This is a genomic window from Ruegeria sp. CDSB013 (genome assembly GCF_059611165.1).
In genome coordinates, this window is sequence record NZ_JBXWPA010000009.1 from 113180 (window position 1) to 170541 (window position 57362).

The window sequence follows — 57362 nt, forward strand, 5'->3', positions numbered from 1 at the left end:
GGTTAACGCGTCTCACCCGCAATGCCTGCAGTTGCCCGTCGAACGGTCAGGTGCAGCAGGATCGAAAAAACCCCCAGAGTCAGCATAGCAGCAAACATAAGGTCGGTCTTTGCCCGGCCATTGGCCAGCAGCATCAGGTAACCCAGACCCTGCGACGACCCGACCCATTCGCCGATCACTGCCCCGATCGGGGCATAGACCGCCGCCAGTCGCATGCCCGACGCCAGCGAAGGCAAGGCTGCCGGAATGCGAATGTGCCACAACACCGCCCGCGAACTGGCCTGCATGGTGCGTGCCAGATCAAGATATCCCGGTGGGGTCCGCATCAACCCGTCGAAGAAGGATGAGGTGATCGGGAAATAGATGATCAACACCGCCATCGCGACTTTAGACCACAGCCCATAACCCAACCAAAGGGTTAGCAAAGGAGCCAAAGCAAAGACCGGCAGCGCCTGCGTAAACACCAGCATCGGCTGCACCAGCACCCGCGCGGCGCGGGAATTGGCCAATTGCAATGCTGTCAAAACGCCAAGAATCGTTCCACAAGCCAAGCCGATAACGACCTCGACCGCGGTAACCCAAGTGTGTTCCGCTATAACCCCGCGGTTCTGCCACCAGGTCTCGGCCACCAAAGCCGGGCCGGGAAGAATGAATTTCGGCAGGTCAGTCAGGGAAACGATCCCCTGCCAGATCACCAGCGCAAATAGCGTCGCAGCAAGAGCTGATAACAATTTCATGCCGCGTCCTCACGAAGCGTACGCAGTAAGGTGCCCTGCGTCTCGAGCGTTTCCAGATCATCGACGCTGCGCGGAGCTGGTGCATGCGGGGGTTGGCAGGGCGTTATGCCATTCTGCCTCATGACCACAATGGATTGACCTAACCGGGCAGCCTCGCCCGGATCATGGGTGACCAGCAGAACGGTTCGGTCCTGTAACGCTTCGGCCGCAAGGTCCTGCATATCCGCGCGGGTGCGGGCGTCCAGCGCCGAGAACGGCTCATCCAAAAGAACGATGGGCCGATCTTCCATCAACGTGCGGGCCAGAGCCACGCGTTGACGTTGGCCACCAGAGAGTTCGCCGGGCTTCTTGGTCATATGATCCTGCAGGTGCATCCGTTCGATCAGCTGATCACGGCGGCGCAAATCTGGCTTTTCTCCGCGCAACCGCGCACCCAACAGGACGTTCTGCGCCACAGTCGCCCAAGGCAGCAACAAATCGTCTTGCGCCATATATGCAACCCGTTCAGGCACAGATTGCCCGTCACTTGCAGTAATCTGACCGGTGAACTCTGCGCCGGTGTCCAAGCTAGCAATCAGGCGCAGAATGGTGGTTTTGCCAACCCCCGATCCACCCAGTAAACACGTCCACCGCCCGGCCTCTAGCGTCAGGGTCAACGGCGCGAACAATAACGCGTCGCCAATTGCGGCCGAACCACGGATGGTTAGATCGGGGGCTAGGGTCATGGGGTCAGGCTCATTTGCCAGAAATTGACCTCCAACTCGGTCGCGGTACCGAAGGTGTGGCACAGCCGGGTCCAACGCGGGGATGCTTCGAAATCCTCGCCAATACGCCTCGTTAGAGCCATGTCCAACAATTCACCAACCGCCACGCAGGCATCTTGGTAGTCATCGCTGGCATAGGTGGCGATCCAATCGCGATAGGTGTCAGACGTCGCCTCAGCCGCTAGTCTTGTGCCAATCTCACCATAGCCCATCACACAAGGTACCAAAGCCGCCAGCAGGTCCAGCAGATCGCCGCTATACCCAGCCTCAAGCACGAAACGCGTATATGCCAGGTTCTCGGCACGTTCCGGAGTAGCAAAGAGTTGGTCCTGCGGGATGCTTTCGGCCTCGCAGATCCCGATATGCAGCTTCATCTCTTCGCTGATCAACCCGTTCACGGTGCGCGAGGCTGCCAGCATTTCCTCATGCGTTTCCGACTTCACAACCGCCAGCGCCCATGCACGAGAGAAATGAATCAGGAACACATAGTCTTGCCGCAGATAGTGCAGAAACGCCGCGCGCGGCAGCGAGCCGTCCTTCATCCCTTCGACAAAAGCGTGGCAGGTGTAATCCCGCCATGGCCCCTGCGCGGCATCGCGCATAAGCGCAAATGCTTTGCCATAGTCGCTCATTGCACGGTCACATCCACTGAAATGTCGCTGACCGGATTGATGCTGTCGATCATGCCGCTGTCTTTCAGAAACGCTTCGAAACGGGCATAGCGACCCGCATCAAAACCCGCCGGGCGCAGCGCGAAACGGGGCAGTGTATCCACCCATGCGCGCGCGTTCAGTTCATCCTGCAGTTCGGGTGAGGTGGCGGCGAAGATTTCCCAGCTTTTTTCCGGGTTGTTGACGATGAACTGGGTCGCCTTTTCGGTTGCAGCCAGGAAGCGGGCGACCTTATCCGCATTCATCGTGTCGGGATTGGCGACATAGATCAGCTCGTCATAAGACGGTACGCCTTCTTCCTCGATGTAGAAACAGCGGCCCGCGACGCCTTCGATATCCATCTGGTTCAACTCAAAGTTCCGGAAGGCCCCGATCACCGCATCCACCTGACCGGTCATCAGCGATGGCGACAGCGAAAAATTGACGTTGACCATCTCAATATCATCCAGCGCGACATCATGGGCGTTCAGCATGGCGCCCAGCACCGCCTCTTCCACGCCCGCGACCGAGAAGCCGATTTTTTTGCCCTTGAGGTCGGCGAGCGTTTTGATCGGACCGTCCTGTAGCACCAGCAGGCAGTTCAACGGCGTCGCGACCAAGGTGCCGACGCGCTTCAGCGGCAGGCCCTCATGGATTTGCAGGTGAAGTTGCGGCTGGTAGGACACCGCCAGATCAGCTTGCCCGGCGGCAACCAGACGCGGAGGGGCCGATGGATCCGCGGGTGGCACAATCTCAATCTCCAGCCCCTCATCGGCAAAGTATCCGTTCTCTTGCGCCACGATGATGGGCCCGTGGTCGGGGTTAACGAACCAGTCCAGCAGAACGGTCATCTTGTCTTCGGCCCAGGCCGGCGCGGCGGCCAGCAGGGCAATTGCTGTCATCAGCTTTTTCATATCTCGCGTATCCTTTTCGTTCACGAGGTTGAGGCCGCAACGAGAACGATCTCGCCCGGCCAATCCGGTTGCAATTTTTCGGCAGTACGCCACGCACGCAGACCAGTGGCGCAGCACAGTGCCAGCCTTTCTCCATTGTTAGGCTCTAATTCTATCAATTCAGGAGAACCGCGGAGCGCGTTGGGATGAATGGGTTCAGGGGCCTCATCCGGGCTGCGCAACTCGATGATCAAATCATCCGTGGTCAGTTGGCCGGCCGACACAAACGGGAAGTGATGGCTGGGCTCAGGCGCATCGTCAACGCGGAACGTTGTGCTGCGCATCGTGCGAGCATTGAACTGAACCATCTGCCCAAGTGGCGAAGGGTCCAGCCCGAGAATGACACTCAACGCCATTTGCGCTTGCATCGCGCCAATCATTCCGACGACCGGACCCAACACACCAGCGGTGGCACAGCTTGCACCGCTGCCCGGCGCGTCGGGAAAAACCGCCCGCAAAGATGGGGCACCACCGCAGAAACCGCCGACATAGCCGGACAACCCCAGGACCGAGGCGCTTATCAACGGCTTGCCCAGCGAGTGACACGTATCCGACAGCGTATAGCTTGCCGCATAACTGTCTGCGCAATCGAGGATGACATCGACTTGTGAGGCAAGTCGTTGCGAATTTAAGCTAGTTAGAGCCTGATTTTTCGTGGAAATCGTAATTTCAGAGTTTAAGGCCTGACACCGCTCAGCTGCGACTTCGGTTTTGGGGCGGCCACAGTCCCCCTCGCCGAACAAGATCTGGCGAGGGAGGTTCGACAGGGCGACTTCATCGGGGTCTACGATGGTCAAATATCCAACCCCAGCACCAGCCAGCAAAGGCAAAACCGGTGCAGCCAGGCCCCCGGCCCCCACCACAAGAACCCGCGCGTCGGACAGGCGGGCCTGTCCACGGGCGCCGACCTCCGGCAGGATCATCTGACGGGCGTAGCGGCTCATCTGGTGACCTCAATCCACGCACGTACGCGGGCTTCTGGGTCTGCATTCAACGTGATGTCTGTCACGACTGAGACAATGTCCGCCCCGGCATGCAACACCCCCGGCGCGCGCTCGACACTCATCCCGCCAATACCGACCAAAGGGACTTCCCCCACGCGCGCTTTCCATTCAGTGACACGCGGCAGGCCCTGTTGTTTCCATTTCATCTTTTTCAGGATCGTTGGGTAGACCGGCCCAAGCGCAACATAGTCGGGGCTCATGGCCAAAACACGCTCAAGCTCGTCATCGTCATGGGTCGAGACACCCAGTTTAAGTCCTGCGCGTTGGATCGCCTTCAGATCCGCATCATCCAGATCTTCTTGCCCCAGATGTATCCAGTCGCAGCCAGCGTCGATGGCCGCTTGCCAATAGTCATTCACCACCAGAACAGCGCCATGCGTACAGCACAGATCCCGCGAAACCGCTATCTGTTCACGCACGACCGCATCCGGTTGGTCCTTGATCCGCAACTGCACCAGTTTCACGCCCAGAGGCAGCGTCCGGCGCAGCCAGTCCGAATGGTCGAAGATTGGATAAAACCGGTCGAGGGTCATGACAAAAACGCCTTTCCAATAACGGGGGTCGAGGGTTCGGCCATATCGCGCGCTTCGATCGGGTCAGCCTTATAGGCCAATCGCCCGGCCTCGATGGCCAGCTTCATCGCCTTGGCCATTGCTGCGGGATCACCGGCCCGTGCCACCGCAGTGTTCAGCAGAACGGCATCATACCCAAGTTCCATCGCATGAGCGGCGTGGCTGGGCAGGCCGATACCTGCGTCAATCACCAGTGGTACTTCGGGAAACTCAGCCCGCATTGCGCGCAAGGCGTATTCGTTGTTCAAACCACGGCCCGAGCCTATCGGAGCGCCCCATGGCATCAGAACCTCACACCCTGCCGCCAACAGTCGCTCACCCACGATCAGGTCGTCCGTGGTATAGGGAAAAACCTCGAACCCGTCTTCGCTCAGGGTTCGCGCGGCCTCGACCAGTTGGAACACATCAGGCTGGAGGCTGTCGGTATGTCCGATCAGTTCCAGCTTGATCCATTTGGTGTCAAACACCTCACGCGCCATATGAGCGGTGGTCACAGCCTCTTTCACCGTATGGCAACCTGCTGTGTTGGGCAGGATAAGGACGCTCAGATCGCGGATCATCTGCCAAAAGGTTTGTCCTGCGCCTGCTTCGCGTCGCAAAGATACGGTGACCACCCCGGCCCCGCTGTCCCGAAATGCCTGTTCCAAGATTGCGGGGCTTGGATATTGCGCGGTGCCCAGCATCAGCGGGTTCGGCAGTGATGTGCCGTAGAAAGTCTTCATCGCTCAGCCCCCCTGCATCGGGGCGACGACTTCGATCCGATCGCCATCCTTGATTTTACGGGCCTTGCGCAGGCTCGAGGGCACAAAACCCTCGTTCACAGCCGTCGCCACCCGGCCCGAAAACCCACATTCCTGCAAAAGATCGGCAAGAGTTCCGGCGTGCACATCGCGCATCTCGCCGTTAAGTACGATCTTCATCAACCATCTCCGAATGTTTGGTGTCCAACGCCAGGTCAGCCACGCCCTTGGCCAGTGCAGGGGCCAGCAGGTAGCCGTGGCGGTAGAGGCCGTTGGCGTAGATTGTCGGTCCTAGCCGCCGAATACGCGGCAGGTTGTCGGGGAAAGCGGGGCGCAGATCGACGCCGGTTTCCAACACTTCAGCCTCACCAAAGGCGGGGTTCAGGGCGTAGGCTGCGCTCAGCAACTCAAGCATCGAGCGTGCGGTAATTCGGCTGCTATCCTCGGATTCGATCATTGTCGCGCCCAGCATGTAGACGCCGTCGCCGCGTGGAACGATATACAGCGGCACGCGTGGATGAAGCAGGCGTATAGGCCGGGTCAGTGTCACGTCTGGGCACCGTATCACCAGCATCTCACCCTTCACGCCGCGCAAGTCCTGCAGGTATTCGCGCGCGTGCAGACCTCTGCAATCAATGGCGTTGTCCAATCCCGTCGGAGCGCACGCATGATGGAATTCAACACCGTGATCCTGAAGCTGGTGCGACAGATCCAGCAAGGCCTGACGCGGATCCAAATGGGCTTCCGCAGCAAAGTAGAGACCTTTTTTGAAACCATACAGATCAGGCTCTAATAAGGTTATTTCTCTGTCATCAACTTCAGAAAACCCCTCCGTTCTGCGGGCGAAACGACGCAGATCCGGCAGGTCTCGTGGGTTAGCGACAACCAATGTGCCGCGCCTGTGGACCTGAGTGCGCTTGGCCCACCAGTCGATTGCCAATTGCCCCAGACGCAGGACAGGTTCTTCGGCGTTTTCATACTCGCACCAAGGTGCCAACATTCCGCCCGCCCACCAGGAACAGCCATGCGGCCCCGGTGCACCACCGGGATCAAACACCTGAACCTTGGCCCCGCGCGCGACAAGTTCGGAAGCAACGGCCAACCCGGCCACGCCTGCCCCTATGATCGACCAGACGGTCACGCGGACCAAACCTGATGGAAGTGATGAACAGGCCCGTGACCTTGCCCGATGTTCAAAGCATCGGCCTGAGCGATGGCGCCCTGCAGATAGTCATGTGCTTGCGCAACGGCCTGGGGCAGCGAAAGATCCTTGGCCAATCCGGCCGCTATGGATGAGGACAGCGTGCACCCCGTTCCGTGGGTGTTGCTTGTCTGTCGGCGCGGCGCTTGAAATTGGTCCATCACGCCAAAATCTGAGACCAGTAAGTCGTGGCAGATGTCGCCTTTCCCATGACCGCCCTTCATCAGGACCGCACTTGCACCCAATGCGCATAACTCGCGCCCTTGTGTGATCATCTGTTCGAGGCTGTCCGCTGGTTCAGCGCCCAGCAAACAGGCTGCTTCTGGCAGGTTTGGTGTCAACACGGTCGCGCGCGGCAGCAACACCTCGCGCAGGGTTTGCACGGCTTCTTCCGCCAGCAACGCATCGCCGGATTTGGCAATCATGACCGGATCCAGAACCACCGGCCCGTCAAAATCCGCGATACTGTCTTCGACACACTGGATGATCTGAGGGGTCGCCAGCATTCCAATCTTGATCGCGCCAACATCCAGGTCGGTCAGAACAGCCTCGATCTGGGCTGCAATGACGTCCAGAGGGATACCATGCACCGCCGTAACTGCGCGAGTATTCTGCGCCGTCACTGCGGTAATCACACTGGCACCGTAGACGCCAAGCGCCGACATGGCCTTGAGGTCAGCCTGAATTCCAGCCCCTCCGCCGCTGTCAGATCCTGCGATTGTTAAGGCAATGGGTGCCATGTCGTTGCTCCGGTTCAAAATGGGCAACGGGCATGGAAAACGTCTAAGCACTATAAGACCGTTCCCTACGCCGGTATTGCCCGGATCAGGTTCGATGGGTTAGCGCGTTCACGCCTCTCAGCCCCCAAGCAGGGCACCCCAACGGTTGGGGCGACACTCTCAGGGGATGGCGGGAGAATCAAGGGCCAATTTTGGGGCAGATCACGGTCAAACTGGACTTATCAAATGCAAAAGCCGGCCTCGATGGGCCGGCTTGCGACAGAAGTTTACGAAGTGCTGGTTCAGCCCTTCATGCCGTCCCAGAAAGATTTGACGGATGAGAAGAAGCTTTTTGATTCCGGGTGGTTGTCTTCGCCCAGATCGTCAAACTCGCGTAGCAGCTCTTTCTGGCGGCTGGTCAAATTGACCGGGGTTTCCACCGCCAGTTCAATGAACATATCGCCAATTCCACCGCCGCGAAGGGCGGGCATGCCCTTACCGCGCAATCGCATCTGACGGCCTGACTGGCTGCCCGCCGGGATTTGTACACGGCCACGGCCACCGTCGATTGTGGGTACTTCGATCGAACCACCCAGCGCGGCTTTCCCCATGCTGACCGGAACGCGGCAATACAGGTTTACGCTGTCGCGCTCGAACAGCTTGTGGTCCGAAACTTCGACAAAAATATACAGGTCGCCCGGAGGGCCACCGCGCATCCCGGCCTCACCTTCACCGGCAAGACGAATGCGGGTGCCGGTTTCGACACCGGCCGGAATGTTGACCGACAGAGCACGCTCTTTTTCAACGCGCCCGGCGCCTCCGCAGGATTTACAAGGATTCTTGATGATCTGACCCAGACCCGAACAGGTCGGGCAGGACCGTTCGACTGTGAAAAAACCCTGCTGCGCCCGAACTTTTCCCATACCGGAACAGGTCGGGCAGGTTGTGGGCTCCACCCCACCTTCCGCACCTGATCCGTCACAGGCAGAACAGGCCACGGCGGCAGGTACGCTAATCGTCTTTTGCAGCCCCGAGAACGCCTCTTCCAACGTCACCCTCAGGTTATAGCGCAGGTCCGAGCCGCGCGCGGCACGCCGGCCACCGCTAGTTGCACCGCGCTGACCGCCCATGAAGTCGCCGAACAGGTCATCAAACACATCCGAGAATGCGCTGGAGAAGTCGCCCTGCCCGCCAAATCCGCCGCCGGGTCGGCCACCGCCGCCCATGCCATTTTCGAAAGCAGCGTGGCCAAAGCGGTCGTAAGCCGCTTTTTTGTCGCCGTCGCGCAGGACGTCATAGGCCTCATTCGCCTCTTTGAACTGCGCTTCTGCGTCGGGATTGTCCTTATTGCGATCTGGATGCAGTTCTTTGGCCTTCTTGCGAAAGCCTTTCTTGATCTCATCCGCCGAAGCGCCCTTGGACACGCCGAGCACTTCGTAATAGTCGCGTTTGGACATCAGTATTTCCTTCTGCCTCAACGTAATCGGGCCGGCCCGGCAACCGGACCGGCCCGAATTGGCCCGGTTACCCGTTAGTTACGCTTGTCGTTGTCCAGATCTTCGAACTCGGCATCGACGATGTCGTCATCACCAGCCGGAGCTTCATCAGCTGCCGCAGGCTCATCCTCGGCTTCCTCGGACTGTGCCTTGTAGATGGCTTCGCCCAGCTTCATGGCCGCTTCGGTCACGTTCTGAATGCCGGACTTGATCTTTTCGGCGTTCTCAGTTTCCAGCTCGTCCTTCAGCGCGGCAATCGCCAGCTCGATGGCTTCGATGGTGGTCGGGTCAACCTTGTCGGCATGCTCTTCCATTGACTTTTCGGTCGAATGGATAAGGCTTTCCGCCTGGTTCTTGGCGTCGACCAGTTCGCGGCGTTCCTTGTCAGCTTCCGCGTTCTCTTCGGCGTCCTTGACCATCTTGTCGATATCCTCGTCGGACAGACCGCCCGATGCCTGGATGGTGATCTTCTGCTCTTTGCCGGTGCCTTTGTCTTTGGCCGAAACCGAGACAATGCCGTTGGCGTCGATGTCAAAAGTCACCTCGATCTGAGGCATGCCACGCGGTGCGGGCGGGATATCTTCAAGATTGAACTGACCCAGGATCTTGTTGTCCGCAGCCATTTCCCGCTCACCTTGGAAACAGCGGATGGTCACGGCGTTCTGGTTGTCCTCAGCAGTCGAGAAGACCTGAGACTTTTTCGTCGGGATCGTGGTGTTGCGGTCGATCAGACGGGTGAACACGCCACCCAGCGTCTCGATGCCCAAGCTCAGCGGGGTCACGTCCAGCAGAACCACATCTTTGACGTCGCCTTGCAGAACACCGGCCTGAATGGCGGCACCCATGGCAACAACTTCGTCCGGGTTCACACCTTTGTGTGGCTCTTTACCGAAGAATTTGGTGACCTCTTCGATCACCTTCGGCATGCGGGTCATACCACCGACCAGAACAACCTCGTCAATGTCGCCCGCCGACAAACCGGCGTCTTTCAATGCGGCCTGACAGGGTTTCATCGACTTCTTGATCAGGTCGCCAACCAGCGATTCCAGCTTGGCACGGGTCAGTTTCATGACCATGTGCAGCGGCTGACCATTAGCGCCCATCGAGATGAACGGCTGGTTAATTTCGGTCTGCGAGGTCGAGGACAGCTCGATCTTGGCTTTTTCAGCAGCTTCTTTCAGGCGCTGAAGGGCCATCTTGTCTTGCGACAGGTCGACACCGTGTTCCTTTTTGAACTCGTCCGCCAGGTAGTTGACGATGCGCATGTCAAAGTCTTCACCACCCAGGAAGGTGTCACCATTGGTCGATTTGACCTCGAACAGCCCGTCGTCGATTTCCAGAATGGTCACGTCGAACGTACCACCACCAAGGTCATAAACCGCGATGGTTTGGGTTTCTTCTTTGTCCAGGCCATAGGCCAGCGCGGCGGCTGTCGGTTCGTTGATGATCCGCAGCACTTCCAGACCGGCGATTTTGCCTGCGTCTTTGGTGGCCTGACGCTGTGCGTCATTGAAATACGCGGGAACGGTGATGACCGCCTGCGTGACTTCTTCACCCAGATAGCTCTCGGCAGTTTCCTTCATCTTGCCCAGAGTGAAGGCCGAAATCTGGCTTGGGGAGTATTTTTCACCGCGGGCTTCCACCCACGCGTCACCGTTGCCGCCATCCACGATGGCGTACGGCACCATTTTCTTGTCCTTCTGGACTTCTGCATCATCCACACGACGACCGATCAGACGCTTGACGCCAAAGATCGTGTTGTCGGGGTTGGTGACCGCCTGACGTTTTGCAGGCTGACCGACCAGACGCTCATCTTCGGTGAAGGCGACGATCGAGGGCGTGGTCCGCGCCCCTTCTGCGTTTTCGATGACCTTCGGCTGAGAGCCGTCCATGATGGCCACACACGAGTTGGTGGTCCCGAGGTCAATACCGATTACTTTTCCCATATGTTCAATCCCTTTCTCTTCAAGGCGATGTCTCGAGGTCCGGACCCGTTATGGCATCCGGCCCCGATCTGGTTTGCACGAACAGCACTACACCATCGCGCGTCCCGGCGTATATAAGGGCGAGATCAGAGGCCTGCAAGCGGTGTAAAAGGCAGGTTTTCGGGAATCTGCGGCCTTTTTGGCAAGGTTTTGGCAAGGATTGGGGAATCTTCAATGGCGCGGCTGCTTTTGCGCGGATTTGACATCAGAAAAACCTATCTGGACGTTGCGGCACAAACGCAACTGATTGAGGCGTTGCGCCCGATTCTGAAATCTGCGCCGCTGTTCCGGCCGGTTACGCCTTCGGGCAAGGAAATGTCGGTGCGTATGACCTCGGCCGGGGCGCTTGGCTGGGTCACTGACAAAGGGGGCTACCGATATCAGGCGCAGCACCCTAAAGGAACAGTGTGGCCCGACATTCCCGATACGATACTGAGCATATGGCGCAAGCTTGCCAGCACCCAACGCGATCCGGATTGCTGTCTGATCAACTATTACGGCGAAGGTGCGCGCATGGGGCTGCATCAAGACAAGGACGAGGCAGATTTTTCATGGCCGGTCCTGTCGATATCGCTGGGCGACGATGCCCTTTTTCGCATCGGAAACGAAACCCGCGGCGGCAAGACCGAGTCGATCTGGCTGAACTCCGGCGACGTCGTAGTCATGGGCGGCCCCGCCCGCCTGACCTATCACGGGGTAGACCGCATCCGTTTCGGTTCATCCAAGCTGTTGCCCAAAGGCGGACGGATTAACCTGACCTTACGGGTCGCAAACTAGCGGCGCGCGCCCCAACTGGCTGACACATGCTGACGGGTGAAAAAGATACCCAGCAACCCAATCATCAACAAGGCCAGTCCAACCCAAATCGCATATTCCCAACTGGTGTTTCGCGGAAAGTAATTGCGAAAGACAAAGCCGCGGCACTGGTCGATTATGTGAAACAACGGGTTCCAGGCAAAGAAGCTCAGCATGAAGCCACCCAGCGCGTTCCCTACAACCATTTTACCAGAAAAAATCATGTTCAGACGTCGATAGATTGTACTGAGAATTCCCGTGGTGGTGGGAAACCATGGCGAGATTGCCATAAACACGACGCCCACCGCGCATCCGGTAAACCAGGCCAATATCAACATATAGAACGCGCCACCCGGTTCTTGGATCTCCAATGGCTCAACTGCGACAGTGTAGATGAAAAGGATCACAAGGATCGAGACCAACTGCGTGTAAAGCGACCCAAATGCGGTTGCCAACAGCGCAACCATCATGTTCATCGGAGAGTGCAGCATCATCGGGTTGTTTCCTGTTGCCACGCCAGAGACGGACGAGACGGCTTTGATATGGGTCAGGAACAGAAAGACACCTGACAACAGAAATAGGATAATGTTACCCCTGATCTTGGCGACCCGCGTGCCCAGCATCGACATGATCAGGTAAAACACGGTCACAAGTGCGAGAATTTGCAAGATATTCACAATGATCGCGATCACAGCATTCGAGTGTTTGGACCGTATTCCATGCGCCACCGCATGGAAGATAAGCTCGGAAGTCGTGAAAGCGCCGCCCAGAAGCGTCTGATTCCGCTTAAAATAAAACACTCAGTGCACTCTTTCCCGCTGAATTACCTGCAAACTGCCACGAAATTCTTGCCGTTCCGTAACCGGCACAGCATAAGACCCACAAGGATTTCGATCAACAAACTACAGCAACGGAGCATTTTTGTGACCTATGACGCCCTTATTCCCGTAATCAGACGTCTGGCGCTGGAAGCCGGGGACAAAATCATGCAGATTTACGAGGCGGATGATTTCGACGTCAAAGTCAAATCCGACGCCAGCCCGGTGACCGAGGCTGATGAGGCAGCCGATGCCTTGATTTCGGCGGGCTTGCGCGCGGCATTCCCGGATATTCTGCTGGTGACCGAAGAACAGGCCGCATCACATTCCGAAAAAGGCGACACATTTCTGATCGTCGATCCGCTGGACGGCACCAAGGAATTCATCAACCGGCGCGGTGATTTCACGGTGAACATCGCACTGGTTGAAAACGGAGTGCCAACCCGCGGCGTTGTGTATGCACCGGCCAAGGGGCGCATGTTCTACACGCAAGCTGACGGTCAATCGGTTGAGGAAACCGGCGCGCTGAACAAGGCACAGGCCGGCGACGTGACCCCGATTTCGGTGTCTGAACCGGACAATTCGGCACTTATGATCGTCGCGTCAAAATCACACCGCGATCAGGCGACCGAAGATTACATCAACAAATATCAGGTCAAGGACAGCAAAAGCGCGGGCTCGTCCCTGAAATTCTGTCTGGTCGCAACAGGGGAAGCGGACCTCTATCCCCGCGTCGGGCGCACGATGGAGTGGGACACAGCCGCTGGTCACGCCGTTTTGGCGGGTGCGGGCGGCAAGGTTGTTCGTTTCGATGACCACTCGTCATTGACCTACGGCAAGGACGGCTATGCAAACCCGTTCTTTATCGCCTACGCTCCGGGCGTTGACCTGAAGGAGGCCTGATGTCTGTTCTGATTGCCATCCCCGCCCGCTATGCCTCGACCCGCTACCCCGGCAAGCCGCTGGTTCCGCTGACCGGGGCAAGCGGCAACGCGATAACCCTGATAGAACGATCCTGGCGCGCCGCCTGTTCCGTATCGGGCGTGGACAAGGTGGTTGTCGCCACCGATGACGACCGCATCCGCGACGTGGCCGAAGGGTTCGGGGCCGAGGTGGTGATGACATCCGAGACCTGCGGCAATGGCACCGAGCGATGCGCCGAGGCCCATACTGCTCTGGGCGCGGGCTATGAGATCGTGGTGAACTTGCAAGGGGATGCGCCACTGACACCACATTGGTTTGTAGAAGACCTGATCGCCGGTCTGCGCGCCGCGCCCTACGCCGGGGTCGCAACGCCGGTTCTGCGCTGTGACGGAGATGCTTTGAACAGCTTGCTGAACGATCGCAAAAACGGGCGGGTCGGCGGCACAACGGCTGTATTTGCGACCGATCACAGCGCAATGTACTTCTCGAAAGAGGTTGTGCCTTTTACCGCCGAAACTTTTGCCGGCACCGAACCGACACCGGTGTTCCACCATGTCGGCGTCTACGCCTATCGCCCTGATGCGCTGTCAGCCTATCCAACCTGGCCAGTGGGACCTTTGGAGCAATTGGAAGGGCTGGAACAGCTACGCTTTATGGAAAATGGCCGCAAGGTTCTGTGCGTTGAGGTTGAGGCCAAGGGCCGCCAATTCTGGGAATTGAATAACCCGCAAGATGTGCCGAAGCTCGAAGAGATGATGGCCGCTATGGGGTTGGATTGACCCATTTTCACCTGAACTCCTGTCAAGACGACGTCTAACCGGGCGTCACACCGCAATTTGGAACGAATATGAAGAACATTCTTGTCACTGGCGGTGCCGGGTTCATTGGATCTCATGCCTGTAAGGCGCTTTCTCAAGCTGGTTACACGCCTGTGACCTTCGACAATCTGGTCACTGGCTGGCAGGATGCGGTGAAGTTCGGTCCGTTCGAACAGGGCGATCTGTTGGATCGTGCCCGGCTGGATGAGGTCTTTGCCAAATACGAGCCCTTGGCCGTGATGCATTTTGCCGCCCTCAGCCAAGTGGGTGAGGCCATGTCCGAGCCTGGCAAATACTGGTCCAACAACGTGACCGGTTCGCTGAATTTGATCGAAGCCACGGTGGCCGCCGGATGTGAGAACTTTGTATTCTCCTCCACCTGCGCCACCTATGGCGAGCATGACAATGTGGTGCTGGACGAAGACACGCCGCAACTGCCGCTGAACGCATACGGCGCCTCAAAACGTGCCATCGAAGATATCCTGCGCGATTTCGAGACCGCGCACGGGCTGAACCACGTGATCTTCCGGTATTTCAACGTGGCCGGTGCCGACCCCGATGGCGAGGTGGGTGAGTTCCACCGCCCGGAAACCCACCTTGTGCCTCTGATGCTGGATGCCATCGACGGCAAGCGCGACGGATTGACGGTATTCGGGACGGACTACGACACACCAGACGGCACCTGCATCCGCGATTATGTACACGTTTGCGATCTGGTCGACGCCCATGTCTTGGGGCTGAACTGGCTGGAGCAAGACAAGGGCAGCCGCGTGTTCAACCTTGGCACCGGGTCGGGGTTTTCGGTGATGGATGTGATCAGCCATTCCAAGGCCGTCACCAACCGCGACGTGCCTTTCGCGATCGGACCGCGTCGAGCGGGCGATTGCACCAAGCTGGTATCCGGTTCTGTTCGTGCGGGTAACGAGCTTGGCTGGTCCCCGGAAAGATCAACGTTAGAGACAATGATTGCCGATGCATGGCGCTGGCATCAGAACGGCCATTACGAAAAATGAGCTTATTGTGACTGGTACAGGGGAAGATACGCTTCCGCCCATCTCATGGGTGCAAATGTACAAGTTGCGGCTAAAACGACAGCGGTTGTTGTGGCGGTCCTTTCGCAGCCGCCATCAATTGTCTTGCCTGAACGACCGCACGGCGAACATCAAAGCCGGTGGCATTCTGGCGTTCACCACACTGCGCAATGAAATCACCCGCCTGCCCTGGTTCCTGCGCCATTATCGTGCATTGGGGGTTGATCACTTTCTGATCGTCGACAATGACAGTGACGATGGCTCGGTGCCCTTTCTCAAGGAACAGCCGGACGTGTCACTGTGGCAGACCCGGGACAGCTATCGCATGTCGCGCTATGGGCTGGATTGGCTGACCTGGCTGCAAATGCGCTATGGGCACGACCACTGGACCCTGATGGTCGACGCGGATGAGTTGCTGATCTACCCCGATCATGGCACCCGGCCCCTACCCGACCTGACGAAATGGCTGGATGATCAGGGACGTGTGGCATTCGGCGCGCTGATGCTGGATCTTTATCCCAATGGCCCGCTGGGGGAACAAGGCTACGATCCTGAAACCGACCCGACCGACGTGGTGAGGTGGTTTGATGCCGCCCCCTACCGGGCACAAAGGCAAAGCCCGCTGGGCAACCTTTGGGTACAGGGCGGCGCGCGCGAGCGCATGTTTTTTGCCGACACCCCGCGCCGATCTCCGACGCTGAACAAAATCCCACTGGTCCGGTGGTCGCGGCGCTACGCCTATGTGAATTCGTGCCATTCCGCATTGCCACGCTACTTGAACGCCAGTTACGGAGGGCCCGGCGACACAGCGTCATCTGGTGTCTTGTTACACACAAAATTCCTGCCCGAAGTTGTGGAAAAATCAAAGATCGAGAAAGAGCGCCGGCAACACTTTCACGATCCTGAACAGTTTGCAGACTACTATGACGGCATCATGGAACACCCTGTCATGTGGACGCCTGATTCCAAGCGATACACTGGTTGGGAATCTTTGCAGCAGCTGGGCCTGATGGGAATAATTGACTGGTAAAGTCACAACTCGAACTAACGGTTTTTAAAGTCGTTGCTTCGAAAGATGGAAAAATGGCATAAAACGGCAATTGTCCGGTACCACTCTGGCTTGTACAGCCTCCGGGCACGCTCGCGTAAATAACAAAGGTTGGGCAGTCGCGTGGGCCTATTGGATTCATACCGAATGAGATTGCGGCGCAAGCGCCGTATCCTGCGCTGTCTTCGAAAGCGGCACGACCTTATTCCCGTTTCCGTAAATACAAATTCGATAAAACGGAAAGACGTCCTGCTGGTCAGCGTCATACGGAATGAGAAAATCCGCCTGCCATATTTTCTGGCCTACTACCGGCAGCTGGGCATAAACCATTTTCTGTTCGTTGATAACGCCAGCAATGACGGGTCACTTGAATATCTGGCGGGTCAATCCGACGTCTCGGTCTGGCGAGCCGATGCAAGCTATAAGCGTGCGTCGTTTGGGGTGGACTGGACAAACTACCTGCTGCGCAAATATGCACACCGCCACTGGGTTCTGACCGTCGATCCGGACGAATTCTTCATCTATCCATTCTGCGATACCCGGCCGATCCGTGCCCTGACCGACTGGCTGGACGGCTGCGCCGTGCGCAGCTTCAGTGCAATGCTGATCGACATGTATCCCGAAGGACCAGTCGAAGACGCCATCTATTCTGAGGGACAAAACCCGTTCGAAATCGCCAAATGGTTTGATGCAGGCAATTATACGATCACAAAGAACCCGACCTACGGGAATCTCTGGATTCAAGGCGGACCCCGCGCGCGTGTGTTCTTTAAGGACACGCCGAAAAAAGCGCCTGCGCTAAACAAGATACCATTGGTGAAATGGGACAAGCGCTATGTCTATGTCAGCTCGACCCATGCGCTGCTTCCACGCGGATTGAACCAGGTGTTTGATGAATGGGGTGGCGAAAAAACAAGCGGTGCGTTGTTGCACGCCAAACTTATCAGCACATTGGGCGAGAAGGCCCAGGAAGAGATGGAGCGCGGCCAGCATTACCGCAGCTCTGACGAATATCGCGCCTATGCCGAACATCTGGCAGACATGCCCGAGTTTTGGTGCGACAAATCCGAAGCCTACATCAACTGGCGACAGCTTGAGATTCTGGGCCTCATGTCGAAAGGAAACTGGGCATGAGCGATCTGGGCATCATTATGCTGGTTCACACCGCGCTGAACCGGGCCGGCCAAGTGGCTCGACACTGGACCTCTTCGGGGTGCCCGGTGGTGATCCATGTGGATCGCAAAGTGCCAAACAAGGTCTATGCGGAATTCGTTGCCGCCTGTGCGAATGACCCGCTGATCCGGTTTTCTGACCGTCATGTCTGCAACTGGGGTGGGTGGGGAATCGTTGCCGCCTCGCAATCTGCCGCCACGCTGATGCTTGAGACGTTTCCAGATGTCCGCCATGTTTTCCTGACTTCGGGCTCCTGCCTTCCGTTGCGGCCAGTGGATGAACTGGTCAACTACCTCGCGGACCGGCCACGCGTGGATTTCATCGAAAGCGCCACAACCTCTGATGTAAGCTGGACTATGGGGGGCTTGGATCAGGAACGCTTTACCCTGAGGTTTCCGTTCTCGTGGCGCAAGAACCGCAAACTGTTCGATGCCTATGTGAAACTGCAGCGCGCATTGCGCATTCGACGCTACATACCCGAAGGGTTGGTGCCGCATATGGGTAGTCAATGGTGGTGCCTGACCCGCCAAACCCTGTCAGCCATATTGCAAGATCCAAAACGCGAGACCTATGACCGGTATTTCCGGCGCGTCTGGATTCCCGACGAAAGTTACTTCCAGACGCTGGCGCGCCTGTATTCCACCCATATCGAAAGTCGGTCTCTGACCCTGTCCAAATTCGACTATCAGGGTCGTCCGCATATTTTCTATGACGATCACCTGCAGCTGCTGCGCAGATCCGACTGTTTTGTTGCCCGCAAAGCCTGGCCCAACGCGGATCGACTGTATCAGGCCTTTTTGACCGATCAGGCCGGCGCCATGAAACCCACAGAACCCAACCCAAGCAAAATTGACCGGGTGTTTTCCAAAGCGGTCGAACGGCGCACACGTGGGCGTGACGGGTTGTACATGCAAAGCCGGTTTCCACGGCACGGCAACGAAAACGGGCTGACGTCCTCTCCGTATTCGGTTTTTCAGGGCTTTTCCGAAGTGTTCGAAGATTTTGAACCCTGGTTGAGCAACATCACTGGCGCGCGTGTCCACGGGCATCTGTTTGACCCGAAGCGCGCTGAATTCGCCGGCGGAGAAACCATCGTCAACGGCGGCCTCAGCGATTGCGCAAAGCTGCGGGATTACAACCCAACGGCTTTCCTTTCGAACCTGATATGGAACACGCGTGGCGAAAAACAGTGTTTTCAGTTCGGCCCCGCTGACACGCAAGAGATCAACTGGCTCTTGGCTCGGGACAAGAATGCGCTGATTTCCGTCATAACCGGCGCCTGGGCAATCCCGCTGTTTAGGTCAAACCTGAACTTTGCCGATATCCGCGCCGAGGCCGCCCGGCTGCAGCAGATCGAAACCAAACAACTGGAAATCCTTTCTTCTGTCTGGACCAAGGCGCGGGTTCGCAGGTGGACGTTGGCAGAATTCGTTGAATCTCCGGTCGAGCCTTTACAGACCGCGGTCGAGGATACCGGAACCACCCAAACCAGCCACCTGACCGAAGCGCCAAAAATGGTGGATCTGTCCGGGTTTGGCCAGTTCCTGCAAAACCTGAAGAACCAGGGCATGCACCCTTATCTCATGGGCGATTTCCCACCGGACGACAGCTTTGCGGACCGGGTCCGGCCATATCGAAAACCCTATCTGGTGCAGTAAAGCTAAATGACGCCCCAATTTGACTATTTCATCATTCTTGCAGCCATGCGGACCGGGTCCAACCTGCTTGAGGCAAACCTGAACGCCATCGAAGGGGTCACCAGCTATGGCGAGGCGTTCAATCCCCATTTCATCGGGCGCCTGAAATCCGACACTCTGCTGGGCATCTCGGTGGAAGAGCGGGATCGTGACCCTTCCGCATTGCTTGAGGCGATCCGGCGGGCACCAGGGGAACTGAACGGGTTTCGCCTTTTTCAGGGACATGATTCTCGTGTGTTAGAGCCTGCTTTGGGCGATCCACGTTGCGCCAAGATCATTCTGACCCGAAACCCTCTGGACAGTTTCATCTCGTTGAAAATAGCGCGCGAAACCAAGCAGTGGCAGCTGAAAAACATCAAGCGTCGTCGCGAAGCACAGGTTGAGTTCGATGCCGAAGCGTTCATGAAATACCTGAACCGGCAGCATGAATACCACCTGATGCTGGCGCAGCGTTTGCAGCAAAGCGGCCAGACCCCATTTTACATTGCCTATGAAGACCTGAACCAAGTGCACCTGTTGAATGGTCTTGCCGCCTGGCTGGGTGTGTCCGGCAGGCTGTCGGCGATCGACGAAACACTCAAACCGCAAAACCCCGAGCCTGCGCTGGCAAAGGTGACGAACCCCGACGAAATGGAGCAGGCGTTGTCACAGATCGACAGCTTCAACCTGCACAGCACTCCGAATTTCGAACCACGCCGACGCCCCTTGGTGGCGAACTACGTTGCCGCACCAAAGACGCCACTGATGTACATGCCCATCCGCGGGGGAATGGAAAGCCCGGTAACAAGGTGGATGGCCGCACTGGACCAAGTTGATGTCGAACAATTGCTCACCAACCAGAACAGAAAACGGACGCGTCAGTGGTTTTTATCCAATCCCGGGCATCGAAAGTTCGCCGTGCTACAACACCCAATGGCCCGCGCGCATCGCGCTTTTTGCAGACATATCCTCAACACAGGTTCCGATGCGTATCCGAAAATCCGACACGTCCTGCGCAACCGGCTAAAGATTCCGATCCCCGGACAATTGCGCGATGGCAATTACCCAGTTGAGCAGCATTACGAGGCGTTTTCAGCGTTCCTGACATTCCTGCGTCAAAACCTTGCCCAACAGACCGCCATACGCGTGGATGCGGCATGGTGCAGTCAGTCGCAGGCCATTGAGGGGATGGCGTCCTTCGCATTGCCCGACCTGATCCTGAGGGAGGATGAGGTCACAACCGCCCTGCCCGATCTGGCGCGCCGGATGGGGCACAGCACACCGCCCCTACCCGAACTCAGCGAACCGGATACACCGTTTACCTTGGCCGAGATTTATGACGACAAACTGGAAACGCTGGCCGCCCAGGCGTACCAGCGTGACTATATGCAGTTCGGATTTGGGCCCTGGAAACCGATTAGGGACGCAGAGTAATCAGCGTGCCCCGGTTTACCATCGAATAGATCTCTTCGATCTCGTCATTCTTGACGGCGATGCAACCTGCGGTCCAATCCGACGTCTTTTTAGCGCGCTTACGCTCTTTGCGACGGTTCGGTTGTCCGTGGATAAAGATATCGCCGCCGGGATCAACACCCATGGCCTTCGCCTTCGCGACATCCTCAGAATTCGGGTACGAGATCCCCAGCGACAAATGATAGCGGCTATTTGGATTGTGCCGATCAATCAGATAGCTGCCTTCCGGCGTACGCCCATCACCGCGCTTGGCTTTGGTGCCGTTGGGCGCAAATCCAAGATCAACCTTGTATTCTTTCAGGATCTTATCATTGTGCAGAAGATATAGTTTCCGTGAGCCCTTGTTGATGACCAGAGAGGTCACTTCGGGTCCGTTGTAAGTTAGAATTCTGGGGTTGGCCGAGGCACAAGCTGAGAGGCTCAGCGTTGCCATTGCACCCAATCCAAATGCTCGACGATCCATGTTCACTGCCTGCTGCTTTTTTTTCTGTATTATGCCAGAAAATGTGAAAACTGAAATCACTTTTTGATGTTTTGCTGCTCTGTCAGGCGACGCTCGATGCTTTCAAGCCGCTCCAGCACTTCGTCACGATAGGCATCGGTTTTGACTTCGTCCTCGGCATGGTGCGCATCCTGCATCGAATTCACGATCAGACCGACCAGCAGGTTTACCACCGCAAAAGTGGTCACCATGATGAACGGCACAAAGAACAGCCAAGCGTAAGGATATATCTCCATCACCGGGCGCACGATCCCCATGGACCAGCTTTCCAGCGTCATGATCTGGAACAGCGTATAGGCCGAAAGACCCAGATCACCGAACCAGTCCGGGAAGGTCTGCGAGAACAGCTTGGTCGAAATCACCGCGCCGATGTAAAACAGGATCGCCATAAGAAGGAATACGCTGGCCATGCCCGGCAAGGCCGAAATGAACCCTTCGACCACGCGGCGCAGGCGCGGCGCCACCGAGATGACACGCAGAACCCGCAAAATCCGCAATGCACGTAGCACCGACAGACCGGACCCACCTGGCACAAGAGCAATGCCGACAATCACGAAATCAAAGACGTTCCAGCCGTTGGTGAAAAACCTGCGCCCGGTTGCCAGTAGCTTTATCGCAATTTCAACAACGAAAATGGTCAGGCAAAGGCTGTCCAGAGTCACGATCAACGGACCTGCAGTTTCCATCAGGGTGGGTGATGTCTCCATCCCCAGCAGCACCGCATTGAAGATGATGACACCGGTAATGAACTTCCCGAAAGCTGGTGCTTCGATAAGGGTCAGCAGGCGTTGGGTGATCCCCATTCGGGTGGTCTCCTGTAAATCTTAAGGGTTCAGGGTGAACCGTGCGGCAAGTTCGGTGTGTGACGACCATCGAAATTGGTCAACAACCTGTACCCATTCAAGGGTGTAGCCCGCATAAACAAGAATTTTCGCATCGCGGGCGAAGGTCACCGGGTTGCAGGACACATAAGCAATCACTGGGCGCAGGGCCCGCGCCAGTTCGGTCACTTGCGCCTCGGCTCCGGCGCGTGGCGGGTCGATCACCGCTGCATCGAAAGACTTTAGTTCATCCGGCATAAGCGGCCGCCGGAACAGGTCCCGTGCCTCGGTCGTGATCCGTTTGAGGCCCTGCGCCCTGCGCCACCCCTGATCCAGCGCTTGCGTCATCGCTGCTTCGCCCTCGACGGCGTGAACCTCGGCCCCCTCTGCCAGGGGCAAAGAGAATGTGCCGCTGCCAGCGAACAGATCCACAATGCGCTTGGATGCACCCACAGCTTCGGAAACGGCCTTTAATAGAGCCTGCTCTCCGTCTTTTGTCGCTTGTAGAAACGCGCCAGGCGGCGGAACAACATCTGCCTGACCAAAACGCTGGACGGGTGGCTGGCGCATGGCGATCACTTCACCGTCCCAGCTAAGCCGGGCAAGACCGTGTTTCTCGGTCGCTTGTGCCAAAGATAGCTCAAGCGGGCCGTCCAGCGGTTTGCCGCCTTTGACCGCCACATCAAGCCCGGATTCGGACAAGGTTAGCGTCACCGCCAACACGCCTTTACGGCTACCACCCAGAATCGCCAATGCTTCGGCAACCGGAATGGCCGCGATCAGGGCAGGGTCGAGCAAATGGCAATCCGGGATCTCGGTGATCGTGTCAGATGCACGGCCATGGAACCCGGCCAGAGTGCCCTTTTTAGTCCGTCGTACCGCGATCGTCGCGCGACGGCGGGACCGTTCTGTTGACGTATGGATCGGGCGCATCGACGCCTCCAACCCCTGCGCGGCCAGCGCGGTACGCACCACTTCGACCTTCCAATCCGCAACGAATCCAACTGCAGCGTGCTGCAACTGGCATCCACCACAGGATTTGTAGTGACGACACGGTGCCTTGACCCGCTGATCCGAGGGTGTCTCGACGCGAATATCTGTCAGAAACTGGCCCATCAGCGTGCCGCTGACGACCTCACCCGGCAAGGTACGCGGAGCGTAAACAGGGCCATCAGCGATGCCGTCGCCCTGATGGCCAAGGCGGGTAATGGTGTAGGTTTGCGTCATGAGGGCCTGATACCGGGGCTTGGCCCGCAACAAAACCCTTATTCCGCTGCCTCGGCCTGAATGAACCCACCGGATTGGCGATGCCAGAACCGGGCATATAGCCCGCCCTGGTCCAACATCGCGTCATGGGTGCCGGTTTCAACGACACGTCCCTGGTCCAGGACAATAATCCGGTCCATCTCGCTGAGCGTGGACAGACGGTGCGCAATAGCCAGAACCGTCTTGCCTTGCATAACCCGATGCAACGCCGTCTGGATCGAGGCCTCAACCTCAGAATCCAGCGCCGAAGTTGCCTCATCCAGCACCAATATAGGCGCATCCTTGAGGATGGCGCGCGCCAGAGCGATCCGCTGACGCTGACCACCGCTAAGCTTCACTCCGCGCTCGCCCAGATGTGCGTCATAGCCGGTGCGACCATGGGCATCCTGAAGGCTAAGGATGAATTCATGCGCTTCGGCCTTTTTGGCCGCCTCGATCATTTCCTCTTCCGAGGCGTCTGGGCGACCGTAAAGAATGTTCTCACGCGCCGACCGGTTGAACATCGCGGTTTCCTGCGTGACCATGCCGATCTGACGGCGCAAGCTATCCTGCGTCACTCCGGAAATATCCTGACCATCAATCAGGATCGCGCCCTTTTCACCGTCGTAAAGACGCAACAGCAACGAAACCAAGGTTGATTTCCCCGCCCCCGAAGCGCCGACTATGCCCAGTTTCTCGCCGGGGTGCACGGTCATGTTCAGGCCTGATACACCACCAACATCCCGACCGTAGGCAAAGCTGACATGGTCAAAGGTGATCTGGCCTTCGGGCACGGACAACTCCGCCGCGCCCGTTTGATCCTCAACCCGTTCACGCTTGGCCAGCGTATTCATGCCGTTCTCGATCTCGCCAACATTGGCGTAAAGACCCATGAGGGTGAAACTTACCCAGCCTGTCATTTGGGCAATTCGGATGGAAATGGCACCTGCGGCCACAATGTCACCGGCTGTCGCAGACCCCGCTTGCCACAGCCACAGCGTTGCACCTATCAGCAAAACCGGCAGAACCCCGGCCAACAGCATCAAGATAAAGCGGAAACTGGCCGACAGGCTTCCGAACGCCAACATCTTTTCTCGCAGATCAACCATGGAATTCCGCGCGGCCTGATCTTCGAAGTCAGAGTGGGCAAACAGTTTAACGGTTTTGATATTGGTGATCGTGTCGACGACTTGCCCGGACACCATCGCGCGAGCGCCTGCCCGCGCCGCTGAGCGTTTACGGATGCGCGGCAGATACCAACGGACAAGCAGGAAATACACAACCAGCCAAGCCGCAAATGGCAGCATAACCAGCGGATGAATAGACCCTAACAAAAGCAATGAGCCCGCCAGCGAGGCCAAGGCAAACACGATCGCACTGATCGTCTCGGACACGACCGACGCCATCGCGTTGGATGTTTGCATCTGCTTTTGCGCGATCCGCCCGGCAAAATCGTCGTCGAAATATGTGACCGACTGACCCAGCGTCCACCGGTTCAGCTTGGCCAGAACCAACGGCGTGATGTTGGGCATGACGATATAGTTGTTGGTCAACGACGAAAGCCCGAACAGGGCTGGCCGCAGCAGCATGAAAAATGCAACGACCCCAAGGATCATCCAGACGTTACTGGCGGTCAAAAAGTTCTCAGGCCCGCTTGTGGTTGCTGCGTCAATGACCAGACCCAGCATCCACGCCGTGCCCGCCTCCATCGCACCCGCGGTGGCCGAGAAAAACGCCGCGACGAATATCATTGGCCATGCACCCGACAGGCACCAGCGAATGAACGCCCCCAGCGTTTGCGGCGGGGGCGTTTCGATGTTCTTGAACGGGTTTATGAGGTCGGCAATCCTCATTCAGCGGCCTCCGGGTTCAGGAAGCCCCCAGATTGCCGTGCCCAGAACTTGGCGTAAAGCCCACCTTGCGCCAGCAGTTCTGAATGCCCGCCCTGTTCAACGATCCGACCACCATCCATGACCAGAATACGGTCCATCTGCGCGATGGTGCTCAGCCGGTGGGCAATGGCGATCACGGTTTTTCCTTGCATCATACCGTAGAGAGTTTCCTGAATTGATGCTTCGACCTCGGAATCTAGAGCGGATGTCGCCTCGTCCAACAGCAAAATTGGTGCGTCCTTCAGGATCACCCGCGCCAGCGTCACGCGCTGCCGCTGACCACCGGACAGCTTCACACCCCGCTCGCCCACATGCGCATCATACCCCGTGCGCCCTTCTGGGTCTTGCAAATCAAGGATGAACTCATGCGCCTCAGCCTGTTTGGCGGCGGCGATCATCTGTTCTTCGGTGGCATCGGGGCGACCATAGAGGATGTTGTCACGCACCGACCGATGCAACAGGGCGCTGTCCTGCTGAACCATACCGATATGGCTGCGCAAACTGTCCTGCGTGACCCTGGAAATGTCCTGATCGTCAATCAGGATCGCACCTTGCTCAACGTCGTAAAACCGCAAAAGCAGCTTAACTAGGGTCGATTTTCCCGCACCGGACCGCCCGATTAGACCGATCTTTTCGCCAGGATTGAGGGTCAGATTGATGTGATCCAGCCCGCCGGTCTTGCGACCGTAATGGTGCGACAGATCGCGAATTTCGATCTGGCCCTTGTTCAGCTGCAAGGACTTAGCGTCCGGCATATCCAGCAGGTCAACGGGCTGGGCAATTGTTTGCATGCCCTCTGCCACGACACCAAGCTGGCGGAAGAAGCTGGTCAACGCCCACATGATCCATCCAGTCATCGCGTTCAGTCGCAGGGTCAAGGCAGTCGCCGCCGCAACGACACCCACAGATGCGCTCCCTTGCATCCAAAGGGAAATGGCCCAACCAACCACGCCGACGATCAGCAAACCGTTCAGAGCGACCAGTACCGCATCCATTATGGTGAAAATCCGCATTTCGACCTGAAAGGTACGACGCGTTTCTTCAATGGCTTCGCGGGCATAGTCCAACTCTTGTTCGTTATGGGCGAACATCTTGACCGAATGGATGTTGGTATAGCTGTCCACCACCCGACCCGTCACAGCCGAGCGCGCATCGGACGCAGCCTGCGAAGCCGGACCGACCCTTTTCACCGTCCAGCGCACCAGAATGGCGTAAAGCGCAAACCAGATCAGCAGCGGCAACAGCAACCGTGGATCCGCCGCCATCAACAGGATCGCCGCGCCAATCAGATAGGCGATCGAAAATGAGATGGCGTCAAACACCTGAAACACGGCCTCGCCTGCGGCAGGTGGCGTCTGCATGATCCGATTGGCAATGCGTCCGGCAAAGTCATTTTCGAACCACCCCACCGATTGTCGCAGAACATGTTTGTGGGCACGCCAGCGGATCAGGGTGCCAAAGTTCGGCAGGATCGTGTTGTTTAACAACAGCACATCCACGACATGCAGCATCGGGCGCAGCAGCAGCACAAACGCCGCCACCAAGATAAATTCGGTGCCGTGGTTCTGCCAGACCTCGGCCGGAGGGCCCGACAGCAGGTCAACCACTCGGCCCATGTAGTAAATCAGGCCAACTTCAACCGCCGCAACAACGACGGAAATCAAACCAGCCCAGAAGAACACCCGCATGAACGGTTGCGAGTAGTCCAGCATGAACGGCCACAACCGCGTCGGCGGTGTGTCGGTTTCCTTATAGGCAACAAAAGGGTCAACGAGGTTTTCGAAATAGCGAAACATGGAGAGTGCTCCGATTGAGCAGAAAATTAGTCATGCGAAGAAAGATGGCGTCAGAACACCACCCTTACGGGTCAAAGTGTTCCAGCCTTAGCTGTCCCAGATCCCGTAATACATTCGCATCCCTCCATTCATGTGACAGGGGCAAGTAACCATAAACTTATTTGCTTGTCATCCCCTTTTGAGACTTCCTTTATTCGCCCAGCAGGTCTTCGCGGCCCAGCATGAAACCCGACGCAATCCACTGCGCCTCAAGCTCAGCCAGTTTCTTGCCCAGCGCGGGGCCGGTGAATTCAGGGATCAGATCTGTTGCCTTGATCGGAAAGATCGCAGCAGCACCTGCGTGAAGATCGCGTTTGATAGTGTCTGACCAGGGCTGCTCCAGAAAGGCACAGCGCAAAAGCGATTCATGCAGCCCGTCTGTTTCGCCGTACCGAAACCCCAATTCGGCAAAGCTGGCCGGGCTGGATGCTTCATCGCGCATTCGGGTCAGGCGCTGCAATTGTGCGCGACTCAGACGCAGCGATTTCGCGACCTCAGGTGGCGCAATGGCCGCCAGCCGCCGCACCGGTTCCGGATCGGCGCCGGCCTGCTGTTCCAACGCGATCAACGGTGCCAATGCACGATCATCTGCGCCCGGCAATAGCTGCACCATAACTCCGGCGCTGCGCATCGCGGCAACGGAGGGCGCGGGATCAGGTGCCCCCAACAGTTTCAATAGCTCGGCCCCGACGCGTTCGCGGGATAAACCCGCCAGACCGTCCAGGTTGGACGCAATGGCCGCCAGAGCGTCGGGATTAAACCCAGCCTCGGCATCCCCATACCAGGCGTGAAAGCGGAAATAGCGCAACGACCGCAGGTAATCCTCACGAATTCGGTTCGCAGCAGTGCCGATAAACCGGACGCGACGCGCCTGCAGATCAGGCAAGCCATTCAAAGGGTCCAGAACGATACCGTCAGGCCTCGCATAGATCGCATTCATCGTGAAATCGCGACGTGCGGCATCCTCTTCGACTTTGTCCGAAAAGGCGACGACAGCGCGACGGCCATCCGTTTCAACATCACGGCGAAAGGTGGTGATCTCATGCGGGATACCCTGACTAACCACGGTGATTGTGCCGTGATCAATCCCGGTGGGAATGGCCTTAAGCCCTGCTTTCTGCGCCAGCTCGACCACTTTTTCAGGCCGCGCGTCGGTGGCGATGTCGATATCCGATACCGGAGATCCCAATAGCGCGTTGCGCACGCATCCGCCGACAAACAGAGCCTGGAAACCGGCACCGGTCAGGGCGGAGCAGACCCGTTGCGTTGCAGGTTCGGACACCCAGTCTTCTGTGATGTGAGTCATTCGTTAATCCGTGCTGCCAATCCCCGCAAAATTCGGGCTGTTGCACCCCAGATGTAATAGGGGCCGAAAGGTACCGTGAAATAATACCGCCTTTGTCCGCGCCAGCGACGCGATTCAACGATATAATTCGCAGGGTTGAGCACATGTGCAAGCGGAACTGAAAACACCTCGGCCACTTCGCCCGGTTCCGGTACCGGTTGGAAGGGTTCCCGCAGGATCGCCACCACAGGTGTGACCGTGAAGGAGGTCACCGTTTCATGTGTCGGTAAGTGGCCAAGAATTTCCGGCATTTCCTGCGGCAGGCCGATTTCTTCGCGCGCCTCACGCAGTGCGGTGGCGGTTACGTCCGCATCGCCGCTATCCTGCTTGCCGCCTGGAAACGCTATCTGCCCCGGGTGATGCTTGAGCGCCGAGGATCGCTTGGTCAAAATCAAGCGCGGGGCGCCATCTGCGACTGAAATCGGAACCAAAACGCCCGCGGGGCGCAGTTTACGACCCTCAGGCAGGACAAAATCAGGGTTCAGGTCGAAATCGCTTGAACCTTCACCGGGGCGGCACAAGGCCGCCCGCAGCTGATTAGTTGGATCAGGCGTTGTCCGCATCAAAACCAACCGTGGAAGGATCAAGCACGTAATGCGCACCGCAGAACTGGCAATCGGCGGTCACGTCACCCTCGGGCGTGGTCATCTTCTCGATGTCCTTTGCCGAATAAATCGACAGGCTTTGTCGCACACGATTTTCGGAACATGTGCACCCGAATTGCACCGACTGTGCATCGTAGACCCGCGGCTGTTCCTCATGAAACAGACGGATCAACAAATCCGTGGGTGCAATTGACGGGCCGATCAGCTCCAGGTCATCAACCGTGTCCAACAACACGTTGACGCGACCCCAGTTTTCGCCTTCTTCACCATCGACAAGGTCATTTGCAGTCAGGATGTTCCCCTCGCCCTCACCGGAGGCCACAAAGGGCGAGGCTTTGGGCATGTGCTGCAGCATGACCCCACCTGCACGCCAATGTTCGCCAACGCCTGGCTCGATCGATTTGCCAAAGCTCAGCGAAAACCGCGTCGGTAACTGTTCCGACTGGGCGAAATATGCCTCGGCACAGGCGCTAAGCGATCCACCGTCCAGGGGTGTGATGCCTTGATAAGGTTGGGTTCCCTCACCCTGATCAATCATGATGGCAAAATACCCCTCGCCCACCTGATCGAACGGCGCACCATCGGTCAGGCGATCACGGTCAAAGCTGGCATAGGCGCGAATGCGGGCGGGTTCCCCCTCTTGCTGAGGCGCATAATAGTCGGTCGCAATCATGCGCACCGGACCTTTGGACTGAACCTGCAGCGACAGCTTCCAGCGAAGCGCAACAGTCTGGCCGATCAATGCGGTCAGCAGGGCCATCTCGGCCACCAGCGCCTCGACCTTTTCTGGATAGTCATGCTGGCTCAGGATGCCATCAAGCACACCATCCAGACGGGCCACACGGCCGCGGATATCCGATACATCGAGTTGAAAGGGCAGGACGGTATCGTCCCACGCGATTTTTGTTCCAAGAGACATGGGGTTTCCTTACACGCCACAGGTTGGCATACCGCCAGCACATAGGTCGAACTATTCGGGTTTTAAGGGGCCATACATGATCAGACGGTTTGGTGAAACCCCTCAAGCTGGGCGAACATATACACGCCGGGTGGGTGTTTATGCATTGCTGCCCCGAGGTCGAAGCCTTTTGCTGACCTGTCAGACAGAACCCGGGCCTGATCTTCAATTGCCCGGCGGCGGAATTGATCCGGGCGAATCACCCATCACAGCCCTGCACCGAGAAGTGTTCGAAGAAACCGGCTGGTTGATCGCGTCGCCCCGCCGCATCGGCGCTTTTCGTCGGTTCACTTATATGCCCGAATACGATTTGTGGGCCGAAAAGCTGTGCCATATCTATCGCGCGCGTCCCATCCAGCGCATGGGTCCACCGTCTGAGCCGTTCCATGAAGCCTTATGGATGGACACCGCCGATGCGGTCCAATTGCTGGGCAATGACGGAGATCGCCACTTTGCCGCGCTGCATGAAAAGCGGCTTTAGTGACCGTTGTATTCAAAGAAAACAGCCGAAACATCATCATCCATACCCCGGCCAGGTGCCATCGCCTGTGTCAGCCGCCAGAACATATCGTCAAGGAACTCCGTTCCGTTTCGATCGGGCCCGCAATCCAGCGCCATCTGTCGTAAGCCATCCTCGTCCAGCAGGCCACCGTCGGCGAGACTGCATTCTGTGAACCCATCGGAATAAAGCAGTAGCCGGTCGCCGGGTTGCATGTAGAATTCGGTCCGCTGAAAGGTGACGTCCGGCAGCAATCCGATAGGCAACCCGCCCTCGCCCAGAAATTCAGTTCTGCCGTCCTGACACAACAACAGCGGATGAGGGTGCCCGGCCTGCACCATTTTCACATGCCCGTTGCGCAGGTCTACGATGGCATAAACCATCGTGAAATACTCTTCGATTCCTGTATCCGCCATCAGCCGCGAGTTCAGGGTTTCGGCAACCTCTTCCGGCGGCAGCAGAGCATAAAACTTGTCGAAACGCCGCGCCATCGCCACGTTCTGATCAAAGTGGTTGCTGGACAGATAGCCCCCCAAACGCGCGGTCATCATCGCAGATGTGATGCCATGCCCGGACACATCGATACTGTAAAAACCAAGCCTGTTCACACCCGGAGAGAACATCCCCACCAGATCGCCGCCGATATGACCGCAAGGTTTCAGCAACATGCTGACTCGGGACTTACCGAAATCGCGCGTCAGTTCGGGTACCAGCGATTCCTGTATCTTGCGTGCCTGGATGAGGTCCTTGTCGATCGCGTCATGGGCGACGCGCAGCTCCTCAAGCGCGGATTCGATCATCTGGTTTTTTTTAGACAGCTCGCGCTGCATATCCAGAATACGCGCACCGGCTGATATACGCGCCCGCAGTTCATCCGCCTCAAGCGGTTTAATCAGAAAATCATCCGCACCGGCATCCAGACCGCGCGCCACTTCTTGCTTTTCGCTTTTGGAGGTCAGCAGGATGAAATAGCTGTATTGCCTGTTGTCCAAGGCGCGGAACGCCTTGCAGAAATCCAGCCCGCTCATCCCCGGCATCACCCAATCGCTGAGGACAAGATCCGGCGGGTCCGCTGCGCACATTTCAATCGCAACATCGCCGCTATCGGCCTCAAGCACGTCAAAGCCCCATTTTTTGAGCGAGGCGACCAGAATACGGCGCTGCAGGCGGCTGTCATCGACGACAAGCACCTTTTGGATCACACCAAAATCCAGATCTGACCCACTGTCTGCCTGACTGACCCTTGTCACCTTAACCCTCTGCCCAGCGGCGCTTATCAGAATAGGAAGACCCTATCGCGCCGCAGTTTAACAATGGGTGAAAGCCGAAGTTCATTCCGCTTAACCTGCTCTTTACCGGTTCTGCGGTACCAAATCCCCTGGCAGATAAAGCGAGGATGGCATGATCAACTGGTCCAGGGTCCGGCAACTAAGGGACGAGGTTGGCGCCAGCGAATTTGAAGAGGTAGTGAACATCTTTCTTGATGAGGTGAACGAAGCCCTAGCCCGGCTTCGGAACGACACCGCCCGCACAGAGTTTGAACAAAACCTGCATTTCGTAAAAGGCAGCGCACTGAGCCTTGGGTTCGAGGCTTTGGCCAAGCTGTGTCAGGATGGGGAACGACAATCGGCGCAAGGGAACAGCCAGGTGGTCGACTTTGCCAATATCCTCAGTGTATTCGAACGCTCTGCCAGTGAATTCAAGACTGGGCTGGGCGATCTTTAACGGCCAAGGCCATTTTCGGGACCTTCAGGCGCAAGATTTTCACGGCAAACCCGTCCAACGAAGGGGATTTCTTGAAGTTGAACTCCAATCCTCGTTCTTGAGTCAAAAACCCAACGCCCATCTTTTTCAGGATTCGCAGCGCGTCCTGTCGGCACAGCTCCACGCCGTCCTTCATACCGCAGTTCTCTGCATGCGTGTCCTAGTTGGCGCGAACCGTGGCGTTCATTCCTGCGCGCGACTGTTCATTTTCTGCCGGGTATTAATACTCTGATCAGTGTCGAACAAAGAAAGAAACCCAGCTGAAGGCTTTCAAACAATGCATGTCAGTTCCAATTAGGCTTTCTGCGACAGCCCTAAACTGGCAGCGATAGTTTTTGCCGCCGCCAGAAAACTGTACTCCTGCACAACGTAGTGCGCGAAGTCTGCACGCTTGCGGCGTTTCGCAGCCGATTCCGTTTTTGCCTGCGTGATTAAGTCCGCCAACGGCAAGCCATCATCAAACATATAAATGAATTCCTCGAACCCATCAGGCAGGCCTTTTATTCTATCTGAAATCAGCGGGACTGCGCAGGCAAGTACATCGAACACCCGGTTGGAAATCAGACCATTCTCACGCATGGGGGGGCGGTGATCGTTCAGAACGACGCCCGCCGATCGGTATAGTTGACCCAACTGGAGGTTCGGAACGCTTGCAGCACGAAGGCGATCCGCGTTTAATTTTCTATCCCACCTGTCACCATAAACGTCGACAGGCAATTCCTCGGCCAATGCTTTTTGAATGACCGGCCGAACTTCCCATCTTCGGTAATTGTTGCCCACAAACAGCGTAGGACCACCATAGTCACGCTCGCCCGGGTAGAAAATGCGATGATCCGTTGCCTGAAAAAGAACGGAATCCTGAGGGCGAGTTTTGATTCCCTCGAAAAAGAGACGCGATGCAAAGAAGTTGGCTGTATGATTGTCGGCCTCTTTTGAGACCTCGCCCCGAATCATCTCGCTGATTAACCAACTGGCAGAGCCCTGTTTTGCTTCATACGGATACTTCAACTTACCGCGAATCAAAACGGCCGCTTCGTCGGCGTCAGATTTTGATGACCACTCGTTGTGGTCATCTACCCGCGCAGGAAGACCAATGTCGGAAAATGCGTCAGCAAGGCTGTGTGCATATATTTTTTCCCCCCAACTGTGCTGCTTGCCTTCTTGATAGGGTGATTTTACAGCAATCAGGACTGGGTCAGTTCTGCGCGATGTTGAGGATCTTTTTTTTTTGCCGGGGCAGATTTGACGGCACGCATGAAAGAACGCTCAAGCTGTGTGAAACGATCATATTCGTCATTCGTCAGCGTCAAACCAATGCCTTCCAAAACCATTCTTGCGGTGCCAAAAATTCTTGCTTGATTGTATGAAATCTTGGGCGATCCATGCATCATGACCTGCCTGACACCGCGCGCGATCACCCACCCCAATGGAATGTCTTGTTCTGCCCGCCATTCGACATCAATTTGCTTTAGCCCGCTGGGGGTTCTGATGAAATTGAATGGTGTAGCGTCGACATAAGAACCGTCGATGGTCCAGTCTTCACTTGAGTTGCTGTCCGCTGCTTGCGTGCACTGGGCTTTCAGATGCTCTGCCCAAGGCACAAAACTCCGCCAAAGACGGACGGGACGTGGGGTTCGGTGCATCTGGCGGATAATCTGGCCACCCTCACTGACGCCTGAAACGTATGGCGCGGAAGAGGTGTCGTGACAAATGGTGTAGGGGCCGACGTCAATTCTCCTGTCCGGCTCTGAGATTGCTGTCGTTTTTTGAACGGATATCTGACCTCTGCGGGGCACAAATGCGGTCTCGCAGGTAAATGCCAGGTGCCGTTTTCCGATGTTATGCGTGAACGCAAGTTTCGTGGCGTGTTTGAATTTCCGAGAGCTTGCAACGATCAGAAACGAGTTGGCGAACTCACCAAGAAGCCCGGCCTTGTTCAGAGTAGAGATGGCAAGACCGTCTGTGAATGCTGGCTCCCACTTTCGGCTGTAGTCGCGTGAACGGGTGCCCAGAAGCAGATCAGAGGAATTGAAGCCAGGAGCAATAAGGCCGGCCTCGGTAAGCAAAGTCTCACAAACTTTGTAATCTGGAAAAGCGTATTGGAATTCTTGATGTTCAAAACCTTTGTCAGACAGTAGGTTCGCTATTTCCCGCTTACTGAATGTTTCAGCTGAGCCCCCATCATACAAATCGTGGATTCCGTAGTAAGGGCTTCCCACGTGATCTTCTGACGCCCCGTTCCAGTACTTCAAACCAAGCTTGTTCTCGATCGCGATGACCATTTTACCGCCGGGCTTTAGGTGCCGCTTGGCCACTTCCAAATAAGAACCGAACGGGTCATTCTGGTCACCAAACAACGGCGCATACTCCAGCACGCCAATAAAGAGGACCCAATCGAATTTTTTATCGGACTGAAACTTGGTGAAATTGTCGACATAAAACTCGGCGTTCGGCAGGTCTTCGCATCGTTTTGATGCGGTTCGTGCACGCGAGACCGTTCCTTCGACGGATGTTAGATCCACGCCCTGCTCTGCCAGATACCTGGAAATGGCACCACAACCGCAACCTAGTTCCAGTACCGACTGGTTTTTCTTGAAGTCCAAGCCTTTCAGAACAAAGTGGCGCTTGGCCGAGAAATGGTATTCGGAAGCCCAATCCGTGATCAATGCGTCGATCTCGGATGAATTTACGGATCGGTCCTTACAGCTTGATACACCATTAAAGAGTCTATCCTCCTTCGCGACACCATCCGAATAGAGGATGTCTGCGGAATCGTTGCGAACCCAAATGTTGTGTTCGGCATCTTGTACGTATGTCATTTTGATCAAGCTATCTGAGGGTGTTGGTGGCTGCACACTATCCGGCAACCGGAGTTGTCTCTAGAGGGAATTTGGACAGAAGCGTTCCCATTCTGTTGACCTGCACCCACGCTGCCAAGCGAACGACGACACCACAATCCGGCCCGTGATCCAGCCGCCGTGGCGTTTGCGCCCGTCAGATCACGAACTGCGCCAGCGTTTCGTCTTCGGTAATGTCGGTATAGGTAAAGCCCGCATCATCAAGATGCGCGAACAGGCGCACAAAATTCTCAGGCTTTCGCGTTTCGATCCCGATCAGGACAGATCCGAAATTGCGGGCCGATTTTTTCATGTACTCAAAGCGGGCAATATCGTCCTCAGGACCTAGAATGCCCAGAAATTCCTTCAACGCGCCTGGACGTTGTGGCAGGCGGAGGATGAAGTATTTTTTGACGCCCGAATACCTCTGCGCCCGTTCCTTAACCTCGGGCAAGCGTTCGAAATCGAAATTGCCGCCCGAGGTGACGCACACCACGGTCTTACCACGAATGAAACTTTGCACGTCACCGACGGCTTCGACCGCCAGAGCACCCGCAGGTTCCAGTACGATGCCCTCGACGTTCAGCATTTCGATCATGGTGGTACAGATGCGATCTTCGGACAGCACGAGAACGTCAGACAGGTGGCGGGATTTCAACAGCTCAAATGGCTTTTCCCCAATCCGACCCACCGCCGCGCCATCGACAAACGTGTCCACGTGATCAAGAGCCACCGGATGACCCGCCGCCAATGCAGCACGCAGACAGGCGCCACCCGCCGGCTCCACAAATAGACAATGGGTGCGATCCCCGAACCACGTGGCCACGCCAGACGACATGCCACCACCACCCACTGGCAAGATGACATGATCGGGAACCTGTCCAAGCTGTTCCTCAATCTCAACCGCTAAGGAAGCCTGCCCTTCGATCACATCTTCATCGTCGAACGGCGACAGGAAATATCCACCTTGCTGGGCACACCAGTCCTGCGCCGCAGACAGAGTATCGTCAAAATAGTCTCCGGTCAGGTGGATCTCGATATTGTCGCCGCCGAAAATCCGGGTCTTCTGGATTTTCTGCTGCGGCGTCGTCACCGGCATAAAGATCACCCCCTTCACACCCAGATGCTTGCACATATAGGCCACACCCTGCGCGTGATTGCCTGCGCTGGCGCAGACGAACAGGTCCTGCCCCTGCTGCTTGCGCATGGCATTGAATGCGCCACGGATCTTGTAGGACCGCACCGGGCTTAGGTCCTCGCGCTTAAGCCAGATGTCCGCGCCATAGCGGTCGGACAGATGGGCGTTCCGCTGCAACGGCGTTGCTGGAAACACAGAGCGCATCGCCTGTTCGGCAGCGCGGGCGCGGGTCACGAAATCACTCATGACCCGTTCAGTGGCCTATCCCGACCAAAAGGGCAAGGAATACATATGTGTACGGCTCACGAGAGCTGGCGTCTTTCGATAAAGACGCCGTAGATCGTGGTCAGGATGCTGACATTGATCAATGGGACAACCAGCATGCTGGCAAACAACACGATCAGGACGCCGACTACCGGAACAAAGAGCAACAGCGACGCCAGCAGTTGAAGCAACAACTGGAGGAGAATGGATAAAATGACCAGAAGCACAATTGCACCGTTGGCACCCGAAGTTGCCTGCCAAGCCTCAGAAAGTTTTAGTGGTTTTCCGATGGCTGCGCCGGGCAAAATAGGGGATGCCCGATAAAACCCGATGGTGAGAAAGATTACCAAAGCCACCCAGACCAAAATTCCCAACGCTGCTGAAGCTTGCGCCATCATACCCATGATCAGCACCGCCGGTATCATGATTACAAAAGCTATGAGGCAAAGCATGAGAAGACGCCCGAAATAGGCGAGAACTCGGTCGAACCGGAAAAGTGGAACCAACCCGGTCGGGTATTCTTCAAGCAGAACAAACCGGTGCCACGACACGACAATCCAGAGCATAACCCCAAAGATAACCACCACTAAACACAACAGAAACCCCGCGAAGGAAACCGCTGTTACGCCTTCAGGGAAGCCGTTCGTTTCACTGTCGAATTCTTCAAAAGGGATGCCGAACAGAAAAAACAATCCGATGACCAGAAGCCCACCGATGAGCGCAGGCACAACTGAAATCTGCAGCGCTTGTTTAAGGTTCCTTAGAACCATTTTCACCGAATGCACCAAAATCTCTAGTCCCAGCACGAAAACCGCCCTCTCAACCAATCCTTGTTCTCTATCCGACCGTTTCACCCCAATTCCGGGCCTGCGTCAATCCACACAGCTTGCCCCCGCGTCCAAAACCCGCTAGGGGCCAGTCGTTCTACGCATAAAGGGAAGTCAGATGTCCGCGCCCAAGAAAGTTGTTCTGGCCTATTCCGGTGGCCTTGATACCTCGATCATTCTGAAATGGCTGCAGACCGAGTATGGCTGTGAGGTTGTGACCTTCACCGCCGATCTGGGTCAAGGTGAGGAACTGGAACCCGCCCGCCAAAAGGCCGAGCTGCTGGGGATCAAACCCGAAAACATCTATATCGAAGACATTCGCGAAGAGTTTGTCCGCGACTTTGTCTTCCCGATGTTCCGCGCCAATGCGCAATACGAAGGCCTTTACCTGCTGGGCACCTCAATCGCGCGTCCGCTAATCTCGAAACGTCTGGTTGAGATTGCCGAGGCAACCGGTGCCGATGCCGTCGCCCACGGCGCGACAGGCAAGGGCAACGATCAGGTGCGCTTTGAACTGGCGGCCTATGCGCTGAACCCCGACATCAAGGTGATCGCGCCTTGGCGTGAGTGGGACCTGACCAGCCGGACCAAGCTGTTGGAATTCGCCGAAGCGAACCAGATCCCGATTGCCAAGGACAAACGTGGCGAGGCGCCCTTCTCGGTCGATGCCAACCTACTGCACACTTCGTCCGAGGGTAAGGTTCTGGAAGACCCCGCCGATATGGCGCCCGATTACGTCTATCAGCGCACCGTCCACCCCGAGGATGCGCCAAACGAGCCGGAATTCATCGAGATCGGCTTTGAAAAAGGCGACGCGGTCAGCATAAATGGCGAGGCGATGAGCCCCGCGACCATCCTGACCAAGCTGAACGAATACGGCGGCAAGCACGGTATTGGGCGTCTTGACCTGGTCGAAGGCCGGTTTGTGGGCATGAAGTCGCGTGGCATCTACGAAACGCCCGGCGGCACCGTCCTGCTGGAAGCACATCGTGGTATCGAATCCATCACCATGGACCGTGGCGCAATGCACCTGAAGGACCAGTTGATGCCGCAATATGCGGAGCTGATCTATAATGGCTTCTGGTACTCGCCTGAGCGTGAGATGTTGCAGGCTGCAATCGACAAGTCGCAGGAACACGTCACCGGCACCGTCCGCGTGAAACTTTACAAAGGTTTGGCCTCGACGGTTGGCCGCTGGTCGGATCATTCGCTCTATTCTGAAGAGCATGTAACCTTTGAAGACGATGCTGGCGCGTATGATCAGAAAGACGCGGCTGGCTTCATCCAGTTGAACGCGTTGCGTCTGAAACTGCTGGCCTCGCGCGAGAAGCGTCTGTCCAAGTAATTCTTGCCATCGCTGCAACGACGAACCCGGTGCCCGAAAGGATGCCGGGTTTTTCTTTGTCTTCGTTGGCCTGTTAGTTCCAGTAGCGTCACCCTTGCCTGCTTTGCCTGTTTGTCTTTACGCAAAGGTCAACGGGGAAAGGACATACCATGCTTCAGGACATCGCCGACGGGATCCAGAAAGGTCTGAACGGCAAGACATTTGACGGCTCTCTCAAGTTCGATTGCGGTGATGACGGGGTGATCGTGCTGATCGACAATCAAGCGACGACGCAAGATCAGGATGCAGACTGCACGATCCGAATTTCACAGGAAAACCTGACCAAGCTGCTGACCGGCAAGCTGAACCCAATGACCGGCGTGGCATTGGGCAAGCTCAAGATCTCGGGCAATATGGGTGTGGCGATGAAGCTGGGGCAACTGCTGGGGTAAGCGCCGATAAACTCGTCTCACCAGCGCGTGACAAACCATGTCAGCGGATTGCAACGGCAGAAAAGTCGGGGCAGCCTGATCTCAGAAGGAGATCTGCCATGACCCGGACCGCATACCTCTGTTTCGTTAAACCGTCGCTTCTGTTTGTTCTGATCACACTGGCCGCGATGCTGCGCGCCCTGCCCGCACCAGCTGCCGGCACCGAAACCCTGACCGTCGCCGGAGGGTGTTTCTGGTGCGTTGAATCCGATTTTGAATCGGTTCCCGGCGTGATTGGCGCCGTATCCGGCTTTACCGGCGGTAAGACAGCCAATCCGACTTATGACCAAGTGACGAAAGGTGGCACCGGACATTACGAGGCTGTTCAGATCACCTTCGACTCTTCGCGGGTTTCCCGTGAAACGCTGCTGAGCATGTTCTTCCGTTCCGTTGATCCAACCGATGCGGGTGGCCAATTCTGTGATCGCGGCAACAGCTATCGCACTGCTGTTTTTGTCTCTAACACAGGCGAAAAGGCGTTGGCGCAGAAAGCCAAAGCCAATGCGCAGCAGGCGCTGGGTCAAACCGTAGTTACCCCCATCTTGAACGCGGGCACCTTTTACCCGGCCGAAGCTTACCATCAGGATTACTATAAGGGCGACAAGCTGGTGCTCACCCGCTTTGGTCCGAAACGCCAGAAAAACGCATACAAAGCCTACCGCAAAGCCTGCGGTCGGGATGCGCGCGTCAAACAGCTCTGGGGTAGCAATGCACCTTTCGCCGGGTCCTAACCGAACCGGGCCTCCAGCACCTCTTTGAGGTCGGGAATAACATCCGCCGTGCCGTGCCGCGTGACCATCAGGGCCGCGGCACGATTTGCTTGTGCAATCGCCTGCGGCATCGGCAACCCGCGGTCCATTCCGGCCAGAACGTAACCGGTGAAGGTATCCCCCGCGCCGGTCGTGTCCACGGCTTTCACCTTGTGTGCCGAAATCTCAAGTGCCTCACCATCCTTGGGTAGGTAGCGCGCGCCTTTAGACCCCAACGTGACCAGTACATGCTTAACAGGCAATTCAGCGACGGATTGACCCGTACTTTCGCGCAGCTGTTCTGCTTCGACCTCATTCAGGATCAGGAAGTCCAGATAAGGCAGCACCGCCTGCACGGCATCAGCCTGAAACGGCGCGGCGGCATAGCAGACGGTCAGTCCAAGATCACGGCCCATGCGGGCGGCCTCGACCTGGGCGTTGGTCTCGTTCTGCATAACCAGCAGATCACCGGGAACAGCCTGCGATAAGGCCTGTCCCAGCTGATCCTGCTCGATGGCGTGGTTTGCGCCGGGATACAGAATGATCTGGTTCTCACCCTGCTTGTCCACCGCAATGATCGCGTGACCTGTAGGCACGTCGACCTCGGCAATGAACCGGGTGTCGACGCCATATTCGGTCATGCGATCCAGGGCCCAGCGCCCGTCCGGCCCAATGCCACCGATATGCGCCACACGCGATCCGGCACGCGCCGCTGCAACGGACATGTTGGCCCCTTTGCCACCCAGAAACCGCTCCAAGTTCGAAGCGGCCAGCGTTTCACCGGCAGTGGGAAGATGCGGCAGGGCATAGACCATGTCCGCATTGATCGAGCCTAGGTTCCAGATCGTCACGGTTTATCCAATATCGCAAGAGGCCAGAATGGCCATGTTCAGAATGTCATTTGCTGTCGAGCCAGTCGAACAGATCTGAATCGGCTTATCGACACCGGTCAGGATAGGGCCAATGACGTTCGCGCCACCCATCTCTTGCATCAGCTTGGTCGAGATCGAGGCCGAATGCCGTGCGGGTACAATCAGGATATTCGCCGGGCCCGTCAGACGCGAGAAGGGATAAGCCTCTTGCTGTTCCACGTTCAGCGCCACATCCACAGTCATCTCGCCATCATATTCGAAATCGACGCCGCGCTTATCCAGAATCTCAGGCGCTACGTGCATTTTCTCAGCCCGTTCAGATACCGGATAGCCGAAGGTGGAAAAGCTGACAAAGGCAACGCGTGGGTCCAGCCCCAAATGCCGCGCGACCGAGGCCGAGCGTTCGGCGATATTGGCCAGATCATGCTCATCCGGCCATTCATGGACCAGCGTGTCACCAATCAGAACGATCTTACCCTTGTGCAACAGCGCCGTTACACCAACGGCCCCATGTTCGGCATCAGCGTCAAACACATGATTGATGCGTTCCAGCACATGTGCCGATTTCCGCGTTGCGCCGGTGACCATGCCATCGGCGTGGCCATGCGCCAACATCAGGCAAGAGAACACATGGCGATCCCGCGCGGCCAGACGATGGATATCTTTGCGATCAAAACCACTGCGCTGCAGACGCTTGTAAAGGAAATCCTTATAGGCTTCGAGATGCGTGGTTGTGGAGGCGTTAATCACCTCCAACTCGCGCACCGCGTCCTCCAGACCGGCGGCTTCCAGCTTTTCCTTCACATCGTCAGGGCGACCAACAACAAGCGCCTTGCCAAAACCCGATCGCTGATACATCACCGCCGCGCGCAAGACGCGTGGATCGTCGCCTTCGGCAAAGATCATCCGGCTTTGCGCCTGACGTGCACGGGCGTTCAGGCCGCGCAGGATGCTGGCGGTCGGGTCCATGCGGGATTTCAGGCTCAGCTCATAGGCGTCCATGTCAATGATCGGGCGGCGGGCTGCTCCGGTGTCCATCCCCGCCCTGGCAACGGCAGGCGGAATACGGTGGATCAGGCGTGGGTCAAACGGCGTCGGGATAATGTAATCCCGGCCAAAGGTCAGAGATTTGCCATAGGCCATGGCAACCTCATCCGGCACATCCTCGCGCGCCAGATTGGCCAGCGCATGGGCACAGGCGATCTTCATCTCGTCATTGATAGCGCGGGCGTGAATGTCCAGCGCGCCGCGGAACAGGTAAGGGAAGCCCAGAACGTTGTTCACCTGGTTCGGATAATCGCTGCGCCCGGTGGCGACGATGGCATCAACACGAACCTCATGCGCCTCTTCTGGCGTAATCTCCGGGTCCGGGTTCGCCATGGCGAAAATCACCGGATTGTCTGCCATGCTGGCAACCATATCCTGGGTCACTGCCCCTTTGACCGACACACCAAGGAATACGTCCGCGCCCTTCATCGCCTCTTCCAATGTGCGCAACTCGGTGGTGATCGCGTGGGCCGATTTCCACTGGTTCATGCCTTCGGTTCGGCCTTGGTAGATCACGCCCTTGGTGTCGCAGACGATGCAGTTCTCGTGTTTTGCGCCCATCGACTTGAGCAGCTCGATACAGGCGATACCCGCCGCACCCGCGCCGTTCAGCACGATTTTCACGTCTTCGATCTTTTTGCCCGAGATACGCAGCGCATTCAGCAGACCCGCCGCACAGATCACCGCCGTGCCGTGTTGGTCGTCGTGGAAGACGGGGATGTCCATCTCTTCCTTCAGGCGCTGTTCGATGATGAAACACTCGGGCGCCTTGATGTCTTCCAGGTTGATACCGCCAAAGGTCGGTCCCATCAGACGCACAGCGCGGCAGAATTCGTCCGGGTCTTCGGTATCCAGTTCGATATCGATCGAGTTCACATCAGCGAACCGTTTGAACAGGACTGATTTCCCCTCCATCACCGGCTTCGAACCCAGCGCGCCAAGATTACCAAGGCCCAGAACGGCAGTACCGTTTGAGATCACCGCAACCAGATTGCCTTTGTTGGTGTAATCATAGGCGGTTTCCGGATTTTCCGCGATGGCTTCACATGGAACCGCCACACCAGGGCTGTAGGCCAGCGACAGATCGCGTTGCGTCGTCATGGGTACGGTGGCCTGAACCTCCCACTTGCCGGGTGTCGGGTCGAGGTGAAAGGCCAGCGCCTCTTCTTTGGTGATCTTCGCTTTGGGCATGTGATGGGTCGTTTCTTTACATCTGCGGGACTTTTGCCTCATAGCGCAGGCAGGCGCGCGCCTCAACGAGAATACTTTTCACCTTTCGCCGAGATGGGTGGATTTGTAAGGTCGCGACCGGAATACGCCAAAAGGGGTCAGCCTTGTCCACAGTCACGCCGATGATGGCGCAATATCTCGAAATCAAAGAGGCGCATGCCGATGCCTTGCTGTTTTACCGCATGGGCGACTTTTACGAGATGTTCTTTCAGGACGCCGTCAACGCCGCCGAAGCGCTGGACATCGCCTTAACCAAGCGCGGAAAGCATAACGACACCGACATTCCGATGTGCGGCGTGCCCGTCCATGCGGCCGAGGGGTATCTGCTGACGCTGATCCGGAAAGGGTTTCGCGTGGCTGTCTGCGAACAGATGGAAAGCCCGGCTGAAGCAAAGAAAAGAGGCTCTAAATCGGTCGTAAAGCGCGATGTTGTGCGCCTTGTTACGCCTGGCACGTTGACCGAAGATGCCCTGCTTGAGGCTCGCCGCCACAACTTCCTGGCCGCCTATGCCGAGGTTCGCGATGAGGCCGCGCTGGCTTGGGCCGATATCTCAACTGGGGCGTTTCACGTGATGCCTTTGACCTCAGTGCGCCTCAGTCCCGAACTGGCCCGGTTGGCACCATCCGAGTTGATCGTGGCCGATGGTGTGCAGGACAAACTGAACGAACCCGTTATGGATCTGGGTATCTCACTGACCCCAATCGGGCGGGCCAGCTTCGACAGCACTGCGGCGGAAAAGCGCATCTGCAGGCTGTTTCATGTGGGCGCACTGGACGCGTTTGGCAGTTTCGGCCGGGCTGAGATTTCGGCCATGGGTGCGTTGATCGACTATCTGGAAATCACGCAAAAAGGCAAACTGCCGCTTCTGCAAACCCCACTGAAAGAATCCGAGGACCGAGTCGTTCAGATCGACGCTGCCACACGGCGCAATCTGGAACTGACCCGATCCCTGTCCGGTGGCCGCGCTGGTTCGCTGCTGTCTGTGATGGATCGCACCGTCACACCGGGTGGTGCACGACTGTTGGACCAGCGGCTTTCCAGCCCATCCCGCAATCTGGACGTCATCCATGGGCGGCTGGATGCTGTAACTTTTGCGGCCGAAGACAGCTTGATCACATCAGACCTGCGTGAGGCTTTGCGCAAGACCCCGGATCTGGACCGGGCGCTGTCCCGACTGTCACTGGATCGGGGTGGCCCGCGGGATCTGACCGCCATTCGCAACGGCCTGACACAGGCCGCCGCAATCGCTGAACTCTGCGCGGGTCAAGACCTGCCGGTTCTTCTGGCCACTGCCCTTCAAAATCTGGTCGGATTTGACGACCTACTGAACCTGCTTGACGAAGCGCTTGTGGCCGAACCCCCATTGCTGGCCCGAGACGGCGGGTTCATCGCCCCGGGTTATGATGCCGAACTGGACGAAGCCCGCACCCTACGCGACGAAGGTCGTTCCGTCATTGCCGGGTTTCAGCAGAAATATGCGGAACACACCGGCATCACGTCACTGAAGATCAAGCATAACAATGTGCTGGGCTATTTCATCGAAACAACGGCTACCCATGCCGAGAAAATGCTGAATCCTCCATTTTCTGAGACCTATATCCACCGCCAAACAACCGCCAACCAAGTCCGGTTCACGACAGTGGAGCTGTCCGAGATCGAGACCCGCATTCTAAACGCCGGAAACTTGGCGCTTGAGATAGAAAAACGGCTCTATGCAAGGCTTTCTAGCGAAATTCTGGATAAGGCCGCACGGCTCAACCAAGCAGCGCGCGGTTTGGCTGAACTGGATCTGACCACTGCTCTGGCCGATCTGGCGCGTGGTGAAAACTGGTGTCGCCCGCAAGTTGATGCCTCACGCGCGTTCGATGTTCAGGGCGGAAGACACCCGGTGGTCGAACAGGCATTGCGCCAGCAAAACGGCGACGCCTTCATCGCCAATGACTGCGATCTCAGTGCTGATAAAGGCGCGGCGATCTGGCTGCTGACAGGTCCCAACATGGCCGGTAAATCGACCTTCCTACGCCAGAATGCCCTGATTGCCCTGCTTGCCCAGATGGGCAGTTACGTGCCTGCGGAACAGGCGCATGTCGGGCTAGTCAGCCAACTGTTCAGCCGCGTCGGAGCGTCGGATGATTTGGCCCGCGGACGCTCGACCTTTATGGTCGAAATGGTCGAAACCGCCGCCATCCTCAATCAGGCTGATGACCGCGCTCTCGTTATTCTTGATGAAATAGGTCGCGGCACGGCCACCTATGATGGCCTGTCCATCGCCTGGGCCACGCTGGAACATCTGCACGCCTCCAACAAATGCCGGGCCCTGTTCGCAACCCATTACCATGAACTCACCGCACTTGCCGGCAAACTGGAAGGCGTAGAAAACGCCACCGTTGCCGTCAAAGAATGGGGGGGCGAAGTGATCTTCCTGCACGAAGTTCACAAGGGCGCGGCCGACAGGTCCTATGGTGTTCAGGTCGCTCAATTAGCCGGGCTACCCACATCAGTGGTCGAACGGGCCCGTATAGTTCTGGATCAGTTGGAAAAAACCGAACGCGAAGGCGGCAAGCAAAAGACATTGATTGACGACCTGCCTTTGTTTTCCGCCGCACCACCTCCACCGCCTCCGGCACCCAAAGCGTCACCCATCACCGACATGCTTGACGACATCCTGCCGGACGAACTGACCCCGCGTGAAGCCCTAGACCTGCTCTACAAACTAAAAGAGGCGGCCAGAACCTGACCGCCTCGTTATTCGTATGAACTGAAATCGCTCAGCTTGCAGGGGTTGAAGACACCCCAACCTGCGCAGGGCGCAGCAAGCGGTCATGCAGCATGAAGCCTTCGGCTGAAACCTGAATGATGTCACCGGCGCGGGTGCCCGGCACCGGAGCCTCAAACATCGCTTCATGCACGTTGGGATCAAACCGGTCGCCAACTTCGGGCGTGATCACTTCGATCCCATGCTTCTGGAACACGTCTTTCAGCGCGCGCATGGTCAGTTCGACGCCTTCCAGAAGGGGTCCCGCCACTTCTTTCTGCTCATCGGTCGCGGCTTCAAGCGCACGTTTCATGTTGTCGTAAACCGGCAGCATGTCACGGGCCAGCTTCGATCCGCCATATTGTTCGGCATCGCGGCGCGCTCTGTCGCCACGCTTGCGCGCGTTTTCTGCATCCGCCAGCGCGCGCATGAACTTGTCCTTGAAATCGTCTCGCTCAGCACGCAGCGCATCAATTTCCAGCGCTTCTTCACTGATTTCGGCAAATTCCTCGGCCAGTTCTTCCGCCTCAGCGGTTGCGATATCGTCCAGAAATTCTTCGTTCTTGGGCTCTGCCATCTCTTACCCTCTAGCTCCGGTCGGAAATCAGTTTGCCGACCAGTTGCGCCGTATAGTCCACGATCGGTACAATCCGTCCATAGTTCAGACGAGTGGGTCCGATGACCCCAACCGCACCAATTATCTTTCGATCAGCGTTCATATATGGAGACACCACCAAAGAGGAACCCGAAAGTGAGAAAAGTTTGTTCTCAGAGCCGATAAAAATGCGCACACCCTCGCCTTCTTCGGTCAATTCGAGGAATTCAGCAATGTCTTGCTTTCGCTCCAGGTCGTCAAACAACGTTCGGATTCGGTCCAATTCCTCGGCTTCGCCTGGCTCCCCCAGCAGATTCGCCCGCCCGCGCACGATCAAACGGGCCGAGTCGGTCCCATCCCCATCCCAAGCGGCCATGCCGCTTTCGACCATCTCGCGCGCTAAAATATCAATTTCCTGCCTGCGCGCGGTAATCTGGGTCTGCATCTGACGCAGTACTTCGCTGAGCGTTCGTCCTTCGATCAGGGAATTCAGAAAGTTCGCCGCCTCTCGCATCGAACTGGGTGTCTGGCCCGGCGGAGGCGTAAATAGACGGTTTTCCACATGCCCATCCGCAAAGACCAGAACCACCAAAGCGCGGTCATGGGCCAGCGAGACGAACTCAATATGCTTGATCTCAGACTCTTGCTTTGGGGTCAGAACCAGCGATGCGCCATGTGTCACGTGTGACAAGGCCGAACCAACTCGGTCCAGCATCCCGCCCACATCACCCGCGTTAGAGCCTAATGTCTCATCCAACTTCTGCCGATCGTCTACACCAAGATCACCCACTTCCAGCAACCCATCGACAAACATCCGCAACCCCTGCTGCGTTGGAATCCGCCCCGCACTGACATGAGGGCTGTCGAGCAGACCCAGAAACTCCAGATCCTGCATGACGTTTCGCACGGTCGCCGCGCTGACCTTTTCCGACAACGTGCGCGTCAGCGTGCGACTTCCAACCGGTTCGCCACTGTCCAGATAGCTCTCGACGATCAACCGGAACACCTCGCGTGACCGGTCATTCATTTCGTCCAGAACTCTACTTGCTTTGCTCATCGGCAATCCTCTGCTGGATCGGCATTAAATCGCAGACATCTGAAAGGTCAATCGGGGTTGCATCCTAAGGCACGGGGACGTTATCCCCAACCCAGCAAACAAAGGATTTTCCATGCGACCCTCAGGACGTGATTTAAACGAAATGCGCGCCGTTTCAATCGAGACGGGCTTTACCAAACATGCCGAAGGTTCCTGCCTGATCAAAATGGGCGACACCCATGTTCTGTGCACCGCCACGATCGAGGATCGCGTGCCACCGTTCATCAAAGGCTCGGGCCTGGGTTGGGTCACTGCCGAATACGGCATGCTGCCCCGTGCAACCAACACCCGCATGCGGCGCGAGGCGGCCTCGGGCAAGCAAGGTGGTCGCACCGTGGAAATCCAGCGGCTGATCGGTCGCGCCCTGCGCGCCGGTGTGGATCGGGTTGCACTGGGCGAACGTCAGATCACGGTGGATTGCGATGTAATTCAGGCCGATGGCGGCACCCGTTGCGCCTCGATCACCGGTGGTTGGGTCGCGCTGCGTCTGGCGGTGAACAAACTGATGAAGGCTGGCGACGTGATTTCTGACCCGCTGGTCGATCCGGTAGCAGCGGTCTCTTGTGGCATCTATGCCGGTCAGCCGGTGCTGGATTTGGATTACCCCGAAGACAGCGAAGCTGGCGTCGACGGAAACTTTATCATGACCGGATCAGGCAAGCTGATCGAAGTGCAGATGAGCGCCGAAGGCTCAGTCTTTAGCCGCGCCCAGATGGATCAACTGATGGATCTGGCCGAAAAAGGCGTCGGTGAACTGGCCGCAGCGCAAAAGGCAGCCACCGCATGACCCGCAAGTTCGACGGCGACAGGCTGCTGGTGGCCACGCACAACAAAGGCAAGCTTGAGGAGATGACCCATCTGCTTGAGGCCTTCGGCGTGAAGGTTGTTGGCGCGGCAGAGATGAACCTGCCGGAACCGGAAGAGACCGAAGAAACGTTCGTCGGTAACGCCCGGATCAAGGCCCATGCGGCGGCACAAGCTACCGGCCTGCCTGCCCTGTCGGACGATTCCGGGATCACCATTGACGCGCTGGACGGCGCGCCCGGTGTCTACACCGCCGATTGGGCAGAAACCGGCAATGGCCGCGATTTCCTGATGGCGATGACCCGCGCACATGATGAACTTGAGGCCGCACAGGCGCCTCATCCACGCACAGCACAATTTCGCTGCACGCTGGTTCTGGCCTGGCCTGATGGTCACGACGAAGTGTTTGAGGGTGTCATGCCCGGTCAGCTTGTCTGGCCCATCCGTGGCGAAAACGGCTTCGGCTATGACCCGATGTTCCAACCGGACGGGCACGATGTGACCTGTGCAGAAATGGTTCCGGAGGAAAAACACAAAATCAGCCATCGCGGACGCGCCGTAAACGCCTTTGTTCAAGGCTGTTTCGGTGGATGACTGGCGGCATGGAGGCTTCGGCCTCTATGTGCACTGGCCTTTTTGTGAGGCTAAGTGCCCCTATTGCGATTTTAACAGCCATGTTTCGAGAAATATTGAACAAAAACAATGGCTTAGATCTTATTTAGCTGAACTGCACCGCTCGGCATCTGAAACCCCTGACCGGGTTTTGAACACAATCTTCTTTGGCGGCGGCACGCCGTCCCTTATGGCACCAGAAACGGTGGCGGCCATTATCGACGAGGCGCGCAAGCTTTGGCGCCCTGCAAATGACATGGAAGTCACGCTTGAGGCCAACCCCGGATCGGTCGAGGCAGGCCGGTTTGCCGCCTATCGCGATGCAGGCGTGAACCGAGTTTCCATGGGCGTTCAGGCCCTGAATGACGAAGACCTGCGTCGACTGGGCCGCATCCACACGGCCGCCGAAGCCCGCGCAGCATTTGATATCGCCCGCAACTGTTTCGACCGGGTCAGCTTTGACATGATTTATGCGCGTCAACATCAAACCCCGGATTCCTGGCAAGCGGAGCTGACTGAGGCACTGTCGATGGCTATCGACCACCTGTCGCTCTATCAACTGACGATCGAGGAAGGCACCGCCTTTGGGGACCGCTATGCAGTCGGCAAGCTGCGTGGACTGCCCGAGGACGACCACGCCGCCGATATGTATCTTGCCACGCAAGAGTTATGCGAAGCCCACGGGCTGCCCGCCTATGAGGTTTCCAACCATGCCCGTCCGGGGGCAGAATCCCGGCACAACTTGATCTATTGGCGTTACGGAGATTACGTCGGTGTCGGCCCCGGCGCGCACGGGCGTATTACGCTGGACGGCCAGAAGATAGCGACAGAGACCTATCTGTCACCCAACGCCTGGCTCAGTGCTGTTGAAAAAGGAAACGGCGAGAAAGAAAGATCATTGCTATCTACGCAAGATCAGGCAAGTGAATACCTTATGATGGGCATGAGAATTGCCGAAGGACTAGATGTTGAACGCTTCAATGCGCTTTCCGATCTCACACTGCCAGAAAACAAACTGAGAGACCTAGAAGAGCTGGGTATGATACACCGGTCAAACGGCCGATTGATCGCCACTAAAGATGGTCGCGCAGTCCTGAATGCGGTCATCCGAGAGTTATTGGGATAAACGATGCAGTACCTCTGGGCCGCAATGGGATTGATCTGCGTCGGGCTTGCTGTTGTCGGCATTGTATTGCCCCTACTTCCAACAGTCCCGTTTCTGTTGCTGGCCGCGTTCTTTTTTGCCCGATCTTCCTCCCGACTGCACACTTGGCTGGTCAGTCATGGAACCTTCGGGCCGATGATCTTGGATTGGCAACGCTCGGGCGCCATTCGTCCGGCCGCAAAAAAGGCGGCCACCCTATCGGTTGCCGCCGTTTTTGGATTGTCTGTGATTCTTGCACTTCCAAGCCACGTCCTGATCATTCAGGCAGTCGTCCTCAGCGGCGTTATGATTTTTGTCTGGACCCGCCCTAACGGCTGAGCTTGGCGCACAGATCGTCCAATTGATCGAGGTTTTCGTAGGTCAGCACGACCTGCCCCGCTTCCGATCCCGCTTTGTGGTTGATGGCTACTTTCATCGCCAGAATGGCCGAAAGATCCTTCTCCAACGCGCGTGTATCCGCATCCTTGCCAGCATTCAGGTTTCTGGACCGCGGCGCCGCCTGAGGAGCATCCCCCTGCTGTTGTTTTTTCACCAGCGCTTCGGTCGCACGCACGCTTAGCCCATCCTTGACGACGATCTTCGCCAGCTCAGAGGGGTCTTCAGCTGTGATCAGCGCCCGGGCATGACCGGCAGACAGTTTTCCTTCAACAACAAGCTTCTGAACGTCCATAGGCAACGACAGCAAACGTAAAAGGTTCGCAATATGGCTGCGGCTTTTACCCAATGCTTCGGCCAGTTTTTCCTGTGTATGGCCAAAACGGTCCATCAACTGCTTGTAACCCGCGGCCTCTTCAACAGCGTTCAGGTCTGCGCGTTGAATATTCTCGATAATGGCGACTTCCAGAACTTCGGTGTCGTCAAAATCCCGCACGATAACCGGGATATCATGCAGCTGCGCCATCTGAGCCGCACGCCAGCGGCGTTCGCCTGCCACGATTTCATAGTCGCCGCCACGAACCTCACGCACGATCAGCGGCTGAATGATGCCCTTTTCTTTGACCGAGGCCGCAAGTTCATCCAATCGCTCTTGCTGAAAGGTTCTGCGTGGCTGGTTCGGGTTCGCTCGCAGTTTTTCAATCGGGACTTTCATATCCGGACGGCGCGGGTCTGAGGGCATAAGCCCCCCGGTATCCTGCGTCACATCCGCCATCAAAGCGGAAAGTCCCCGGCCCAAACCTCTGGGTTTTGTTTTTTTGGCGGCCACGGTGCCCTCCTCACTGTCGCTTAGGCGGCGACTTTCTTATTCTTGTGCATGACTTCGCGGGCCAAATGCCGATAAGCCATCGCCCCCAGCGATCCCGAGTCGTATTGCAACACAGGCAACGCGTAAGACGGAGCCTCGCTGACCCGCACATTTCTGGGTATCTTGGTTTTAAATACCATCTCACCCAGATTGTCACGCGCGTCTTTTTCGACCTGGCGGGACAAGTTGTTGCGGTTGTCATACATAGTCAACACAACACCTTCGATTCTAAGGTCCGGATTCGCGGTCTGGCGCACCTCTCGGATGGTCAGCATTAGTTGTGACAATCCTTCCAATGCAAAGAACTCACTCTGCAACGGCACCAGGACAGAATGTGCAGCGACCATAGCGTTGACAGTCAGAAGATTTAGCGAAGGCGGGCAGTCGATTAGCACAAAATCCAGGTCAAACTTGTCGATTGCGGTTTGACGCAGCGCGTCATGCAACAGATAGCTGCGTTTTTCATTGGATATCAGCTCAATATCTGCCGAGCTTAGATCAACCGTCGCCGGGACAACAAACAACCCCTCGATTTCGGTTTCCTGAACAACCGCCTCCAAAGGGGCATCATCCAATATCAGATCATACGTCGTCCAATCCCGATCTTCGACCCCCAATCCGGTGGATGCGTTCCCCTGAGGATCAAGATCAACAACCAGCACTTTGCATCCAGCCTCGGCCAGACCGGCCGCAAGGTTGATCGCTGTTGTGGTTTTCCCAACCCCGCCCTTCTGATTGGCTACCGCAATAATCCGGGGCCCTGAGGGACGAGACAAATCAACCACGTGATACTCCTTTGATTTTAAGGATAACGGCCTGAGGCTCAGTTAAACTTGTAATCGGGTCAACGTCGAAATTCCATTCTTCCTGCGCCTCTTCCAGCTCTTTTTTCCACCTTTCGCCTTTCGGCAACAGCGCCAGCCCCTTTTTGCTCAAATGTCTGTTGCAAAAGGACAATAGCGTAGGAAGATCGGCGAGGGCCCGCGCAGAAAGGATATCTGCGCTCAACGGTTCAACCACTTCGATTCGCTTGGAAATAACGGTGCATTTCGCGCCGCATTCACGTGCTACATTGCGCAGAAAGGCAGACTTTCGTTGGTCGCTTTCTATGAACATGAACTGGGCATCTGGTGCGTCTTCAATGGCCATTATGGCACATACCATCCCGGGGAACCCGCCTCCGCTACCTAAATCTACCCAGTTTTCGAATGGCCCTGCGCATCTATAGACTTGTACGGAATCCTTTATGTGTCGAACCCAGATGTCATCCAAGCTTTTCCGTGAAACAAGATTGATTTTCGGGTTCCACCGCTTAACAAGCTCCACATAGGCTGTGAGACGCTCAAATGTTTCACGTGAAACATCCAAATCATCAATAGTGGTCCCATTCATACCTTGCGGACCTTCTGATCGCGGCGAAGCTTAGCCAACAACAGCGTCAGCGCCGCAGGAGTAACCCCTTCAACGCGCCCCGCCTGCGCAATGTTCTCTGGCTTTGCATTTGAAAGCTTTTGCTTCATTTCAGAAGATAGCCCTTCCATCGCAAAATAGTCGAAACCCCGTGGAATCTCATATGATTCATCGCGTTTCATCGCCTCAACATCTTTTTGTTGCCGGGCAATGTAGTTTGCGTACAAAGCGTCCCGCTCTACTTGTAGACGGATTTCCTCCTCAACACTCTCAATCTCGGGCATCAGGGGAACAAGATCACCAAAGTGAACATCCGGGAACGCCAGAATAGCCATCCCGTCCCTGCGGTTTCCATCTTGATTGACATTGATACCAGCCGCTCGAACTTCTTTTGGAGTAAAGGTTTTTTCTGTCAGCTGGGATTTTGCGGCGGACAACCTCTCCATCTTATTTGAAAATATGCCGCTCCGCTTACCGCCAACACAGCCGATATCCAACCCAATTGGCGTAAGGCGCTGGTCTGCATTATCCGCACGTAGTGATAAACGGAATTCTGCGCGTGACGTGAACATCCGATAAGGTTCCACAACACCGCGTGTTGTCAGGTCGTCGATCATCACGCCGATATAACTGTCAGCACGTGTAAAATGCAGCGGTTCCCGGTCAAGCACCTTTAGCGCAGCATTCAACCCCGCAACCAAGCCTTGCGCAGCTGCCTCCTCATATCCTGTGGTTCCGTTTATTTGCCCTGCTAGATATAGTCCTTCGACATCTGGTAGCGCGAGAGTCGATGTCAAAACACGCGGATCCACATAGTCATACTCGATCGCATAACCAGGTTGCAGGATCTCTGCTGCTTCAAGACCTTTGATTGACCGCACATACTCAAGCTGTACATCCTGCGGTAGAGAGGTCGAAATCCCGTTTGGATAGATTGTGTGATCATCGACGCCTTCGGGTTCCAGGAAAATCTGATGTGATTCCTTATCTGCAAAGCGTACGATCTTATCCTCGATGGATGGGCAATACCTGGGGCCCACCCCATCAATATGTCCGCCATACATCGCTGATCGAGACAAGTTTTTTTCAATGATTTCGTGCGTCCGTGCGTTTGTATGCGTGATTCCGCAAGAAATCTGAGGTGCAATCACCTTTGTTGACAGGAATGAAAACAAGGTTGGGTCATCATCCCCGTCTTGTTGTTCCAGATCACTCCAATCAATCGTCCGGCCATCCAGCCTCGGCGGTGTTCCTGTTTTCAAACGCCCCAGGGGTAGCTCGAAACTGTCGAGCCGTTCTGCCAATTTGACTGACGGGCGATCACCCATACGACCGCCGGGCCGAGATACATCACCAATATGAATGACACCGCGCAAGAAGGTTCCGGACGTCAGGATAACCGTTCTACTCTTGATTTCAGAACCGTCGGCCAGTTTCACACCTGAAACTTGGTTCCCGTCCATCAGGAAATCGACAACTTCCCCGGTAACGACGAAAAGATCTGTCTGTTTTTCCGTCTCTTTCTGCATGGCCGCGCGGTACAGCGCACGATCTGCCTGTGTTCTGGGACCTTGAACGGCTGGTCCTTTGCGTCGATTAAGCAAGCGGAATTGAATGCCGGCCTGATCGGCAACACGTCCCATGACACCATCCAGGGCATCAATTTCACGGACCAAATGGCCTTTACCCAGCCCACCAATTGCCGGGTTACAAGACATGACGCCTATATCTGACGCGGACAATGTGACCAGTGCTGTCTTGACACCCATACGCGCTGCTGCATGAGCTGCTTCTGTACCCGCATGGCCTGCGCCAATTACAATCACGTCGAAATCTGAATGTTTCACGTGAAACACTCCTTACTTACCCAGGCAGAAACTCGAGAAGATCTCATCCAAAAGGTCTTCAACACCGATTCTGCCAACCAAGGTTTCTAGGGCACGGATCGCCGTGCGTAATTCTTCTGATGCGATATCATACAAGTCTGGACCCGATTCCAGAACCGCCATAGCAGAACTCAGGGATTCCCGCGATTTGATCAAGGCAACCCGGTGCCTTTCCCGCGTCGCAATACCACTACTTGTAGTTCGGGTACTAAGCACATCCGAAATCTGGGAAATGAGTTGATCAATACCCTGCCCTGTTTTTCCGGATATTCCACCTTCGGATGGATCTCGAAGATCAGATTTCGGCAAAACCAGTATATCGCCATTCATCATCTGAACACCCAGGTCCTTCGGGTCATCTGTCAGAAACACACGCAAATCAGCTGAATCCGCCCGCTTTCTAGCCAGTTCAATTCCCAGGCTTTCGACGTGATCCTCAGTTTCCCGCAATCCTGCGGTGTCCAGCAATGTGACCGGAAGTCCTGCAAGATCCATTCGAACCTCGATTACATCGCGAGTAGTTCCGGCATACTCCGAAGTAATCGCCGCCTCACGCCCTGCCAGTGCATTTAACAAGGTTGATTTTCCGGCATTCGGAAGACCAACAATCGCGACTTCAAACCCCGTTCGAATGCGCTCTGCAATCTGTACGCCATCTGCTTCACGTTGCAGATCAGCCATGACATCCTTCACAAGGGATTTTACCTCAGGTGTAACGTCTGTTGGAACATCCTCATCCGCGAAATCAATGACGGCTTCCAGCAAGGATGCAGCACGGATCAGATCGCGTCGCCACCGTTCCGCCAATACACCCAAATCACCAGCCAGAATAGTTTGCGCTTGTTTGCGTTGCGCCTCGGTTTCCGCATCAATCAGATCAGCAAGACCTTCGACCTGTGTCAGGTCCATCTTGCCGTTTTCCAGCGCGCGTCGGGTGAACTCACCAGGCTCCGCCAGTCGCAGCCCGTCCATATCGGAAAGGCACCGCATCACTGCGTTAACCGAAGCGGTGCTACCATGGATCTGCAGTTCAGCCACGTCTTCGCCGGTAAAACTGGCCGGGGCTTGAAAGGTCAGAACCAGCCCGTCATCCAACCGTGCGCCATCCGCAGCATATAACGACCGGACTCGCATGCCACGAAATGGCAACGGACTTCCAGTTAAGCTGGCAGCTGCGGAATGCGCGTGTGGTCCCGAGAGGCGGATGACCGCCACCCCGGCTTTGCCTTGCGCGCTGGCCAAGGCGAATATCGTATCCATTCGAAGGCCTCGCGTCGTTTAAGACCTGTGTCAGGTGTTCATCGAATCGAAGAACTCACCGTTCGTCTTGGTCTGTTTCAACTTGGACAACAGGAACTCGACCGCGTCGGTTGTGCCCATCGGGTTGAGGATACGACGCAAGACGAATGTCTTGGCCAGATCGCCCTTGTCGACCAGCAGATCCTCTTTCCGGGTGCCGGATTTTAGGATGTCGATGGCCGGGAACACGCGCTTATCTGCGATCTTGCGATCCAGAACGATTTCTGAGTTACCGGTGCCTTTGAATTCTTCGAAGATAACTTCGTCCATCCGACTGCCGGTGTCGATCAACGCGGTGGCGATGATGGTCAGCGAACCACCCTCTTCGATATTCCGCGCGGCACCAAAGAACCGCTTGGGCCGTTGCAGAGCATTCGCGTCCACACCACCGGTCAGAACTTTACCCGATGATGGCACCACAGTGTTGAAGGCCCTACCAAGTCTTGTGATCGAGTCAAGAAGAATAACAACATCTCGTTTATGTTCGACCAAACGCTTGGCTTTTTCGATCACCATCTCAGACACAGCCACGTGGCGCGTTGCGGGTTCGTCGAAGGTTGAAGACACAACTTCACCCTTCACCGAACGCTGCATGTCGGTCACCTCTTCGGGGCGCTCGTCGATCAGCAGAACGATCAGATAGCACTCTGGGTGGTTCTGTTCGATCGAATGCGCGATGTTCTGCAGGATCACTGTCTTACCGGTCCGCGGCGGCGCCACAATCAGCGATCGCTGGCCTTTACCGATCGGGGCCACCAGATCGATCACACGCGCCGACTTGTCCTTGATGGTGGGATCCTCGATCTCCATCTTCAGGCGTTCATCGGGATAGAGCGGCGTCAGGTTGTCAAACGCGATCTTGTGTCTGGCTTTTTCCGGTTCTTCAAAGTTGATCTTGGTGACCTTGATCAGCGCAAAGTAACGCTCATTATCATCAGGCGCTTTGATATCCCCTTCGACCGTATCACCGGTGCGCAAGGCATGCTGGCGGATCATGTCGGGCGAGACATAGATATCATCCGGACCTGGCAAATAGTTTGCCTCGGGCGAGCGCAGAAAGCCGAAGCCGTCTTGCAGCACTTCCAGCACGCCGTCGCCGCCAACGGTCCAGCCTTCATCCGCGCGTTCGCGCAGAATCTGGAACATCATCTCGCCTTTTCGCATGGTCGAGGCGTTTTCGATCTCCAACTCTTCGGCCATCGCCAGAAGGTCTTTGGGGCTTTTGGCCTTCAGGTCGGCCAGATTCAGGGATTCAGTGGACATGATATATACCTTCGCCGCTGACATTGCGGCACGAAGTGGAATTTCAGTACGGAAGATACGCCGCCCGGACGGGCGTGTTGATCCCTACATAAGCGCGACTGCCCTCGGAGTCAAACAGGCCCTCAGAACTTCACAACGGCCGCCAGAACGATGATAATCATCAGAACGGTCGGAACCTCGTTCATCATGCGAAATTGCCGTCCAGTAAGCTTGTTTCGGCCTTCCAAGAAATCCTTACGTCTCGCCATCAGCCAATGATGGAACCAGGTCATGCCAATTACGGCAGCACCCTTGATCCAGGGCCAGGACCAATCCCACCCCACGATGCCGGGCGTGAAAACCATGATCAGCCCGCAAAGCCACGCAACATACATTGCAGGGCGCATGATCACACGCAGCAGTTTCTCTTCC

At 56.6% G+C, this 57362-nt stretch carries 55 protein-coding genes and 1 riboswitch (1 of these 56 cut by a window edge); of the genes, 18 read left to right on the forward strand and 37 right to left on the reverse strand.

What is annotated here, in order from left to right; translation table 11 throughout:
• Positions 1-2 precede the first annotated feature (2 nt).
• The 12 genes from AC2FJF_RS15825 to dnaK all read right to left on the reverse strand — a co-directional run bounded on the left by AC2FJF_RS15825 (position 3) and on the right by dnaK (position 10782).
• Positions 3-737, reverse strand: a complete 735-nt coding sequence (locus tag AC2FJF_RS15825) for an ABC transporter permease (protein ID WP_496726238.1) — start codon at positions 735-737, stop codon at positions 3-5.
• Positions 734-1462, reverse strand: coding sequence for an ABC transporter ATP-binding protein (locus tag AC2FJF_RS15830; protein WP_496726239.1), 729 nt, complete (start codon positions 1460-1462; stop codon positions 734-736). The genes AC2FJF_RS15825 and AC2FJF_RS15830 overlap by 4 nt, the downstream gene beginning before the upstream one ends.
• Positions 1459-2133 carry a TenA family protein gene (locus AC2FJF_RS15835; RefSeq protein WP_496726240.1) on the reverse strand — a complete coding sequence of 225 codons (675 nt, stop codon included), beginning with the start codon at positions 2131-2133 and terminating at the stop codon, positions 1459-1461. Before AC2FJF_RS15835 ends, AC2FJF_RS15830 begins: the two co-directional genes overlap by 4 nt.
• Entirely contained in the window at positions 2130-3065 is a 936-nt protein-coding gene (locus AC2FJF_RS15840) for an ABC transporter substrate-binding protein (RefSeq protein ID WP_496726241.1), read from the reverse strand. The genes AC2FJF_RS15835 and AC2FJF_RS15840 overlap by 4 nt, the downstream gene beginning before the upstream one ends.
• Positions 3066-3085: 20 nt before the next feature.
• Positions 3086-4048 carry a HesA/MoeB/ThiF family protein gene (locus tag AC2FJF_RS15845; RefSeq protein WP_496726242.1) on the reverse strand — a complete coding sequence of 321 codons (963 nt, stop codon included), beginning with the start codon at positions 4046-4048 and terminating at the stop codon, positions 3086-3088.
• On the reverse strand, positions 4045-4641 hold the full coding sequence (locus AC2FJF_RS15850; protein ID WP_496726243.1) for a thiamine phosphate synthase: 597 nt from the start codon (positions 4639-4641) through the stop codon (positions 4045-4047). Before AC2FJF_RS15850 ends, AC2FJF_RS15845 begins: the two co-directional genes overlap by 4 nt.
• Positions 4638-5402 carry a thiazole synthase gene (locus AC2FJF_RS15855; protein ID WP_496726244.1) on the reverse strand — a complete coding sequence of 255 codons (765 nt, stop codon included), beginning with the start codon at positions 5400-5402 and terminating at the stop codon, positions 4638-4640. The genes AC2FJF_RS15850 and AC2FJF_RS15855 overlap by 4 nt, the downstream gene beginning before the upstream one ends.
• Positions 5403-5405: 3 nt before the next feature.
• A complete protein-coding gene (gene thiS, locus AC2FJF_RS15860) occupies positions 5406-5600 on the reverse strand; it encodes a sulfur carrier protein ThiS (protein ID WP_496726245.1) in 195 nt (64 codons plus the stop codon).
• Positions 5584-6561, reverse strand: a complete 978-nt coding sequence (locus tag AC2FJF_RS15865; RefSeq protein ID WP_496726246.1) for an FAD-dependent oxidoreductase — start codon at positions 6559-6561, stop codon at positions 5584-5586. The genes thiS and AC2FJF_RS15865 overlap by 17 nt, the downstream gene beginning before the upstream one ends.
• Positions 6558-7361, reverse strand: a complete 804-nt coding sequence (thiD, locus tag AC2FJF_RS15870) for a bifunctional hydroxymethylpyrimidine kinase/phosphomethylpyrimidine kinase (RefSeq protein ID WP_496726247.1) — start codon at positions 7359-7361, stop codon at positions 6558-6560. Before thiD ends, AC2FJF_RS15865 begins: the two co-directional genes overlap by 4 nt.
• A 45-nt stretch (positions 7362-7406) precedes the next feature.
• A riboswitch (TPP riboswitch) is annotated at positions 7407-7512 on the reverse strand.
• Positions 7513-7642: 130 nt separating this feature from the next.
• Positions 7643-8797: a molecular chaperone DnaJ gene (gene dnaJ, locus AC2FJF_RS15875; RefSeq protein ID WP_496726248.1), complete on the reverse strand. Its 1155-nt coding sequence runs from the start codon at positions 8795-8797 to the stop codon at positions 7643-7645.
• 74 nt (positions 8798-8871) lie between these two features.
• On the reverse strand, positions 8872-10782 hold the full coding sequence (dnaK, locus tag AC2FJF_RS15880) for a molecular chaperone DnaK (protein WP_496726249.1): 1911 nt from the start codon (positions 10780-10782) through the stop codon (positions 8872-8874).
• A gap of 213 nt (positions 10783-10995) precedes the next feature.
• Between dnaK and AC2FJF_RS15885 the strand changes: the two genes are divergently transcribed.
• Positions 10996-11598, forward strand: a complete 603-nt coding sequence (locus tag AC2FJF_RS15885; protein ID WP_496726250.1) for an alpha-ketoglutarate-dependent dioxygenase AlkB family protein — start codon at positions 10996-10998, stop codon at positions 11596-11598.
• On the opposite strand, the gene AC2FJF_RS15890 is transcribed toward AC2FJF_RS15885, so the two are convergent.
• Positions 11595-12416: an ABC transporter permease gene (locus AC2FJF_RS15890; protein ID WP_496726251.1), complete on the reverse strand. Its 822-nt coding sequence runs from the start codon at positions 12414-12416 to the stop codon at positions 11595-11597. The two genes, AC2FJF_RS15885 and AC2FJF_RS15890, sit on opposite strands and share 4 nt — an antisense overlap.
• A 123-nt stretch (positions 12417-12539) precedes the next feature.
• Here AC2FJF_RS15890 and cysQ point away from each other — a divergent pair, with 123 nt between their 5' ends.
• The 7 genes from cysQ to AC2FJF_RS15925 all read left to right on the forward strand — a co-directional run bounded on the left by cysQ (position 12540) and on the right by AC2FJF_RS15925 (position 20538).
• Entirely contained in the window at positions 12540-13337 is a 798-nt protein-coding gene (gene cysQ / locus AC2FJF_RS15895) for a 3'(2'),5'-bisphosphate nucleotidase CysQ (protein ID WP_496726252.1), read from the forward strand.
• A complete protein-coding gene (locus AC2FJF_RS15900) occupies positions 13337-14137 on the forward strand; it encodes a 3-deoxy-manno-octulosonate cytidylyltransferase family protein (RefSeq protein WP_496726253.1) in 801 nt (266 codons plus the stop codon). The genes cysQ and AC2FJF_RS15900 overlap by 1 nt, the downstream gene beginning before the upstream one ends.
• Before the next feature lie 68 nt (positions 14138-14205).
• Positions 14206-15189 (forward strand): UDP-glucose 4-epimerase GalE, encoded by a 984-nt coding sequence (galE, locus tag AC2FJF_RS15905; RefSeq protein ID WP_496726254.1) that lies wholly within the window; start codon positions 14206-14208, stop codon positions 15187-15189.
• Between the two features lie 55 nt (positions 15190-15244).
• A complete protein-coding gene (locus AC2FJF_RS15910) occupies positions 15245-16237 on the forward strand; it encodes a glycosyltransferase family 2 protein (protein ID WP_496726315.1) in 993 nt (330 codons plus the stop codon).
• A 165-nt stretch (positions 16238-16402) separates the two neighbouring features.
• The gene (locus AC2FJF_RS15915; protein WP_496726255.1) at positions 16403-17389 is read left to right on the forward strand and encodes a glycosyltransferase family 2 protein; all 987 of its coding nucleotides are present in this window, start codon (positions 16403-16405) and stop codon (positions 17387-17389) included.
• Positions 17386-19086 (forward strand): DUF5927 domain-containing protein, encoded by a 1701-nt coding sequence (locus AC2FJF_RS15920; protein WP_496726256.1) that lies wholly within the window; start codon positions 17386-17388, stop codon positions 19084-19086. Before AC2FJF_RS15915 ends, AC2FJF_RS15920 begins: the two co-directional genes overlap by 4 nt.
• 6 nt (positions 19087-19092) lie before the next feature.
• Positions 19093-20538, forward strand: coding sequence for a nodulation protein NodH (locus tag AC2FJF_RS15925; RefSeq protein WP_496726257.1), 1446 nt, complete (start codon positions 19093-19095; stop codon positions 20536-20538).
• Here AC2FJF_RS15925 and AC2FJF_RS15930 read toward each other — a convergent pair.
• The 8 genes from AC2FJF_RS15930 to hslO form a co-directional block, all read right to left on the reverse strand.
• Positions 20522-21040, reverse strand: a complete 519-nt coding sequence (locus tag AC2FJF_RS15930; RefSeq protein WP_282153618.1) for a L,D-transpeptidase family protein — start codon at positions 21038-21040, stop codon at positions 20522-20524. The two genes, AC2FJF_RS15925 and AC2FJF_RS15930, sit on opposite strands and share 17 nt — an antisense overlap.
• A 56-nt stretch (positions 21041-21096) precedes the next feature.
• The gene (locus tag AC2FJF_RS15935) at positions 21097-21882 is read right to left on the reverse strand and encodes an ion transporter (protein ID WP_496726258.1); all 786 of its coding nucleotides are present in this window, start codon (positions 21880-21882) and stop codon (positions 21097-21099) included.
• A 21-nt stretch (positions 21883-21903) separates the two neighbouring features.
• The gene (locus tag AC2FJF_RS15940) at positions 21904-23127 is read right to left on the reverse strand and encodes a class I SAM-dependent RNA methyltransferase (RefSeq protein ID WP_496726259.1); all 1224 of its coding nucleotides are present in this window, start codon (positions 23125-23127) and stop codon (positions 21904-21906) included.
• Positions 23128-23165: 38 nt separating this feature from the next.
• Positions 23166-24998, reverse strand: a complete 1833-nt coding sequence (locus AC2FJF_RS15945; protein ID WP_496726260.1) for an ABC transporter ATP-binding protein — start codon at positions 24996-24998, stop codon at positions 23166-23168.
• Positions 24995-26833 (reverse strand): ABC transporter ATP-binding protein, encoded by a 1839-nt coding sequence (locus tag AC2FJF_RS15950; RefSeq protein WP_496726261.1) that lies wholly within the window; start codon positions 26831-26833, stop codon positions 24995-24997. The genes AC2FJF_RS15945 and AC2FJF_RS15950 overlap by 4 nt, the downstream gene beginning before the upstream one ends.
• A gap of 190 nt (positions 26834-27023) precedes the next feature.
• On the reverse strand, positions 27024-28178 hold the full coding sequence (locus AC2FJF_RS15955; RefSeq protein ID WP_496726262.1) for a CCA tRNA nucleotidyltransferase: 1155 nt from the start codon (positions 28176-28178) through the stop codon (positions 27024-27026).
• The gene (locus AC2FJF_RS15960) at positions 28175-28780 is read right to left on the reverse strand and encodes a CoA pyrophosphatase (protein ID WP_496726263.1); all 606 of its coding nucleotides are present in this window, start codon (positions 28778-28780) and stop codon (positions 28175-28177) included. Before AC2FJF_RS15960 ends, AC2FJF_RS15955 begins: the two co-directional genes overlap by 4 nt.
• Positions 28764-29741 carry an Hsp33 family molecular chaperone HslO gene (gene hslO, locus AC2FJF_RS15965; protein WP_496726264.1) on the reverse strand — a complete coding sequence of 326 codons (978 nt, stop codon included), beginning with the start codon at positions 29739-29741 and terminating at the stop codon, positions 28764-28766. The genes AC2FJF_RS15960 and hslO overlap by 17 nt, the downstream gene beginning before the upstream one ends.
• A gap of 76 nt (positions 29742-29817) precedes the next feature.
• Here hslO and AC2FJF_RS15970 point away from each other — a divergent pair, with 76 nt between their 5' ends.
• Positions 29818-30261, forward strand: coding sequence for an NUDIX hydrolase (locus AC2FJF_RS15970; protein ID WP_496726265.1), 444 nt, complete (start codon positions 29818-29820; stop codon positions 30259-30261).
• Here the strand turns inward: AC2FJF_RS15970 and AC2FJF_RS15975 are convergent.
• The gene (locus AC2FJF_RS15975) at positions 30258-31529 is read right to left on the reverse strand and encodes a PP2C family protein-serine/threonine phosphatase (RefSeq protein WP_496726266.1); all 1272 of its coding nucleotides are present in this window, start codon (positions 31527-31529) and stop codon (positions 30258-30260) included. The genes AC2FJF_RS15970 and AC2FJF_RS15975 overlap by 4 nt on opposite strands.
• 151 nt (positions 31530-31680) lie before the next feature.
• Here AC2FJF_RS15975 and AC2FJF_RS15980 point away from each other — a divergent pair, with 151 nt between their 5' ends.
• Positions 31681-32004 carry an Hpt domain-containing protein gene (locus AC2FJF_RS15980; RefSeq protein WP_496726267.1) on the forward strand — a complete coding sequence of 108 codons (324 nt, stop codon included), beginning with the start codon at positions 31681-31683 and terminating at the stop codon, positions 32002-32004.
• 333 nt (positions 32005-32337) lie between these two features.
• Here the strand turns inward: AC2FJF_RS15980 and AC2FJF_RS15985 are convergent, their stop codons facing one another.
• The 4 genes from AC2FJF_RS15985 to AC2FJF_RS16000 form a co-directional block, all read right to left on the reverse strand.
• On the reverse strand, positions 32338-33066 hold the full coding sequence (locus AC2FJF_RS15985; protein ID WP_496726268.1) for a glycosyltransferase family protein: 729 nt from the start codon (positions 33064-33066) through the stop codon (positions 32338-32340).
• Between the two features lie 161 nt (positions 33067-33227).
• Positions 33228-34898: an SAM-dependent methyltransferase gene (locus AC2FJF_RS15990; protein WP_496726269.1), complete on the reverse strand. Its 1671-nt coding sequence runs from the start codon at positions 34896-34898 to the stop codon at positions 33228-33230.
• A gap of 139 nt (positions 34899-35037) precedes the next feature.
• Positions 35038-36264, reverse strand: coding sequence for a threonine ammonia-lyase IlvA (gene ilvA, locus AC2FJF_RS15995; protein WP_496726270.1), 1227 nt, complete (start codon positions 36262-36264; stop codon positions 35038-35040).
• Positions 36265-36320: 56 nt separating this feature from the next.
• Positions 36321-37088, reverse strand: coding sequence for a hypothetical protein (locus tag AC2FJF_RS16000; protein WP_496726271.1), 768 nt, complete (start codon positions 37086-37088; stop codon positions 36321-36323).
• A 139-nt stretch (positions 37089-37227) separates the two neighbouring features.
• Between AC2FJF_RS16000 and AC2FJF_RS16005 the strand changes: the two genes are divergently transcribed.
• From AC2FJF_RS16005 to msrA, 3 genes are all read left to right on the forward strand, one after another.
• Positions 37228-38454, forward strand: a complete 1227-nt coding sequence (locus AC2FJF_RS16005) for an argininosuccinate synthase (RefSeq protein WP_496726272.1) — start codon at positions 37228-37230, stop codon at positions 38452-38454.
• 149 nt (positions 38455-38603) lie between these two features.
• Entirely contained in the window at positions 38604-38885 is a 282-nt protein-coding gene (locus AC2FJF_RS16010; protein WP_113791154.1) for an SCP2 sterol-binding domain-containing protein, read from the forward strand.
• Between the two features lie 98 nt (positions 38886-38983).
• Positions 38984-39655 carry a peptide-methionine (S)-S-oxide reductase MsrA gene (msrA, locus tag AC2FJF_RS16015; RefSeq protein ID WP_496726273.1) on the forward strand — a complete coding sequence of 224 codons (672 nt, stop codon included), beginning with the start codon at positions 38984-38986 and terminating at the stop codon, positions 39653-39655.
• Here msrA and AC2FJF_RS16020 read toward each other — a convergent pair.
• Both AC2FJF_RS16020 and AC2FJF_RS16025 read right to left on the reverse strand, forming a co-directional pair.
• Positions 39652-40524, reverse strand: a complete 873-nt coding sequence (locus tag AC2FJF_RS16020; protein WP_496726274.1) for a ribokinase — start codon at positions 40522-40524, stop codon at positions 39652-39654. The genes msrA and AC2FJF_RS16020 overlap by 4 nt on opposite strands.
• Before the next feature lie 3 nt (positions 40525-40527).
• Complete coding sequence (locus AC2FJF_RS16025; protein ID WP_472722505.1) at positions 40528-42783, reverse strand: NADP-dependent malic enzyme; 2256 nt, start codon at positions 42781-42783, stop codon at positions 40528-40530.
• A 161-nt stretch (positions 42784-42944) separates the two neighbouring features.
• Between AC2FJF_RS16025 and mutS the strand changes: the two genes are divergently transcribed.
• On the forward strand, positions 42945-45560 hold the full coding sequence (gene mutS / locus AC2FJF_RS16030) for a DNA mismatch repair protein MutS (protein WP_496726316.1): 2616 nt from the start codon (positions 42945-42947) through the stop codon (positions 45558-45560).
• Positions 45561-45591: 31 nt separating this feature from the next.
• On the opposite strand, the gene AC2FJF_RS16035 is transcribed toward mutS, so the two are convergent.
• The gene (locus AC2FJF_RS16035; RefSeq protein WP_496726275.1) at positions 45592-46155 is read right to left on the reverse strand and encodes a nucleotide exchange factor GrpE; all 564 of its coding nucleotides are present in this window, start codon (positions 46153-46155) and stop codon (positions 45592-45594) included.
• A gap of 10 nt (positions 46156-46165) precedes the next feature.
• Positions 46166-47230, reverse strand: coding sequence for a heat-inducible transcriptional repressor HrcA (hrcA, locus tag AC2FJF_RS16040; protein ID WP_496726276.1), 1065 nt, complete (start codon positions 47228-47230; stop codon positions 46166-46168).
• Between the two features lie 112 nt (positions 47231-47342).
• Here hrcA and rph point away from each other — a divergent pair, with 112 nt between their 5' ends.
• Genes rph through AC2FJF_RS16060 form a run of 4 tightly spaced genes read left to right on the forward strand, consistent with a single transcriptional unit; the run spans position 47343 to position 50168 of the window.
• Positions 47343-48056 carry a ribonuclease PH gene (gene rph, locus AC2FJF_RS16045; RefSeq protein WP_170412685.1) on the forward strand — a complete coding sequence of 238 codons (714 nt, stop codon included), beginning with the start codon at positions 47343-47345 and terminating at the stop codon, positions 48054-48056.
• Positions 48053-48667 carry an RdgB/HAM1 family non-canonical purine NTP pyrophosphatase gene (gene rdgB / locus AC2FJF_RS16050; protein WP_496726277.1) on the forward strand — a complete coding sequence of 205 codons (615 nt, stop codon included), beginning with the start codon at positions 48053-48055 and terminating at the stop codon, positions 48665-48667. The genes rph and rdgB overlap by 4 nt, the downstream gene beginning before the upstream one ends.
• Positions 48660-49811 (forward strand): radical SAM family heme chaperone HemW, encoded by a 1152-nt coding sequence (hemW, locus tag AC2FJF_RS16055; protein ID WP_496726317.1) that lies wholly within the window; start codon positions 48660-48662, stop codon positions 49809-49811. Before rdgB ends, hemW begins: the two co-directional genes overlap by 8 nt.
• A 3-nt stretch (positions 49812-49814) precedes the next feature.
• Entirely contained in the window at positions 49815-50168 is a 354-nt protein-coding gene (locus AC2FJF_RS16060; protein ID WP_496726278.1) for a YbaN family protein, read from the forward strand.
• On the opposite strand, the gene AC2FJF_RS16065 is transcribed toward AC2FJF_RS16060, so the two are convergent.
• From AC2FJF_RS16065 to AC2FJF_RS16095, 7 genes are all read right to left on the reverse strand, one after another.
• Entirely contained in the window at positions 50158-51054 is an 897-nt protein-coding gene (locus AC2FJF_RS16065; RefSeq protein WP_496726279.1) for a ParB/RepB/Spo0J family partition protein, read from the reverse strand. The genes AC2FJF_RS16060 and AC2FJF_RS16065 overlap by 11 nt on opposite strands.
• A gap of 20 nt (positions 51055-51074) precedes the next feature.
• Positions 51075-51878, reverse strand: a complete 804-nt coding sequence (locus tag AC2FJF_RS16070; protein WP_058279264.1) for a ParA family protein — start codon at positions 51876-51878, stop codon at positions 51075-51077.
• The gene (gene rsmG, locus AC2FJF_RS16075) at positions 51871-52485 is read right to left on the reverse strand and encodes a 16S rRNA (guanine(527)-N(7))-methyltransferase RsmG (RefSeq protein WP_496726280.1); all 615 of its coding nucleotides are present in this window, start codon (positions 52483-52485) and stop codon (positions 51871-51873) included. Before rsmG ends, AC2FJF_RS16070 begins: the two co-directional genes overlap by 8 nt.
• Positions 52482-54350 carry a tRNA uridine-5-carboxymethylaminomethyl(34) synthesis enzyme MnmG gene (gene mnmG, locus AC2FJF_RS16080; RefSeq protein WP_496726281.1) on the reverse strand — a complete coding sequence of 623 codons (1869 nt, stop codon included), beginning with the start codon at positions 54348-54350 and terminating at the stop codon, positions 52482-52484. The genes rsmG and mnmG overlap by 4 nt, the downstream gene beginning before the upstream one ends.
• Before the next feature lie 12 nt (positions 54351-54362).
• Positions 54363-55649 carry a tRNA uridine-5-carboxymethylaminomethyl(34) synthesis GTPase MnmE gene (mnmE, locus tag AC2FJF_RS16085; RefSeq protein ID WP_496726282.1) on the reverse strand — a complete coding sequence of 429 codons (1287 nt, stop codon included), beginning with the start codon at positions 55647-55649 and terminating at the stop codon, positions 54363-54365.
• Between the two features lie 30 nt (positions 55650-55679).
• Positions 55680-56951: a transcription termination factor Rho gene (rho, locus tag AC2FJF_RS16090; RefSeq protein WP_496726283.1), complete on the reverse strand. Its 1272-nt coding sequence runs from the start codon at positions 56949-56951 to the stop codon at positions 55680-55682.
• Between the two features lie 122 nt (positions 56952-57073).
• Positions 57074-57362, reverse strand: partial view of a CopD family protein gene (locus AC2FJF_RS16095; protein ID WP_496726284.1) — the 3' portion only. It continues 161 nt past the right edge of the window; the window shows 289 of its 450 coding nt (coding positions 162-450); its start codon lies off the right edge, out of view; its stop codon occupies positions 57074-57076.

Excerpts from the sequence above, each read along its gene's own strand:
- AC2FJF_RS15825 (WP_496726238.1), bottom strand. The coding sequence starts at position 737 with ATGAAATTGTTATCAGCTCTTGCTGCGACGCTATTTGCGCTGGTGATC.
- AC2FJF_RS15830 (WP_496726239.1), bottom strand. The coding sequence starts at position 1,462 with ATGACCCTAGCCCCCGATCTAACCATCCGTGGTTCGGCCGCAATTGGC.
- AC2FJF_RS15835 (WP_496726240.1), bottom strand. The coding sequence starts at position 2,133 with ATGAGCGACTATGGCAAAGCATTTGCGCTTATGCGCGATGCCGCGCAG.
- AC2FJF_RS15840 (WP_496726241.1), bottom strand. The coding sequence starts at position 3,065 with ATGAAAAAGCTGATGACAGCAATTGCCCTGCTGGCCGCCGCGCCGGCC.
- AC2FJF_RS15845 (WP_496726242.1), bottom strand. The coding sequence starts at position 4,048 with ATGAGCCGCTACGCCCGTCAGATGATCCTGCCGGAGGTCGGCGCCCGT.
- AC2FJF_RS15850 (WP_496726243.1), bottom strand. The coding sequence starts at position 4,641 with ATGACCCTCGACCGGTTTTATCCAATCTTCGACCATTCGGACTGGCTG.
- AC2FJF_RS15855 (WP_496726244.1), bottom strand. The coding sequence starts at position 5,402 with ATGAAGACTTTCTACGGCACATCACTGCCGAACCCGCTGATGCTGGGC.
- thiS (WP_496726245.1), bottom strand. The coding sequence starts at position 5,600 with ATGAAGATCGTACTTAACGGCGAGATGCGCGATGTGCACGCCGGAACT.
- thiD (WP_496726247.1), bottom strand. The coding sequence starts at position 7,361 with ATGGCACCCATTGCCTTAACAATCGCAGGATCTGACAGCGGCGGAGGG.
- dnaJ (WP_496726248.1), bottom strand. The coding sequence starts at position 8,797 with ATGTCCAAACGCGACTATTACGAAGTGCTCGGCGTGTCCAAGGGCGCT.
- dnaK (WP_496726249.1), bottom strand. The coding sequence starts at position 10,782 with ATGGGAAAAGTAATCGGTATTGACCTCGGGACCACCAACTCGTGTGTG.
- AC2FJF_RS15885 (WP_496726250.1), top strand. The coding sequence starts at position 10,996 with ATGGCGCGGCTGCTTTTGCGCGGATTTGACATCAGAAAAACCTATCTG.
- AC2FJF_RS15900 (WP_496726253.1), top strand. The coding sequence starts at position 13,337 with ATGTCTGTTCTGATTGCCATCCCCGCCCGCTATGCCTCGACCCGCTAC.
- galE (WP_496726254.1), top strand. The coding sequence starts at position 14,206 with ATGAAGAACATTCTTGTCACTGGCGGTGCCGGGTTCATTGGATCTCAT.
- AC2FJF_RS15910 (WP_496726315.1), top strand. The coding sequence starts at position 15,245 with ATGTACAAGTTGCGGCTAAAACGACAGCGGTTGTTGTGGCGGTCCTTT.
- AC2FJF_RS15915 (WP_496726255.1), top strand. The coding sequence starts at position 16,403 with ATGAGATTGCGGCGCAAGCGCCGTATCCTGCGCTGTCTTCGAAAGCGG.
- AC2FJF_RS15920 (WP_496726256.1), top strand. The coding sequence starts at position 17,386 with ATGAGCGATCTGGGCATCATTATGCTGGTTCACACCGCGCTGAACCGG.
- AC2FJF_RS15925 (WP_496726257.1), top strand. The coding sequence starts at position 19,093 with ATGACGCCCCAATTTGACTATTTCATCATTCTTGCAGCCATGCGGACC.
- AC2FJF_RS15930 (WP_282153618.1), bottom strand. The coding sequence starts at position 21,040 with ATGGATCGTCGAGCATTTGGATTGGGTGCAATGGCAACGCTGAGCCTC.
- AC2FJF_RS15935 (WP_496726258.1), bottom strand. The coding sequence starts at position 21,882 with ATGGGGATCACCCAACGCCTGCTGACCCTTATCGAAGCACCAGCTTTC.
- AC2FJF_RS15940 (WP_496726259.1), bottom strand. The coding sequence starts at position 23,127 with ATGACGCAAACCTACACCATTACCCGCCTTGGCCATCAGGGCGACGGC.
- AC2FJF_RS15945 (WP_496726260.1), bottom strand. The coding sequence starts at position 24,998 with ATGAGGATTGCCGACCTCATAAACCCGTTCAAGAACATCGAAACGCCC.
- AC2FJF_RS15950 (WP_496726261.1), bottom strand. The coding sequence starts at position 26,833 with ATGTTTCGCTATTTCGAAAACCTCGTTGACCCTTTTGTTGCCTATAAG.
- AC2FJF_RS15955 (WP_496726262.1), bottom strand. The coding sequence starts at position 28,178 with ATGACTCACATCACAGAAGACTGGGTGTCCGAACCTGCAACGCAACGG.
- AC2FJF_RS15960 (WP_496726263.1), bottom strand. The coding sequence starts at position 28,780 with ATGCGGACAACGCCTGATCCAACTAATCAGCTGCGGGCGGCCTTGTGC.
- hslO (WP_496726264.1), bottom strand. The coding sequence starts at position 29,741 with ATGTCTCTTGGAACAAAAATCGCGTGGGACGATACCGTCCTGCCCTTT.
- AC2FJF_RS15970 (WP_496726265.1), top strand. The coding sequence starts at position 29,818 with ATGATCAGACGGTTTGGTGAAACCCCTCAAGCTGGGCGAACATATACA.
- AC2FJF_RS15980 (WP_496726267.1), top strand. The coding sequence starts at position 31,681 with ATGATCAACTGGTCCAGGGTCCGGCAACTAAGGGACGAGGTTGGCGCC.
- ilvA (WP_496726270.1), bottom strand. The coding sequence starts at position 36,264 with ATGAGTGATTTCGTGACCCGCGCCCGCGCTGCCGAACAGGCGATGCGC.
- AC2FJF_RS16005 (WP_496726272.1), top strand. The coding sequence starts at position 37,228 with ATGTCCGCGCCCAAGAAAGTTGTTCTGGCCTATTCCGGTGGCCTTGAT.
- AC2FJF_RS16010 (WP_113791154.1), top strand. The coding sequence starts at position 38,604 with ATGCTTCAGGACATCGCCGACGGGATCCAGAAAGGTCTGAACGGCAAG.
- msrA (WP_496726273.1), top strand. The coding sequence starts at position 38,984 with ATGACCCGGACCGCATACCTCTGTTTCGTTAAACCGTCGCTTCTGTTT.
- AC2FJF_RS16025 (WP_472722505.1), bottom strand. The coding sequence starts at position 42,783 with ATGCCCAAAGCGAAGATCACCAAAGAAGAGGCGCTGGCCTTTCACCTC.
- mutS (WP_496726316.1), top strand. The coding sequence starts at position 42,945 with ATGATGGCGCAATATCTCGAAATCAAAGAGGCGCATGCCGATGCCTTG.
- AC2FJF_RS16035 (WP_496726275.1), bottom strand. The coding sequence starts at position 46,155 with ATGGCAGAGCCCAAGAACGAAGAATTTCTGGACGATATCGCAACCGCT.
- hrcA (WP_496726276.1), bottom strand. The coding sequence starts at position 47,230 with ATGAGCAAAGCAAGTAGAGTTCTGGACGAAATGAATGACCGGTCACGC.
- rph (WP_170412685.1), top strand. The coding sequence starts at position 47,343 with ATGCGACCCTCAGGACGTGATTTAAACGAAATGCGCGCCGTTTCAATC.
- rdgB (WP_496726277.1), top strand. The coding sequence starts at position 48,053 with ATGACCCGCAAGTTCGACGGCGACAGGCTGCTGGTGGCCACGCACAAC.
- AC2FJF_RS16060 (WP_496726278.1), top strand. The coding sequence starts at position 49,815 with ATGCAGTACCTCTGGGCCGCAATGGGATTGATCTGCGTCGGGCTTGCT.
- rsmG (WP_496726280.1), bottom strand. The coding sequence starts at position 52,485 with ATGAATGGGACCACTATTGATGATTTGGATGTTTCACGTGAAACATTT.
- mnmE (WP_496726282.1), bottom strand. The coding sequence starts at position 55,649 with ATGGATACGATATTCGCCTTGGCCAGCGCGCAAGGCAAAGCCGGGGTG.
- rho (WP_496726283.1), bottom strand. The coding sequence starts at position 56,951 with ATGTCCACTGAATCCCTGAATCTGGCCGACCTGAAGGCCAAAAGCCCC.